Origin of the sequence: Roseateles violae, assembly GCF_030410485.1 — a bacterium.
Classification (GTDB): domain Bacteria; phylum Pseudomonadota; class Gammaproteobacteria; order Burkholderiales; family Burkholderiaceae_C; genus Roseateles_D; species Roseateles_D violae.
Genome location: NZ_JAUHHC010000001.1, coordinates 1 through 54,847, shown reverse-complemented (window position 1 = coordinate 54,847; position 54,847 = coordinate 1). Strand labels below are relative to the sequence as shown.

Genomic DNA, 54,847 nt, shown 5'->3' with positions numbered 1-54,847 from the left:
GCCAGCCCTCGACGAAGGCGAGCGTGGTCTGCGTGAAGGTCGGCAGCAGCAGCTCGTTGCCGGCCAGGCGCGCGGCCAGCTCCCACAAGGCGGCCAGCAGCAGCAGCAGCAGGCCGCGGCGCAGCGCGCTCAGGCCCAGCAGGCGGCGCGCCAGCGGCAGCCGCCGCTCTCGCGTGGCGGCCGGCAGCGGCGGCAGCGCGCGCTCGATCTCGGGGCGCGCCGGGGAGAGCCGGTGCACGGTGGCGATGCTGCCGCCGCTCATGCCATGCTCCCGAACAGCAGGCGGTGGATGCGCTGGGTCTGCGCCTGGAACTCGCGCGATCCGAGGCTGGCCGGGCCGAAGCGCTCGGCATCGAGCTCGGCGCGCACGCGGCCCGGGTGCGGCGACAGCAGCAGCACGCGGTTGCCCAGCAGCAGCGCCTCCTCGATCGAATGGGTGACGGCGATCAGGGTGAAGCGCTCCTGCTCCCACAGCGCCAGCAGCTCGTCCTGCATGCGCCGGCGGGTCAGCGCGTCCAGTGCGGCAAAGGGCTCGTCCATCAGCAGCACGCGCGGCGCCATGGCCAGCGCGCGGGCGATCGCGACGCGCGCCTTCATGCCGCCCGAAAGCGCATGCGGATACAGATGGGCGAAGTCGGCCAGGCCGACCTTGGCCAGCCACAGCAGCGCGCGCTCGCGCGCCTCGGCGCGGCCGCAGCGCCGGCTGGCCAGCAGCGGGAACTCGACATTGGCCAGCACCGTCTTCCAGGGCGGCAGCTGGTCGAATTCCTGGAACACCGCGATGCGGTCGGGCCCGGGGCCGCGCACCGGCACGCCGTCCAGCAGCACGCGGCCCGCGCTGGGCTGCAGAAAGCCGCCGATCGCCTTCAGCAGCGAGGACTTGCCGCAGCCGGAGGCGCCCAGCAGCACGAAGCGGTCGCCCTCCAGCACCTCGAAGTCGACCTCGTGCGTCGCGCGCACCAGGCGCTGCGGCGTCGCGTACTCCAGGCTCAGTGCCTCGACCTTCAGCAGCGGGCGTGCGGCCAGCGGCGCCGACGCGGGCTCGATCAGATGGGGGACGGCGCTCACCGCAGGCCCTCCTCAGTTCGCCGCCGCGTTGTGCGCGTCGTCGAAGAAATAGTCGCGCGCGGAAGACGGCCGCTGCTTGATCGCGCCGACCCGGTGCATGAAGTCGGCCAGCGCGAAGGTGTTCTGCGGCGTCAGCTTGAACTGCACCTCGGGGTTGCGGATGATGCGGATCAGGGTCTCCCGATCGATCTTGGACGCATTGGTGCGGATGAAGATGTCGGCGGCCTCCTCCGGCCGGCTGCTGGCGAAGGCGGCCGCCTCGGCCAGCGCGGCGACGAAGGCGGCATAGGTCTTGGGGTTGTCGCGGCGGAACTTCTCGGTGCCGTAGAGCACGGTCGCCGAGGCCGGGCCACCCAGCACCTCGTAGCTCTTCAGCACGATATGCGCCTTCGGATTGCCGGCCAGGCCCTGCTCCTGGTAGGGCGGGTTGCCGAAGTGGGCGTTGATCTCGCTGCCGCCCTTGATGATGGCGGCGGTCGCCTCCGGATGCGGCAGCGCGACCTGCAGCGCGTCGAGTTTGTTGTAGCTGGCATCGCCCCACAGCTTGGCCGAGGCGAGCTGCAGGATGCGCGACTGCACCGAGACGCCGACGGCCGGCAGCGCGATGCGGTCCTGCGGGCCGAAGTCGGCGATGCTGCGCACGGCCGGATTGATCGAGGTCAGGTAGTAGGGGAAGTTGCCCAGCGAGGCGATGCCGCGCACGTTCTGCTTGCCGGCCGTGCGGTCCCAGATCGTCAAGAGCGGGCCGACGCCGGCGCCGGCCACGTCGATATGACCGGACAGCAGGGCCTCGTTGACGGCGGCGCCGCCGGACAGCTTGACCGTCTCCACCTGGATCTCGAGGCCGGCCGCGCGGCCCTGCTTCTCGATCAGCTTCTGCTCCTGCGCGATGTTCAAGAGCAGGTAGACGATGCCGAACTGCTCGGCAATGCGCAGCCGGCCTTCGGCGCGGGCGGGCAGGGCATTCAGCGTGAGGCTCAGCGCCAGGGCGGCGCCGACAAACTGGATCAATGGGCGGTGCATGAGGACTCGTTCTGGTGAAGGGAAAGTTCAGGGAAAGGGCCGGTCGCCCTCGATCGTCGTGCGGTGCAAGAGGCGGCGCTGATCGTCCGGGCAGCCGCTGGCCAGATGGACGACCGAGCGGTTGTCCCAGAACACCAGGTCGCCGGCCTGCCAGCGATGGCGGTAGACGAAGTCCGGCTGGGTCGAATGGGCGAACAGCTGGGCCAGCAGATCGCGGCTCTCGTCCTCGGGCAGGCCGACGATGCGGGTGGTGAAATGCTCGGAGACAAAGAGCGCGCGGCGGCCGTTCTCCGGATGGCGGCGCACGACCGGCTGTACGACCGGCTGCACCGCGGCGATCTGCTCGGCCGTCAGCGCCGGCCGCCAGGGATTGCGCTTGCGCAGCTCCTCGTACCTGGCCAGATAGCTGTGCTCGGCCTGCAGGCCCTCGATCTTGCGCTGGATGGATGCCGGCAGGCGCTGCCAGGCCAGGTGCTGGTTGGCAAATAAGGTGTCGCCACCCTCTTGCGGCAGCTCGATCGCCAGCAGCATCGAGCCCAGGCTGGGCAGTTCCTTGTAGGAGAGGTCCGAATGCCAGTAGTGGCCGGCATCGCCCAGGCCCAGCGGCCGGCCCTGCGCGTCGCGCACATTCGACACGACCAGCACCTCGGGCTGCTGCGGCAAGAGGAACTGCTTCAGCACATGGATCTGCAGCGGCCCCCAGCGGCGGCTGAAGGCGACCTGCTCGGCCGGGGTCAGGGCTTGCGAGCGGAACACCAGCACATGGTGTTCCAGATGGGCGCGATGCAGGCGCGCGAAATCGGCGGCCGAGACCGGCCGAGCGAGATCGAGGCCCACCACCTCGGCGCCCAGCGGGCCGGCAAAGGGGCGGATCTCGAAGTCGGCGTCGCGTGTATCCGCGGCGGGGAGGGACGGAGAGGGGACGGTGGCGGTGGCAGTCATGGCGCCCACTCTAGGAAGCGCCGCGCGCGCGGCCAAGGAAGCGCTGCGCAGATCGAAACACGCTGGCCGCATAAGCGGCCCGCCGGCGTCGTTCATGCGTCCCGCGTCTATCGATCGACGCAAGCCTTCCTTGGCGGGCGAGCCGCCGCCGCCTAGGCTTCGCTCATAGTTCAACCCAACAGGAGCCTCTGCATGAGCATCGCCGCCGTCAATGTGCGCAACCAGTTCCGCGGCACCGTCCGCGAAATCATCGAGGGCCCGGTCGTGTCCGAGGTCGATGTGCAGACGCCCTCGGGCCTGGTCGTCACCTCGGTGATCACCACCCGCTCGGTCAAGGAGCTGGGCCTGGCGCCGGGCCGCGAGGTCGTCGCCCTGGTCAAGTCCACCGAGGTCTCTCTGGCGACGCTGTGAGCGCGATCGCCGCCGATGTCTGCCCGCGCACGCCGCGGCTGCTGATCGTGCCGGGCCTGCACGACAGCGGGCCGGCGCATTGGCAGAGCTGGCTGGAGCGCGGCGATCGCGCGGCGACCCGCGTCGTGCAGCGCGATTTCGCGCACCCGGACCTGGCGCGCTGGTCGGCCCGCATCGACCGCGTGCTGGAGACGGCCGGCGAGGAGGGCGGCCGCTGGATCGCCGTCGCGCACAGCTTCGGCACGCTGGCCCTGGTCGACCATCTGCGCCGCCGGCCCGATTCGCCGATCCGCGAGGCGCTGCTGGTTGCGCCGGCCGACCCGGACCGCTTCGGCATCGCCGAGGCACTGCCGCATCGGCCGCTGGGTCGGCCCCTGCGCCTGATCGCCAGCCGCAACGATCCCTGGATGAGCGCGGCCAATGCGGCGCGCTGGGCCGCACGCTGGGGCGCCAGCCTCAGCGATCTGGGCGCCGTCGGCCATATCAATACCGAGGCCGGCTTCGGGCCCTTCCCGCTGGCGCGCCAGTGGGTCGAGGCGGCGCGGGCCCGCGCGGCGCGCGAGCGGCGGGTGGCGCTGGCCGAATGGCGCGAGTGGAGCTTCGCGATCTGAGCGGGGTGCTCGCTTCCTTCATATCCTTAGCGAGATTTCTTGGAGGACAGGCGGGCGCCGGCTTCGAATAATGGCCTGCCGACAACAACCCGCCCCGTCCTCGTGAACTTCCAGCAACTGCGTGCCGTGCGCGAAACACCGCGCCATGGCTTCAATCTGACCGAGGTGGCCGAGGCGCTGCACACCTCGCAGCCGGGCATCAGCCGACAGATCCGCGAGCTCGAGGACGAGCTCGGCATCCCGCTGTTCGTGCGCGCCGGCAAGCGCCTGACCGGCCTGACCGAGCCGGGCCAGAAGGTGATCGCCATCGTCGAGCGGCTGATGCACGAGGCCGACAATCTGCGTCGCGCCGGCGACGATTTCGCGCGCGCCGGCCGCGGCGTGCTGCGCATTGCCGTCACCCACAGCCAGGCGCGCTATGCGCTGCCGCCGGTCGTGCGCGACTTCCGCGCCGCGCATCCGGAGGTCAGTCTGCATCTGCAGCAAGGCTCGCCGCAGCAAGTCGCGCAGCGCCTGCTCGACGGCGAGGCCGATGTCGGCATCGCGACCGAGGCGCTGGCGTCCTACGAGGCCCTGGTCGCGCTGCCCTGCTACCGCTGGACCCATGCGGTGATCACGCCGCCCGATCATCCACTGGCGCGCGAGGCTGCCGCCGGCCGGCCCGTGAGCCTGGCGCGGCTGGCGCAGTTCCCGCTGATCACCTACGAGCCCGGCTACACCGGCCGTGCCCATATCGACGCGGCCTTCCGCGGCGCCGGCCTGCAGCCGGAGATCGTGCTGTCGGCGATGGATGCCGATGTGATCAAGACCTATGTCGATCTGGGCCTGGGCGTCGGCATCGTGGCGGCGATCGCCTACGACGAGGAGCGCGACCGCCATCTGCGCGCGCTCGATGCGCGCCATCTGTTCGCCGACAACCTGACGCGGCTGGCGGTGCGCCGCGACGCCTATCTGCGCGACTATGTCTACGCCTTCATCGAGACCTTTGCCGCGCCGCTGACGCGCGAACTGATCGAGGCGCAGCGCGCCGAGCCGGCTGGGCCGGCGGTCGCGGCGCAGCCGGCAGTGCAGTCGCCGCCGGCCCAGTCGCCCCTCCAGGCCGTGCCGGCCTGAGCGGCGCATCCCCCGCGGCCGGCCGCCGTCGCGTGCGATTCTTCACAGGCGGCGCCTGCCGCCCGGGCCCTTGTCGTAGACCGGCAATGGCCTGTCGTGGAAGGACAAAGGCGCTGGACCGCTGAGTTCCTAGCATCGCGGATGGCCCCGGGCCAGTGCTGCGAGCCGGGCTCGCGCGCCGGTCCGGCCGATCGCATCCAGGATTCCGGGGAGATAGGAACTTGTCCTTGACCCTCTCTGCCGGGCGCCATGGCGCCCTTGCCGCGCGGCCCGCTTGGCCCGCGGCCCGCGCATGCTGACGCGGCGCCTGCCCATGCTGCGCGGCCTGGTGGCCGCGGTCTGGCCCTGGCTGTGCATCATCGTCGCCCTGGTCGCGCTGGCCGGCTTCAGCGTCGACACCCTGTCCGCCGCGCGCGCCTTCGTCGGCGGCGAGAGCCTGTGGTCGAAGGCGCAGAAGCAGGCGCTGTCGCATCTGGAGCGCTATGCGCGCAGCGGCCGCCCGGCCGAATACGCCGGCTTCGAGCGCGCGATCGCGCTGCCGCTGGGCGACCGCCGCGCGCGGCTGGCGATGGAGGCCCAGCCGGTCGACCGCGACGAGGTGATGCAGGGCTTTCTGCTCGGCGGCAATCATGCCGACGACGTGCCCGGCATGGCGCGGCTGTTCCTGCGCTTCAACAACTTCGGGCCGGTGGCCGAAGCCGTCGATGCCTGGCGCGCCGCCGACGCGGGCCTGCTCGCGCTGATGCGCATCGGCCGGCAAATGCGTGAGGCGCACCGCAGCGGCGCCGGATCCGAGCGCCTGCCGGCGCTGCTGGACGAGGCCATCGCCGTCGATGCCCAGCTGACGCTGCAGGAGCAGCGCTTCTCGGCCGCGCTGGGCGAGGCCTCGCGCCAGGTGCAGACGGTGTTGCTGGCCACCACCCTGGTGCTGGCGCTGCTGCTGACCGGCCTGGGCCTGTGGCTGACCGGCCGCCTGGTCCGGCGCGAGCAGGGCGCGGCGGCCCAGCTCTCGCACCAGGCCAGCCACGACGCGCTGACCGGGCTGATGAACCGGCGCGAGTTCGAGCGCCGTGCCGCGCTGGTGATCCGCGATGCGCGCGCCGGCGTGCCCGCGCATGCGCTGCTGTATCTGGATCTCGACCAGTTCAAGACCGTCAACGACAGCTGCGGCCATGCGGCCGGCGACGAGCTGCTGTGCCAGGTCGCGCAGCTGCTGAAGGCGCGGCTGCGCGCCGGCGACGCGCTGGCGCGGCTGGGCGGCGACGAGTTCGGCATCCTGCTCGATCGCTGCGGCCCGGACAACGCGCTGCGCATCGCCGAGCAGCTGCGCGCTTCCATCGTCGACTTCCGCTTCATCTACGCCGGCCGCGTGTTCGCGATCGGCGTCAGCGTCGGCCTGGTCCAGCTCGACACCGGCATGCAGCGCCTGTCCGATGCGATGGATGCCGTCGACGCCGCCTGCTACCAGGCCAAGGCGCAGGGGCGCAACCGCGTGCAGGTCCACCGCGCCGGCGATGAGCACGCCGGCGCGCCGCCGACGCCCTGGGCCAGGCGCATCGAGACGGCGCTCGAGCAGGGGCGGCTGTGCCTGCACGCGCAGGCCATCGAGCCTGCCGATCCGACGCTGGCGGACCGCGGCGCGCAGCTGGAGCTGCTGCTGCGCATGCAGGACGTCGACGGCCGCCTGCTGCCGCCGATGGCCTTTCTGCCGGCGGCCGAGCGCCACCAGCTGATGCCGGCCATCGATCGCTGGGTCGTCGCCAGCGCCTTCGAGGCGATCGCGGCCCGGGGCGCGCAGGCGCCGCAGCGCTGCGCGATCAATCTGTCCGCGGCCAGCCTGGCCGACGAGCAGTTCGCCGATTTCGTGCGCGAGCAGCGCCGGCGCAGCGGCATCGCGGCCGAGCGCATCTGCTTCGAGATCGACGAGGCGGCGCTGATGGCGACGCTGCACGCCGAGGGCTTCCGCTTCGGGCTGGACAACTTCGGCTCCGGCATGGCCGCCTTCGCCCCGCTGCGCAGCCTGCCGCTGGACTATCTGAAGATTGACGGCGGCCTGGTCAAGGATCTGCTCGTCGACCCGCTGGCCGAGGCGACCGTGCGCGCGATCCAGCAGATCGCCGCGACGCTGGGCCTGCGCACGATCGCCGCCTTCGTCGACGGCGAGGCGATGCGCCGGCGCCTGCACGAGCTCGGCATCGACCAGGTGCAGGGCTTCGGCATCGCGCGACCGGCGCCCTTTGTTGCGGCCGCGGCGGACGAGGAGGCGCGGGCGCGAGTCTGATCGGCTGTCCACGCAGCACGAGGTTAGCGCCGGCGGCAAGGGCCCGAACGTGATGCTTTTGGCCCGTGCGCCGCGGCCCGACTCAGCGTTTTCCCCGTCCCCATCGGGATCGTGCCGAGTTTCGGTGAGAATAGCGGCCGCCCGAGATGGTCGGGCATTATCGAGATGAGATCTGAATGAACAAGACCGAACTGATTGAGCACCTGGCCGCCAAGCACACGCTGACCAAGGCCGAAGCTGGCCGCATCGTCGAGACCCTGCTGGACGCCGTGGTCACCACCGTCAAGAAGGGTGGCGTCGTCTCCATCCCCGGCTTTGGCTCCTTCAAGCAACACGCCCGCGCCGCCCGCACCGGCGTGAACCCCAGCACCGGCGACAAGATCAAGATCGCCGCGGCCAAGCTGCCGAAGTTCACCCCGGGCGCCGGCTTCAAGGCCGCCGTCGATCCGAAGGCTGCTGCTCGCAAGGCCGCCAAGGCCGCCGACAAGCCCGCCGCCAAGGCCGCTGCGAAGCCGGCCAAGAAGGCCGCCAAGAAGTAAGCCACCGCGCCGAGCAAGCAAGGCCGGGCGCTCTGCGAGCGCCCGGCTTTTTTTGCGTCGGCGCCTCAGCCCAGCAGCGCGAAGTGCTCGACCTTGGGCGGCTCGGCAAAGAAGGGGCCGACGAGCGCGCGCCATTGCGGGAACAGCGGGCCGCCGCGGAAATGCTCGGTATGGTCCTCCAGCGTCTGCCACTCGATCTGCAGCAGATAGCGCTCCGGCGATTCGATGCCGTGCTGGACGCTGGCCGTGATGAAGCCGCGCGCCTGGGCGATCACCTCGGCCAGGCCGCGATGGATCGCGGCCTCGAAAGCGGCCTGCTGGCCGGCGTGGATGCGGATGTCGGCGACTTCGAGAATCATGGCGGGCAGACCTTCTTGCTGTTGCGCTTGGTTCGAATGCTAGCGCTGGCGCCAGTCGGCCAGGCCCTGCAGCCAGCTGCCGGCCTCCTGCTCCAGCCAGTCGCGGGCGCGCGGCTGGGCGCGCAGATGGGCATCGAAGAAGGCCACGCTGGCGTTCTCGATCGCCAGCGCCTGCAGCTGGATGTCGGCGCCGCCGCGCGGGCCGAAGATCGCGCCGCCGCCCATGCCGCCACCCATGCCGCCGCCACCACCACCGCGGCGCTGGCGTCCGCCGCCGCCCATCATCATGCCGCCATCGGCGGCATCGTCATGGTCGAGCCCGGGCGGGCCGGCCAGCTGGGCGTGGCTGGCGCTGGTCAGCATCATCAGATAGTGGCGGCCATCGGCCGGCAACTGCTCGAAGAGCTGCATCCGCTGCTGCGGCGTGCCCTCGAACAGGCCGCTGGGATCGATATCGCGCCGCGAGCCGATCGCCAGCAGCGGGCCGCTCGGGATGGTCGGCGCTGCTTGTTGTTGCACCGAGCCGGGCGCGGCCGGCGGCAGCGGGCTGACGATCAGCCGGGCGCGGATGCGCGGCGTCGCCACGGGCGCGGCGTCGGCCATCCAGGCGGTCAGCGCGCCGAGTTCGTAGCCGGCCAGCGCGATCTGCTCGAAATCGACGCGGGTCCACAGCGAGTCACCGGCCGCCGCGCGCCGGCGCGCCTCGGTCAGCACCGCGTCGAGCACCAAGAGGCGCTGCTGCTGCAGCTCGGGCTGCAGATGGTGGCGGGCCAGGCCCTTGAAGTCGGCGGCGCGGGCCAGGTCCGAGGACCAGGCGCGCGCATCGACGTCCAGCGGCTGCACGCTAAGCACCGCGTAGCCGGCGCGCGCCCAGGCCTGGCGCCAGCGCGCGCCGGCCTGCGCCGATTCACCCAGGCCGGGCATATAGACGATCAGCGGCAGCTGGCGGCCGCTGCCGGCAAAGGCCAGGCTGACCGGCACCAGCTCGCCGCGCACGATCCACTGCTGCAGCGCCAGGCTCAGCGGCCCGGGTTCGTCGCGCTGGTAGGCGCCGGCATGCAGCGCGGCCATGCGCTGCTCGAGCTGCAGCTGTTGAGGACTGACCCCGCCGCGCTGCGGCCCGCGGCGATCGCCGGCACAGGCTTGCAGCAGGGGCAGCGAAGACGCGCTGAGAAGAAGGAGGGCAAGGCGGCGTGAGATCGGCATCGGCCGATTGTGCGATGGCCGCGTTGCCGGCTCGCAAAGAGGAACCCTTGCTCGTCGCCTCAGTCCTCGCAGGCCGCCAGCAGCGCCATGGTCTCGTCGATCACGCGCTGCGGCTGCTCGCGCTGCGGTGCATGGCCGCAGCCGGCCAGCACGCACAGCCGCGTGCCCGGCCGGAGGCGCGCGATCGCCTCGATCTGCGCCAGGGTCGCGTACTCGTCGTCGATGCCTTGCAGGGCCAGCACCGGGCAGGCCAGGGTGCGCAGATCGGCCTCGATATTCCATTGCTGGAAATCGGGGTTCAGCCAGGCATCGTTCCAGCCGAAGAAGGCCGAGTCGGTGTCCGCATGGTGGCGGCGCAGCGCGGCGCGCAGGCTGCCCTGCTCATAGGCCTGGCGCGCGCGGCGCAGGCCCTCGAACGTGATGGGCTCGATGAACAGATGCGGCGCCATCGCGACCAGGCCGCGCACGCGCTCGGGAAAATAGGCGGCCAGCAGCAGGGCCAGGCTGGCGCCGTCGCTGTGGCCGAACAGAAAGAGCCGCTCGCCCCGCAGGCCCAGTGCGTCGAAATAGGCGGGCAGCGCGCGCGCCTGCTCCTGCAGATAGTCGCGCGGCCAGGGCGCGCTGCGCGGCGTGCTGCGGCCGTAGCCGGGGCGGGAGAAGACGAGGCCCGGGCAATCGGCCGCCTCGCACAGCTGCCGCGGGAAATCGCGCCATTGCGCCAGCGAGCCGAGGCCCTCGTGCAGGAAGACGATCAGCGGGCGCCTGCCGCGCGCGGCCGGGTTCAGCCATTGCGTCTCGATCTGGACCTGGCCGCCCAGCCAGGGAGCGGCTTGCAGAAACGGTGCGGATTCATCCATGCGGCGATTGTGCCGGCGGCGATACTTGCAGGCTCGACAGGAGTCTTCATCGTGAGCGAATCGATTCAGCATCCCACCTCTTCCTGGCGCATCGCGGCGCAGCCCGCAGCCGCGGTCGGCGTCGTCGGCGCCGGCATCATGGGCGCCGGCATCGCGCAGGTCGCCGCACAGGCCGGCCATCCGGTGCGCCTGCTGGACGTGCGCGAGGGCGCGGCCGCCGCGGCGATCGCCAACATCGCCAAGGGCCTGGACGGCCTGGTGGCCAAGGGGCGGATGGAGGCCGGCGAGCGCGACGCGGTGCTGGCACGCATCGCGCCGGCGTCCGCGACGGCGGAGCTGGCCGAGGCGGCGCTGGTGGTCGAGGTCATCGTCGAGAAGCTGGAGCCCAAGCAGGCGCTGCTGCGCGAGCTCGACGCGCTGCTGGTCCCGGACGCGATCATCGCGACCAACACCTCGTCGATCAGCGTCACCGCGCTGGCCAATGGCATGGCCAATCCGGCGCGTCTGGTGGGCATGCATTTCTTCAATCCGGTGCCGCTGATGAAGCTGGTCGAGGTGGTCTGGGGTGCCGAGACCGAGGCGGCTGTCGCGCAGACGATCTACGAGCTGGCCAGGCGCTGGGGCAAGACGCCGGTGCATGCGAAGTCCACGCCGGGCTTCATCGTCAACCGCATCGCACGCCCTTATTACGCCGAGGCGCTGGCGCTCCTGCAGGAGCAGGCCGGCTCGCCGGCGCAGCTCGACCGCGCGCTGCGCGGCGCGGGCTTCCGCATGGGCCCTTGCGAGCTGATGGACCTGATCGGCCACGACACCAACTACCTGGTCACGCAATCGGTGTTCGAGGCCAATTACGGCGACAAGCGCTACACGCCCTCGCTGGTGCAGAAGGCCCTGGTCGACGGCGGTCGCCTGGGCCGCAAGGTCGGCAAGGGTTTCTATATCGGCACGCCACCGGCTGCCGAGCCGGTGGCGGCGCCCGGCGCGGTGCTGGCGCCGGTCAGCGTCGTCGGCCGCGGCGCGCTGGTCGAGCGGCTGGCGCAATGGCTGACGCACAAGGGCCTGAGCTTCAGCCGCGCTGAATCTGCCGACTGGGCCGGCCTGGCGATCGGCGAGCTGCAGGTCCATCTGAGCCGCGGCATCAGTGCCGCGCAATTGGCGGCCGAGGGCCATCGCCGCGAGCTGGCCGTGATGGACTGGCCGCTGGCGCCCGACCGCGCCAATGGCCTGGCGCTGGCCTTCGCGCCGCATGCCAGCGAGGCCGCGCGCGCGCAGCTCGCCGAGCTCTGGCGCGCGCTCGGCTGGGAGCCGCTGGTCCTGCGCGATGTGCCGGGACTTGCCGTCGCGCGCACGGTGGCGATGCTGGTCAACGAGGGCAGCGACGCGGTCTGGCAGGGCGTCTGCGACGAGCAGGGCGCCGATCTGGCGATGAAGCTGGGCGTCAACTACCCGGCCGGGCCCTTCGAATGGCTGGAACTGCTCGGCGCCGACGCGCTCGTCGGCCTGCTGGATGGCCTGTTCCAGGCCTATCGCAGCGAGCGCTACCGGGTCAGCCCGCTGCTGCAGCAGCGGCGCTGGCAGGGCTGACGGCGGCCTAGTGGTTGACCCGATCCCCCCCGGTGCAGGGGGGATCGCTGCTCGCGGCTCCTCATACGGTAGGGCCCCAGAGGACCACGAGGAGACACCGCATGTTCGGAAAACGGTCTGGCGCCGAGCGCATGCCGTGCATCGCCCGCCGCAGCTTGCTGGCCGCCGTCTGCAGCCTGCCCTTTGCCGGGGCGGCGCGCGCCGCAGCGGCCGCGGAGATCCGCATCGGCCAGGTGCTGCCGCTCACCGGTCCGCTGGGCCCGGTGGTGCGCCCGATCGCCGAAGGGCAGAAGCTGCTGCTCGATGCGGTCAATGCGCAGGGCGGCATCAACGGTGCCCAGATCAGGCTGCTGACCTTGGACGATGCCGCGCAGCCCGCGGCCACCCTCGAGCACACGCAGAAGCTGCTGGACCAGCACGGCGTGGCCGCGCTGTTCGGCTACGCCTTCGTGCCGGGGCTGATGCGCGCGCTGCCGCTGCTGGACGAACGCCGGGTGCCGCTGATCGGCGTCTACAACGGTGCGGACAATCTGCGCAAGGAGCCGCATCCCTGGCTGTTCACCACCACCGCGAGCCTGCGCGACGAGGTGGACGCGATGCTGCAGAACCTGGCGACGCTCAACTCGCGCCGGGTCGCCGTCGCCTACCAGAACAACGAACTGGGCCGTTTCATGCTGCCCCAGGTGGAGGCGATTGCCGCGCAGCACCAGGTCACGCTGCTGGCCCAGGTGCCGGTGGAGCCGGACGGCTCGAATGCACGCGCGGCGACGGACGCGATCGCCAGGACCGAGCCGCAGGCGGTCCTGCTGCTGGCCGGCGGCGCGGCCGTGGTCGGCTTCATGCGCGCCCTGCCGAGCACGCGCGTGCCGGTCTATGCGCTGTCGCTGGCGGGCACCAGCGCGCTGCTGGAGCAACTGGGAGCGGCCGCCCGCGGCATGGCCTTCACCCAGGTCGTGCCCTATCCGCTGCGCCAGATGACGCCGCTGACCAGCCGCTTCGGGGCGGCCGCGGCCGCCGCCGGCGTGGCACCGAGCTACGACCGCATGTGGGGCTATCTGAACGCCAGCATCTTGATCGAGGTGCTGCGCCGCGCCGGGCCCCAGCCGACGCCCGCCAGCATCCAGGCCGCGCTGGAGAAGCTCACCGAACTGGACCTCGGCGGCTACCGCTTGGGCTACGGGGCGCGCCAGCGCCATGGATCCCGTTTCGTGGAGATCACGATGGTCGACGCCAGCGGCCGGTTCATCCGCTGAGGCGCGCCGCTACTGCGCTCGCGGCAGCCCGAACAGCTCGGCCAGCGCCTCGCGGTACTGGGCCTGGCCCAGCGCATTGGTGTTGTGGTGCGAGCCGCCGTCGACCAGCACGAAGCGCTTGGGCTCCGGCGCGCGTTCGTACAGCGCGCGGCCCAGCGCCGGCGGGATCAGCGCGTCGGCGCTGCCGTGCACGACCAGCAGCGGCGTCTTGACGGCGCCGATGCGCTCGCCGGCCTCGAAGCGCTGCGTGATCAGCGGCCCGACCGGCAGCCAGCCCCATTTGAAATTGCTGACCACGTCGGGGATGGAGCTGAAGCTGCCCTCGACGATCAGGCCGGCGGCGTCCGCCTGCACCTCGGCGGCCAGGTGGACGGCGATCGCGCCACCCAGCGAGTGGCCGAACAGATAGCGCTTGGCGCTGGGGTAGCGCGCGGCCAGCCAGTCCCAGGCGGCGCGCGCATCCTCGTAGGCGCTGTCCTCCGAGGGCAGGGCGGCGCTGCTCTGACCGAAGCCGCGGTAGTCGACGGCCAGCACGGCGAAGCCCAGCTGCTGCATGCGGCGGATGCGCGGCGCGCTGCCGCGCACGTCGTAGCGCGCGCCGTGCAGATAGAGCAGCAGCGGTGCGTCGGCTGTCGGGCCGTCGAGCCAGAGGCCGTGCAGCTTGACGGCCGAGCCGTCGCGGCGCGAGTCGTAGGCGATCCAGACATCGCTCATGCCCTGGGCGGCGGCCGTGCCGCCGGACCAGGTCCGCTGGCCGGGCTGGAAGATCCATTCGCGCTGGCGCTCGTCCAGGTTGACGCAGCCGGCCAGCAGGCCGGCACCGGCCACCAGGACCGCCAGGCTAGTCCTCCAGCGCCAGGCCCACATAGTTCTCGGCCAAGGAGGTCTGGGCCGCCGTCGAACTGAAGAGGTAGTCGAGCTCGGCCCGCTGCAGGCGCTGCTCGAAGCCACCCTGCTCGGGGAAGCTGTGCAGCAGCCGCGTCATCGTCCAGGAGAAGCGCTCGGCGCGCCAGACGCGGCGCAGCGCCTTCTCGGAATACTGATCGAGGCCGGCATCGCTGCGCTCGCGGTAATGCTCGATCAGCGCGCGCGACAGATAGCGCACATCCGAGGCCGCCAGGTTCAGTCCCTTGGCCCCGGTCGGCGGCACGATGTGCGCGGCATCGCCGGCCAGGAAGAGGCGGCCATGGCGCATCGGCTCGGCGACGAAGCTGCGCAGCGGCGCGATGCTTTTTTCGATCGCCGCGGCGGGCTGCAAGGCGGCGGCGGTGGCCGGGTCGAGCCGGCTGCGCAACTCGTCCCAGAAGCGCGCATCGCTCCATTGCTCGACCGAGTCGCTGAGACTGCACTGCACATAGCAGCGGCTGCGCGTCTTGCTGCGCATGCTGCACAGGGCGAAGCCGCGCGGGTGATGGGCATAGACCAGCTCGTGCGCCACCGGCGGGGTATCGGCCAGCACGCCCAGCCAGCCGAAGGGATAGACGCGCTCGAAGGTCTTCAGCAGCTCGGCCGGGATGCTCTGGCGCGAGACGCCGTGGAAGCCGTCGCAGCCGGCGATGAAATCGCAGCGCAGCTCCTCGCGGCGGCCATTACGCAGATAGGAGACGCGGGGCTTGTCGGTCGTGATGTCGTGCAGCGCGACCTGCTCGGCCTCGTACAAGGTCGTCATGCCGGCGGCGGCGCGCGCCTCCATCAGGTCGCGCGTCATCTCGGTCTGGCCATAGACGGTCACCGCGCGGCCGCCGGTCAGTTTCTGCAGATCGATGTGCTGGCGGGCGCCGTCGAAGCTCAGGTAGATGCCGCTGTGGACCAGGCCTTCGCGGTGCAGGCGCTCGGCGACGCCGGCCTCTTCCAGCAGGGCGACCGTCGTCTGCTCCAGGATGCCGGCGCGGATGCGCGACAGCACATAGTCGCTGCTGCGCTGCTCCAGAATAAGGTTGGCGATGCCGGCCTTGTGCAGCAGGGCGCCGAGAAGCAGGCCGGCCGGGCCGGCGCCGATGATCGCTACCTGGGTACCTTGCATGCAAGCTCCTGCGCAGTGCTCGCGCAATGGTAGTTCACCGTGAAGGGCCCGCCGGGCCCGGCGAACGACCTCAGAGCAACATGCGCAGATGCGCCTGGGCCTGCAGCAGCGGCGGCAGGCAATGCTCGACCATCTGGTCCATGCTCATGCGCGAGGCGTGGACGATGATGTTGAGCGCCGCGACGACGTCGCCGCGGTAGTTCTTCAGTGGCACGGCCAGCGTGCGCAGGCCCATCTCGAGCTCCTGATCGATGCAGGCATAGCCCAGCGAGCGCACGCGCGAGATTTCCAGGCGCAGGCGTTCCGCATGGGTGATCGTGTGCGGGGTCAGTGCGCTCAGTTCCTGGCGCGCGATCCAGGCATCGGAATCGGCCTGCGGCATCGCGGCCAGCAGCACGCGGCCCACGCCGGAGCAATAGGCCGGCACGCGCGTGCCCGGCTGCAAGGTCGTCGAGACGACGCGGCCGGCGCTGGTTGCGGCGATGCAGATCACGTCGTTGCCGTCCAGCACGCCGGCCGAACTGGCTTCCTTCAGCGCATAGGCCAGCTTGTGCAGCTCGGGCTCGACGATGCGCGGCAGGCGCGCGGAATGCATATAGCTCTGGCCCAGACGCAGCACCTTGGGCGTCAGCGCGAACATCTTGCGGTCCTGCGAAACGAAGCCCAGATGGGTCAGGGTCAGCAGATAGCGGCGGGCGGCGGCGCGGGTCAGGCCGGTGCGGGCAGCGACCTCGCTGATCGTCAGGCGCGGCCGTTCCTGGTCGAAGGCCTCGATCACGGCCAGGCCTTTTTCAAGGCCGGCGACCAGATCGCGCTTCAGCGGACCGGTCTCGTTGGCGCTGACCGTCGTGGGAGCCAGCGTGGGTGCCGCGACGGCGGCCAGATCATCAAAAGCGCGAGCAGCAGACATAGGGGCTTGTGTGCGTTTGGCGCCCCTTGCTTGCGGGCGCGGAGCCAGAAAACCGTGGGCGTCACCGCCCCGTCCGGGACCAGAGCCGATGTGCAGTCGGCATATGTGCGCAAGGAGCACACATATTGGATCCAGTATCCCACACGGTTACTAGCTTTCAACAAGCCTTCAGAAACTTTACCGACCCGGAAAGGCGACAAAAAATCAATGAGCTATGAGTTTTTCTTATTGCTGCAGCGCGGAATTTCACCCGGGATCGCTAGACGCGTTCGATGATCAGCGCGATGCCCTGCCCGACGCCGATGCACATCGTGCACAGCGCATAGCGGCCGCCGGTGCGCTGCAGCTGATTGACGGCTGTCGTCACGAGGCGCGCGCCGCTGGCGCCCAGCGGGTGGCCCAGCGCGATGGCGCCGCCGTTCGGGTTGACGCGGGCATCGTCGTCGGCCAGGCCCAGCTGGCGCAGCACCGCCAGGCCCTGGGCGGCGAAGGCCTCGTTCAGCTCGATCACATCCATCTGCGCCAGCGACAGGCCGGTCTGCGCCAACACCTTCAGCGTCGCCGGCGCCGGGCCGATGCCCATGATGCGCGGCGCGACGCCGGCCGTGGCCATGCCGACGACGCGGGCGCGCGGGTTCAGGCCATGCCGGGCGGCGGCGGCCTCGCTGGCCAGCAGCAGCGCGCAGGCGCCGTCGTTGACGCCCGAGGCATTGCCGGCCGTCACCGTGCCGTCCGGACGGACGACGCCCTTCAGCCGGGCCAGCGCCTCGAGGCTGGTCTCGCGCGGATGCTCGTCTTTGGCGACGATGACCGGATCGCCCTTTTTCTGCGCGATCGTCACCGGCGTGATCTCGGCGTCGAAGAAGCCGGCCTGCTGCGCCGCGACGGCCTTCAGCTGGCTGGCCAGCGCCATGCGGTCCTGCGCCTCGCGCTCGATGCCGAAGTCGCTGGCGACGTTCTCGGCCGTCTCCGGCATCGAGTCCACGCCATAGCGCTCCTTCATCAGCTTGTTGACGAAGCGCCAGCCGATGGTCGTGTCGTAGACGGCATTGCTGCGCGAGAAGGCGCTCTCGGCCTTGGGCATCACGAAGGGCGCGCGGCTCATGCTCTCGACGCCGCCGGCCAGCATCAGCTGCGCCTCGCCCGCGCGGATCGCGCGCGCGGCCGAGCCGACCGCGTCCATGCCCGAGCCGCACAGGCGGTTGATCGTCGCGCCCGGCACGGCGATCGGCAGTCCGGCCAAGAGCGCGGCCATGCGCGCCACATTGCGGTTGTCCTCGCCGGCCTGGTTGGCGCAGCCGTAGAGCACATCGTCCACTGCCTCCCAGTCGACCCGGGCGTTGCGCTCGATCAGGGCGCGCAGCGGGATCGCGCCGAGGTCGTCGGCGCGCACCGAGGACAGCGCGCCGCCGTAGCGGCCGAAGGGCGTGCGGATCGCATCGCAGATAAAGGCTTGGGCTTGAGTCATTGCTTGTTCACTCCATCGAATCGATCAGGGGCAGGCCGGTCAGGGCCTGCAGTTCTTCATGGGCCAGGCCCGGCACGCGGTCCAGCACCCGCAGGCCCTGCGGCGTCACTTCCAGCACGGCCAGGTCGGTGTAGACGCGGGCGACGCAGCGGGCGGCCGTCAGCGGATAGCTGCATTCGCGCACGATCTTGCTCTCGCCGGCCTTGCTCAGCAGTTCCATCATCACAAAGGTCTTCTTCGCGCCGATCGCCAAGTCCATCGCGCCGCCGACGGCGGGAATCGCGTCCGGCGCGCCGGTATGCCAGTTGGCCAGATCGCCGCGCTCGGAGACCTGGAAGCCGCCCAGCACGCAGATGTCCAGATGACCGCCGCGCATCATCGCGAAGCTGTCGGCATGGTGGAAGAAGGCGCCGCCGGGCAGCAGGGTCACCGGCTGCTTGCCGGCATTGATCAGGTCCGGGTCTTCCTCGCCGGCCGGTGGCGGCGGGCCCATGCCCAGCACGCCGTTCTCGCTGTGCAGGATCACCTCGCGCTCGGCCGGGATCTGCGCCGCGACCAGGGTCGGCAGGCCGATGCCCAGGTTGACGATGGCGCCCTCGGGGATGTCGCGCGCCAGCCGGGCGGCCATCTGCTCGCGCGTCCATTTCGTGTGGCTCATGCCGCGGCCTCCAGATGGACCAGGCGCTGCACATAGAGGCCCGGCGTGACGACGCTCTCCGGATCGATCCCGCCCAGTTCGGCCAGCTCGTAGATCGAGGCGACGGTGATCCTGGCCGCCGCCGCCATGATGGGGCCGAAATTGCGCGCCGTCTTGCGGTAGCTGAGATTGCCCCAGCGGTCGCCGCGCTGCGCCTTGATCAGGGCGTAGTCGGCATGGATCGGATATTCCAGCACCTGCAGGCGCCCGCCGATCTCGCGCATTTCCTTGCCGCGGGCCAGCTCGGTGCCGGCGCCGGTTGGCGTGAAGAAGGCGCCGATGCCGGCCCCGGCGGCGCGGATGCGCTCGGCCAGATTGCCCTGCGGCACCAGCTCCAGCTCGATCTTGCCGGCACGGTAGAGCGCGTCGAAATGATGCGAATCGGCCTGGCGCGGGAAGGAGCAGATGATCTTGCGCACCCGGCCCGCGGCGAGCAGCGCGGCCAGGCCGCTGTCGCCATTGCCGGCATTGTTGTTGACGACGGTCAACTCGCGCGCGCCCTGCTCGAGCAGGGCGGCGATCAGTTCGTCGGGCAGGCCGGCGGTGCCGAAGCCGCCGATCATCACCGTCGCGCCGTCGGGCACATCGGCCAGTGCGGCGCGGGCCGAGGCTTGCAGCTTGTTGATCATCGCTACCGCAGGTGTTAAAAAGTTCGTTATAAGAACTTGGGTTCTTATTGGGAACATCGTAGGCGGCCCACGCACGGGCGGTCAAGCGCATGCGTGACAATGCGCACATTGATGGCGATGAATTCCGGATCAAGTTGGGGGAGACCCGGCGCGGCGCTCAAGTTCGCTCGGCGAGTTGCCGATGCTGGGCCAGAGGGCGCCTGTGTATGGGCGTAGATAGAAGCAATGAAGGACAGAACTGCCGATCCGCTGATCGACGTCAACCAGTTGAAGGTGGGCATGTTCATCCACCTGGACCTGGGCTGGATGTCGCATCCCTTTCCGCTGAGCAGCTTCAAGCTCAGTTCGGAAGACCAGATGCTGGTGCTGCGCCGGCTCGGCCTGACCCAGGTGCGCTGGAATCCAGGCAAGAGCGACCTGCACCCGCTGCCCGCCCCGCAGGCCGTCGCTGAAGCCGCGTCGTCCGTGGCAGACGCCGGCGAGCCCGAGCCCTCGGCCGAGGACCGCGCGCGCGAGGCGCATCGCCGGGCCCTGGCCGCCCAGCGCGAGGCGCTGGCGCTGTGCGAGAGCCAGTACGGCGAGGCGGCCAGCGCCTTCCGAGACGTGATGGAGCTGATCCCGCGCGAGCCGGCCGATGCGCGCGAGCAGTCGATGGCGCTGACCTCGGCCCTGCTGGACAAGATGCTGATCGAGGGCGACCTGAACATCCGCCTGCTCAACGAGGGCGTCGGCGACCGCGGCACCGCCCATGCGCTCAATGTGTCCATCATCTCGCTGCTGCTGGGGCGCGCCTTCGGCCTGGGCCGCGAGGAGATGATGGATCTGGGCGTCGGCGCGCTGCTGCACGATATCGGCAAGACCGCGCTGCCGGCGCGGCTGCGCAACCGCGACGACAGCTTCTCGCTCAGCGAGAACCAGGTCTACCAATCGCATGTGGCCAAGGGCGTCGCGCTGGCCCAGGGCATGGGCCTGGCGCCGGGGCCGCTGCTGGTGATCGCGCAGCACCACGAGAACGCCGATGGCAGCGGTTTCCCGCAGCGCCTCAATATGGACCGGATGAGCACGGCCGCGCGCATCGTCGCGCTGGTCAACCGCTTCGACGGCCTGTGCAATCCGCTGCTGGTCTCCAAGGCGATGACGCCGCACGAGGCCTTGTCGCTGATGTTTGCCCAGGGCCGCAACCGCTTCGACGCGACGATGCTGAATGCCTTCATCCGCATGATGGGCGTCTACCCGCCGGGCTCGACGGTGCAGCTGACCGACGACCGCTATGCGCTGGTCGTCGCGGTCAATTCCTCGCGGCCGCTGAAGCCCAAGGTGATGGTGCACGACCCCAAGGTGCCGCGTGAGGAAGCGCTGGTGCTGAATCTGGAAGAGCAGCCGGATCTGGGCATACGCCGCAGCCTCAAGCCGCAGCAGCTGCCGCGTGCGGCGCTCGACTACCTGAGTCCGCGCACCCGTGTCGCCTATTTCTTCGAACCGGCGCCGAGCACCGGCTTCGGGGAGCTGGCCGCGTGAGGCTGCTGAGCCTCGACACGCTGAGACATCTACCGACGCCGGCGCTCCCGGAGGCTGGGCTGCTGGAAGGGCTGCTGGAGGCGGTCTGGCTGGTCGACGCGCGCAGCCGCTGCGTGCTGGCCGTCAATACGGCGGCGACGCAATTGCTGGGCCTGGACGCCGACGCGCTGATCGGCCAGCCGGTCGAGAACCTGGCCGCCACGCCCGAGGACGCGATGTTCTGGCTGGAGGCCGCCGGCAACCGCGCGGCCAGCATCAGCTCGGACACCTGGATGCGCCATGCCGACGGCCGCATGCTGTGGGTGACGCGGCGCATCGGCTTCGTCGAGCAGGAGGGCGGCACGGGCTACTGGCTGGTCGCGATGCGCGACCAGACGCGCGAGCGCCAGGCCGAGGAGGATCGCGAGACCCTGGTCGGCGAGCTGCGCGCGACGCTGGAATCGACCGCCGACGGCATCCTGGTCACCGATCTCGATGGCCGCATGCGCTCCTTCAACCAGCGCTTCGCGGCGCTGTGGGGCATCGCCGACGAACTGCTGCTGCAACGCGACGATGCGGCGGTGCAGGCCTGGATGCGGCGCAGCGTCATCGACGGCGAGGCCTATGCCCTGCGCCTGGCCGCGATCCGCGAGGCGCCGCTGCTGCCCAGCTGCGACCGGCTGCGCCTGCTCGACGGGCGCGTGCTGGAGCGGGTCTCGCTGCCGCAGTTCAGCCGCGGCCGACCGATCGGCCGCGTGCATTCCTTCCGCGATCTCAGCGAGCAGCTGGCCGCCAGCCAGCGCATCGAGGAGCTGTCCCAGCTGGACCTGCTGACCGGCCTGCCGAACCGCCGCGCGCTGGCGACGCGGATCGACTATGCGCAGGCGATGGCGCGCCGCGAGGGCCTGGTGTTCGCGCTGCTCAATGTCGATCTGGACCGCTTCAAGCAGATCAACGACACCCTGGGCCACAGCTATGGCGACCGGGTGCTGAAGGAGGTCGCGCAGCGGCTGAAGACGGCGCTGCGCGAGGTCGACACGGTGGCGCGCTTGTCCGGCGACGATTTCGCGCTGCTGATCCACCAGGCCGATGCGCGCGGTGCCGAACTGGCGGCGCGGCGGGTGCAGGACGCGATGTCGCGCCCGTTCAGCTTCGACACGCTCAGCTTCACCGTCACCTGCAGCATCGGCATCGCGCTGTTCCCCGGCGACGGCGGCGATGCCGACGCCCTGCTGGCCAGCGCCGAGCGGGCGATGCACTGGGTGAAGGAAAGCGGCCGCGCGGGCTTCCGCTTCCACCAGCCGCGCAAGGACGTCGATCTGCTATCGCGCATGCGGCTCGATCACGCGATGCGCCAGGCGCTGCAGCAGGGCCAGTTCCGGCTGCATTACCAGCCGCAGCTGGCGCTGGACAGCGGCCGGGTGATCGGCGCCGAGGCGCTGATCCGCTGGCGCGATCCGCTGCGCGGCGAGATCTCGCCGGCCGAATTCATCCCCGTGGCCGAGGAGAGCGGCTTCATCGTCGCGATCGGCCAATGGGTGCTGCGCGAGGCGGTCGAGCAGGCCGCGCAATGGCTGCGCCAGGGCCTGCACATGCCGGTGGCCGTCAATGTGTCGGCGCTGCAGTTCCAGCAGCCGGCCTTTGTCGAGGCGGTGGCGGAGGCGCTGCGCGCGGCCGGCCTGCCGGCGGCGCTGCTGGAGCTGGAGCTGACCGAATCGATCCTGGTGCGCGATGCCGACGGCGCGCTGAAGCGGCTGGAGGCGCTGGCCGCCCTGGGTGTGCAGATGTCGATCGACGATTTCGGCACCGGCTATTCCAGCCTCGGCTATCTGAAACGCTTTCCGATCCAGCGCCTGAAGATCGACCGCAGCTTCATCCAGGGCCTGCCGGAGGATGCCAGCGACGCCGGCATCGTCAACGCGGTGATCCAGATGGGCCGCGCCCTGCGCCTGCAGGTGATCGCCGAGGGCGTCGAGACCGAGGCGCAGCGCGAGTTCCTGCGCGGGGCCGGCTGCGACGAGTTCCAGGGCTGGCTGTATGCGCCGGCGCTGGCGCCGCTGGCCTTCGAGCAGCAGGTCCGCCAGCAGGGCGCGGCCGCTCCGGCCGAAGCACCGCCGCGCTGATCGGCCCACAATAGGCGTCGACGAGTGCAAACCGCGGAGACGCTGATGATCTACAAATTCAAATCGAAGGCCGGCGCCGATGTGATCATGCTGGGGCCGCAGGGCGACCAGATCCTGCTGCTGCTCGGTCGCACACCGGGCGAGGCCGGCATCCTACTGCTGGAGCAGCTCGACCCGGCGATTGCCGCCCTGGAGCGCGCGGTGGCCGAGGACGAGGCGCGCTTTGCCGCGCTGCAGGCCGAGGCCAAGGCGGCCGGCGAGCCGGCACCGCGCCGCGAAGGCGTCAGCCTGAGTCAGCGCGCCTGGCCGCTGATCGAGCTGATGCGCCATGCGCAGAAGGCCGGCGAGAGCGTGTTCTGGGGTGCCTGACGCGATGAGCCTGGACGCGAGCACCCGCATCCTGGCCGTGCGCCATGGCGAGACCCAGTGGAACCGCGAGACGCGCATCCAGGGACAGCTGGATATTCCGCTGAACGAGACCGGGCTGGAGCAGGCGCGGCGCGTCGGCGCGGCGCTGCGCGAGGAGGCCATCGATCTGATCTATTCCAGCGATCTGGCGCGGGCGCGCCAGACGGCCGAGGCGGTGGCGCGGGCGACCGGCGTCGAGCTGCGCCTGGACGCCGAACTGCGCGAGCGCAGCTTCGGCCGCTTCGAGGGCCTCAGCTGGGCCGAGATCGCCGAGCGCTGGCCGGCGCTGAGCGAGCGCTGGCGGCGCCGCGATCTGGATTTCGATGCCGAGGGCGGGGAGACCTTGCCGATCTTCTATCAGCGCTGCGTCGGCGCGGTCGAGCGGCTGGCGGCCCGGCATCCGGGCAGAACCCTGCTGATCGTCGCCCATGGCGGGGTGATGGACTGCCTGTACCGCGCCGCCACCCGGCTGCCGCTGCAGGCACCGCGCAGCTGGGAACTGGGCAATGCGGCGATCAACCGATTGCTTTACTCGCCGCAAGGCCTCAGCCTCGTGGGCTGGAACGACCAGTTCCATCTGGACGACCGCAGCCTCGACGAGCTCGCCGAAAAGACCTAGCCCCGCCCGCCCGACCTCACTCTTCATGCAAGCCGCGCAAATCATTGTCCTGGTCACGCCGCTGTTCTTTCTGATGATCGCCGTGGAGTTCTGGGTCGGCTGGCGGCGCGGCCGCAATACCTACCGGCTCAATGACGCGCTGAACAGCATCGGCCTGGGCATGCTGAGCCAGCTGGTCGGCCTGCTGACCAAGCTGCTGACCCTGGGCATCTATGTCTGGGTCTACGAGCGGGCGGCGCTGTTCGAGCTGTCGGCGCAATCGCCCTGGGTCTGGCTCAGCGGCCTGCTGCTCTACGACCTGCTCTATTACTGGTACCACCGGCTCGGCCATACGACGGCGCTCTTGTGGGCCGCCCATGCGGTGCACCACCAGAGCGAGGACTACAACCTGTCGACGGCGCTGCGCCAGACCAGCAGCGGCTGGCTGCTCGGCTGGCTCTTCTACCTGCCGATGGCCGTGCTCGGCTTCCCGCCGCTGGTCTTTGCCGTCGTCGGCCTGGTCGATCTGCTCTACCAGTTCTGGGTCCACACGCAGCAGGTCGGCCGGCTCGGCTGGTTCGATCGCTGGTTCTGCTCGCCGTCCAACCACCGCGTCCACCATGCCGTCAACGATCCCTATCTGGACCGCAACTACGGCGGCATCCTGATCATCTGGGACCGCATCTTCGGCAGCTTCCAGGACGAGCTCGACACCGAGCCCTGCGTCTACGGCACCCGCGACGCGCTGCACAGCTGGAATCCGCTGCGGGCCAACTGGCAGGTCTATGGCGCCCTGCTGCGCAAGGCGCGCTGGGCGCGCGGCTGGCGGGAGTGGCTGCAGATCTGCTGGGAGCCAGCGCATTGGCAGCCGGCCGCCGCGCCGCAGGCGCCGGCCCAGGCGGCCTATGACCCGCATACCCGCCCGCTCTACGACCCGGCCGTGCCGGCGCTTCGCCAAGGGCTGGCGCTGGCGCTGTTCGGGCTCCTGCTGGCGGCGACCACCGGCGTGCTGTGGTTCTCGCATCTGCTGGGCCCCTGGCAGCAGGCCGGCGCGCTGCTGCTGATTGCGGCCGGCCTGGTCGGCGTCGGTCGCCTGTGCTCGCCCGGCGCGGCCCGGCCGCTGCGGTCCCCTGCAGAAGGGACCGTCGCTAGCAGTTAAGTGTTGCAATTTCGCGTCGCTTGCGATGGCGGACGCCTAACGCACTTTTATACTGAATCCACATTGCGTACTAGACCGGGCGGCCGAGCCTGGCACCAACTTCCCTTACAAAGGCAAACGATGAAAAAGATCGCTCTTGTGGCTGCACTTGCAGCAATCGCCGCTCCTGCTTTCGCTCAGAGCTCGGTGACCCTGTACGGCCGTCTGAACACGACCGTTGAAAGCCAGAAGATTGGCACGGCCGATCGCAAGATCGTCGTCGCGAACAACGCTTCGCGTATCGGCTTCATGGGCAAGGAAGAGCTGGGTGGCGGTCTGTCGGCCGGTTTCGATATCGAGCACGGCTTCAACTCCGACGACGGCAAGCAGACCGGCACCGCGTTCTGGAATCGTGAGTCTTCCGTCTACCTGGCCGGCTCCTTCGGCACGGTGCGTCTGGGCAGCTGGACCCCGGCTTCCTACTTCGCCACGGCCGATTACGTGAGCATGCACAACCACGACACCGGCTCGTCGTCCGACGCGCTGTACTCGGGTGCCGGCTTCACGCAGACCAACAAGGTTGCCTACAAGACCCCGACGATCAGCGGCTTCAACGCCGAGTTCGCCCTCCACGCCGGTGAAGGCGCTCCGGGCGAGAAGAAGGGCTATGACCTGGGTGCTTACTACGACCAGGGCCCGATCCACCTCGGCCTGGGCTACAGCAAGCAAGGCGTCGGCGACCAGCTGGCCCTGCGCGGCCTGTTCGAAATGGGCGCCTGGGTCTTCGGCGGCTACATCCAGCAGGAGTCGGTTGACGGCCTGCCCGCTTCGCAGAAGGACACCCGTCTGATCGGCCGTGCTTCGGTGATGTACACGATGGGCGCTTCGGAGTTCCACCTGAACTACGGCGGCAGCAAGGCCGGTGGCTATCTGCAAGGTTCCGGCGCCGAGCAGTACACGCTGGCCTATAACTACAACCTGAGCAAGCGCACGAAGATCTACGGCTACTACACCGCGATCCAGAGCTCTATCAACTCGCGTGACTTCAGCTCTTACGCTGCCGGTATCCGCCACAACTTCTGATCGTTCGCGAGCAGAAGCGAGAAAGCGACCTTCGGGTCGCTTTTTTCATTGCGCCGCTGATCCGATCGACATGAATGGCGAACGGCGGCGCTCTTGCTATTCGTCGAACAGCTGGCCGACCGATTTCGGTGGCGCCACGCCCAGATGGCGGAAGGCCGCCAGCGTCGCGATGCGGCCGCGCGGCGTGCGCTGCAGAAAGCCCTGCTGGATCAGATAGGGCTCGATCACATCCTCGATCGTGCCCGGCTCCTCGCCGATCGCGGCGGCCACATTGTCCAGGCCGACCGGTCCGCCGTCGAAGCGGTGCACGACCGCCTCGAGCAGCTTGCGGTCCATCAGGTCGAAACCCTGCGGGTCGACGTCCAGCATCGCCAGCGCCTTGTCGGCGATGGTCTTGCTGATGCGGCCATTGCCCTTGACCTCGGCATAGTCGCGCACGCGGCGCAGCAGCCGGTTGGCGATGCGCGGCGTGCCGCGCGAACGGCGCGCGATCTCCAGCGCGCCGTCCGGATCGATCGGCGCGTTGAGCAGCGCGGCCGAACGGCTGACGATGCGCTGCAGCTCCTCGGCCGTGTAGAACTCCAGCCGCGCGACGATGCCGAAGCGATCGCGCAGCGGGTTGGTCAGCATGCCGGCGCGGGTGGTCGCGCCGACCAGGGTGAAGGGCTGCAGATCGAGCTTGATCGAGCGCGCGGCTGGGCCCTCGCCGATCATGATGTCGATTTGGTAGTCCTCCAGCGCCGGATAGAGGATTTCCTCGACGACCGGGCTCAGGCGGTGGATCTCGTCGATGAAGAGCACATCGTTGCGCTCGAGATTGGTCAGGATCGCGGCCAGGTCCTTGGGTTTTTCCAGCACCGGGCCCGAGGTCTGGCGCAGATTGACGCCCAGCTCGGCGGCGATGATGTGGCTCAAGGTCGTCTTGCCCAGGCCCGGCGGGCCGAACAGCAGCACATGGTCCAGTGCCTCGCTGCGCTTCTTGGCCGCGCCGATGAAGATCTCCAGCTGCTCGCGGGCCTTGGCCTGGCCGACATACTCGTCGAGCAGCTTGGGCCGCAAGGCGCGCTCGATCGCCTCCTCGTTCGGCGAGGTGGCGACGGCGCTGATCACGCGCTGCGTCGGCGCCGGGGCGAAGTCGTCGGTCTGGATGCTCATGACAGGCCTTTCGCCGGGCCGCCCCAAGAAAGGCCTGCGCCCCCCCGGGGGGCAGCGAACGAAGTGAGTGTGGGGGCAGTCATGACAGGAATTTGAGGGCCTGCTTGATGCCGTCACTGACGCCAATGTCTGCCGGCAGCTTCTTCAGCACCGCGGCCGCGTCCTTGTCGGAATAGCCGAGCGCGATCAGGGCCTGCAGGATGTCGGACTGGCTGTCGTTGGCGACGCTGACCGGCAGGGCCAGGTCGGGGCCCAGCTTGCCCTTGAGCTCCAGCAGCAGGCGTTCGGCCGTCTTCTTGCCGATGCCCGGCACCTTGGTCAGGCGGCCCAGCTCCTGCTTGGAGACGGCCTGGGCCAGCTCGGCGATCGACAGGCCCGACAGCAGGGCCAGCGCCATCTTGGGGCCGACGCCGCTGATCTTGATCAGCTGGCGGAAGGTCGCGCGTTCCTCGGTGCTGCCGAAGCCGAACAGGATTTGCGCATCCTCGCGCACGACGAAATGGGTCAGCAGGCTGGTGCGCTCGCCCAGTCCGGGCAGGTTGTAGAAGGTGCTCATCGGCACGTCGACCTCGTAGCCGACGCCCTGCACATCGATCAGAACCTGCGGGGGCGATTTCTCCGCGATGACGCCCGTGAGCTTGCCTATCATGGCCGCGGATTATCCGCGTTTGGCGCAAATTTGCTGGATGTTCGTCCAGTATTTTCCCGAGCCATGCACCGGGCACGGCAGCGATGCCGCTGCGGCGTGCTCAGTTCCGGCCGAACAAGCCCAGGCGCTGCGCTTCGAGCGCGGCTTCGGCCCGCGACGAGACATTCAGCTTGCGGTAGATCTGCTTCACATAGTCGGCGATCGTGTGGCGCGACAGGCCCAACTGCACGCCGATCTCGGGCAGGGTGAAGCCCTTGGCGACGCGCAGCAGCACCTCGGTCTCGCGGTCGGTCAGCGAGACCTCGTGCAAGAGGGCGGTCGGCGGGCGGCGCTGCGAGGTGAAATAGGCGATCACCTTGCGGGCGATCGAGGGCGACAGCGGCGGTTCGCCCTGGCTCATGCGCTGCAGCTGCTCGACGAGCAGTTCGCGCGACTGTTCCTTCAGCAGATAGCCGAAGGCGCCGGCCTGCAGGGCCGGGAACAGATGCTCGTCGTCGTCGTGGATGGTCACGATCACCGACTGCACCTCGGGCTGGCGCTCGCGCAGCGCGGCGATCACATCGACGCCGGAACCGTCGGGCAGGCCGAGATCCAGCAGCGCCAGGGTGAAGCGCTGGCTGTTGACCTGGGCCAGCGCATCGGCGACGCGCGAGCACTCGGTGATCTGGCTGTTCGGGAAGACCTGCTTGATCAGCACCTTGAGCCAGGCGCGGATCTCGGGAATGTCTTCCAGCAAAAGAATATGGTTCATGGTTGTCTGCGTCTTCCCGAGGGCGTCGAGATGATGTCAAGTTAGCCTGTATCGGCACGCTTGCCAATGGATGTAGCGTGCCGGCGCCGCCGTTCAGAGCGGAATCGTGAGGCGGATCACGGTTCCCCAGCCGGGGCCGGATTCGACCAGGCACTGGCCGTGCATCTGCTTGGCCCGCGCCTTCATGCTGGCCATGCCGTGACCGCGGTCCAGGCGTCCGTCCAGCTCGGTCGAGATGCCCTGCCCATTGTCCTGGATCACGACCAGGAAGTCGCCGCCCTGGACATTGCAGCCGACCGTGCAATGGGTGGCGCCGCTGTGCTTGATGATATTGCTGACCGCCTCGCGGAAGATCCGCGTCGTCTGCACATAGGCGCGCGCCGGCAGCGTGTGGATGATGTCCTCGGCCGGCGATTTCCACTCGGCCAGGATGTTGGCCTGGGCCAGCCGCGAGACCACCTCGGCGCGCCAGTCGCCCAAGGCGTCGAGCAGCTGCACCGGCTTGCCGGTCAGGCCGCGCACCGACAGCCGCATCTCCTCCAGCGCCTCGCGCGCCAGGGTCGAGATGCGGTCCGATTCGCTGGTGTGGACGATGGTCAAGAGCTTGGCGCCGAGGTCGTCGTGCAGATCGGCGGCGATGCGCTTGCGCTCGCGCTCGGTCACCTGCTCCAGCTTGAGCTCGGCCATGGTGCTGAAGTTGCGCTCGACCTCGGCGACGCGCTCGTGCAGGCGCTGCTCGATCTGCTCGTGCCGGCGCTCGGCCGCGCTGCGCGCGCGGGCGAAGCCGACGCAGACATGCAGGCCCAGCGCCAGCATCAGCAGCGGCAGGCTCAGCGCCAGCCAGGGCTGCAGCGCCGGCAGGCGCGCGACCGTCGCCGTCTGCAGCAGGCTCATCTGCTCGGCCAGCAGCAGCAGGGCCGAGACGCCCAGCAGCCAGCTCATCATCACGAAGTCGCTCTGCTGCGTCTCGTCCGGCTGCAGGCTGGCGCGCAGCGCATGGCGGCGCAGCCGCAGCTGCCAGGCCATCGCCGCCAGCAGCTCCAGCATCAGCAGCGCCGGCCACAGCCGCAGCAGCAGCGCCTGCAGCGACTCGCCGGCCAGCGCCACGCTCAGCGGCGCCAGCAGCAGCTGCGCCAGCAGCGCCGCGTCGATCCAGCCGCGCGACCAGCCGAGCTGGCGCAGCAGGAACTGCACGCCGCACAGCAGGATCAGGGCCAGCAGCAGCATCGGCAGCCAGGGCTCGGGCCGGCCCAGGCTGATGCGCAGCAGCACCCAGCCCAGCATCATCGCGCTGAGGAAGAACACATGGCGCTCGCGCACATGCAGGCTGGCCAGCAGGCCGGTGGTGATCGCCATCATCAACAGCATCGCGGCCAGCCAGCCCGGCGCGGCCGCCAGCAGGGCGCCGCCGCCCCCGGCGGCCGCGGCCAGCGGCAGCGCGGCCAGCAGGGCCAGGCTCATCATCGTCTGTAAGGGTCGTTGCATGGGGCAGGATTGTGCAGGAGGGGCCGCCCCGGCCGCCTCGGGACATGCACCACGGGCGACAATGCGGCTCAGCGCCGGAAACGAACAGAAAGAAGCCGCCCGTGATCATCAAGCATGCCCTGCTGCCCCCCGACAACAGCCGCCTCGCGCATCTGTGCGGCAATCTTGACGAGCATCTGCGCCAGATCGAGGCGGCCCTGGGCGTGCGCATCACGCGGCGCAGCGAGCTGTTCCGCATCGAGGGTCCCAAGGCCGCGGCCGAGCGCACGGTCAGGCTGCTGGACGCGCTGTACGAGCGCGCGCGTCGCACGATCGCGCCGGAATCGTTCCAGCTGGCACTGACCGAGGCGGCCGGTGATCTGGGCGTGCCGGCGAAGAGCAAAACAGCCGCTGACAGCGCCGCACCGGGCCAGCCGCTGGTGCTGCGCACGCGGCGCGCCGACCTGGCCGGCCGCACGCCGCGCCAGCACGACTATCTGAAGAACATCCTCGGCCACGACATCACCTTCGGCCTCGGCCCGGCCGGCACCGGCAAGACCTTTCTGGCCGTCGCCTGCGCGGTCGATGCGCTGGAGCGCAGCAGCGTGCAGCGCATCATCCTGACCCGACCGGCCGTCGAGGCCGGCGAGCGCCTGGGCTTTCTGCCCGGCGACCTGACGCAGAAGGTCGACCCCTATCTGCGACCCCTCTACGATGCGCTCTACGACCTGATGGGCTTCGACCGCGTCAGCCGCGCGTTCGAGAAGGGCCTGCTGGAGGTCGCGCCGCTGGCCTTCATGCGCGGCCGCACCTTGAACCATGCCTTCGTCATCCTCGACGAGGCGCAGAACACGACGCCGGAGCAGATGAAGATGTTCCTGACCCGCATCGGCTTCGGCAGCAAATGCGTGGTTACCGGCGACACCAGCCAGATCGACCTGCCCAAGGGCGTCACCAGCGGCCTGATCGACGCCGAGCGGGTGCTGGCCAAGGTCAAGGGCATCGCGATGACGCGCTTCACCAGCGCCGACGTCGTGCGCCATCCGCTGGTGGCGCGCATCGTCGAGGCCTATGAGGCGCGCGACAAGAAGAAGGAAGGAAGCGCCCGATGAGCAGCGGCATGCCCGAGCTGAGCCTGAGCCTGCAGTTCGCCGACCCGCGCCACCGCGTGCTGCTGCCGCGCCACAAGGTGGTCCGCTGGATCCGCGCGGCGCTGGAGCTGCCCGGCGAGATCACCGTGCGCATCGTCGATGCCGAGGAGGGCCGGCAGCTGAACGCCGAATTCCGCGGCAAGGACTATGCGACCAATGTACTGACCTTCGACTACGCCCACGAGCCGGTGGTCGCCGCCGATCTGGTCATCTGCGCGGAGGTCGTCGAACGCGAGGCCAAGGAGATGGGCATCGCCATCGCCGACCACTACGCCCATCTGCTGGTGCACGGCACCCTGCATGCGCAGGGTTACGACCACGAGGAAGACGACGAGGCCGAGTGCATGGAGGCGCGCGAGAGCGAGCTGATGCGGGCGCTGGGATTTGCCGATCCCTACCAGCGGCGCTGACTAGGTTTTTGAAGACAGGTAGCGCTTGCGCCAGAAGAAGGCGCCCAGTGCGAGGCCGATCGCGGCCATCAGGCCGACGGCGATCCAGAAGCCGGTCGCGCGGTGGATCAAGGGCAGCGTCTCGAAGTTCATGCCGAAGATGCCGGTGATCAGGTTCAGCGGCAGGAAGATCGCCGTCAGGACCGTCAGCGTGCGCATGATGCTGTTGGTGCGGTGGCTCAGGGCCGAGAAATGCATCTGCACCGCCGACTCGGCCGAGGCCTCGTGTCGGCGCACATGCGAGAGCACCCGCTCGATGTGCTCGAGCACATCGCGCGAGCGCACGCGCAGCAGCTCGCGCTCGCGCTGCAGATGCGGGTCGGCGCTGTCCGGCCATTCGTCCAGCGCGTCCAGCCACTCCTGCATGGCGCTGCGCTGGTCCTCGCAGCTGTCCTCGAGCCGGTGCAGCGCATCGCGCGAGGCCAGCAGCATCGGCCAGTTCTCGAAATGGCCGTGCGGGTCCAGCAGCAGCTTCTGCAGCGCGCCGAGCTGGCGCGACAAGATGCGCCGCAGGTCCAGATAGTTGTCGACGATGTGGTTAACCATGCGCAGCATCAGCTCGGCCGGGCTGGTCGGCAGCCGGCCCGAGCCACGGAAATCGCGGCCTTCGGTCAGCTTGCCCAGCTTGTCGGCGAAGAAGTCGCGCACCAGGCAGTCGCTCGGATGGACGGTGATCAGCACGCGGTCGAAGACGGCGAAGCCCACCGGGCTAGTGTCCAGCGCCGACAGCACGCGCTCGGCGGCGGCCAGGGTGCCGAGTTCGGCCTCGGCGCTCAGCTCGCCGGCCGGCGCGGCCAGGCGACGGAAGACCAGCAGGTCGTACCAGGAGGTGTAGTCGAAGTGCGAGGGCAGCTGCTTGTTCAGCAGGTCCGAGACATGCAGATCGACCAGCTGGCCGGTGCCCCAGCGATGCAGGCCGGCCTGCACCTCGGCGATCTGCTGCTCGAACTCCTCGCGCGCATAGCCGACCCAGAGAAAGCCGCCGGCCGGCAAGTCCGTCGGCAGCGCGTCCAGCTCCTGGATCTGCTCTCCGGCGATGTGGAAGACGCGCATGGCGCCGCGCATCCTCTTGCTCAGCCCTTCAGCAGCCGCGCCGCGTCCAGCGCGAAATAGCTGAGCACGCCATCGGCGCCGGCGCGCTTGAAGGCCAGCAGCGACTCCATCATCACCGCATCGTGGTCCAGCCAGCCATTGGCGGCGGCGGCCTTGAGCATCGCGTACTCGCCGCTGACCTGGTAGGCGAAGGTGGGCACGCGGAACTGGTCCTTGACCCGGCGCACAATGTCCAGATACGGCATGCCCGGCTTGACCATCACCATGTCCGCGCCCTCGGCCAGGTCGAGACCGACCTCGCGCAGCGCTTCGTCGCTGTTGCCCGGGTCCATCTGGTAGGTCTTCTTGTCGGCCTTGCCCAGATTGGCCTTGGAGCCGACCGCGTCGCGGAAGGGGCCGTAGAAGGCGCTGGCGTACTTGGCGCTGTAGGCCATGATCTGCGTGTGGATGTGGCCATCGCGCTCCAGCGCCGACCGGATCGCGCCGATGCGGCCGTCCATCATGTCGCTGGGCGCGACGATGTCCACGCCGGCGCGGGCCTGGACCAGCGCCTGCTCGGCCAGGATCTCGACCGTGCGGTCGTTGATGATGTAGCCGCTGTCGTCGAGCACGCCATCCTGGCCGTGGCTGGTGAAGGGGTCCAGCGCCACGTCGGTCAGGATGCCAAGACCTGGCACCTTGTCCTTCAAGGCGCGCACGACGCGCGGCACCAGTCCGTCCGGATTCATGGCCTCGCGGCCGTCCGCTGTCTTCAGCGCGGCGTCGATGACCGGGAACAGGGCCAGCACCGGAATGCCCAGGGCCACGCATTCCTCGGCGACCGGGATCAGCCGGTCCAGGCTCAGGCGCGACACGCCCGGCATCGACAGCACCGGCTCGGTCTTGTCCACACCCTCGTGCACGAACACGGGCAGGATCAGATCGCTGGCGCTAAGGGCGTTCTCGCGCACCAGCTCGCGGCTGAAGGCATGGCGGCGCAGGCGGCGCGGACGGCTGGCCGGATAGGGCGGCGGCAGGTGGCTGGACGAGGACAAGGTAATTTCTCCAAAGGGCGGCGACGGAGCCGGCCCCGCATTTGCGGGGGTGGCACGGGCGGCTCGTGCTAACCGAGCGTTTTGTACGACATGCGCCAGTTTCGGCGCGCTAGCGGCCCTGCTAAACTTATCGATGAATGATAGCCGCAAGGTGGTCATTCCCTGCTTTTCCTCCCTGAGCAGGAGCCTTAGCGTGATGACAGCGATAAGGCTTTGCCGCCCCGGCCTGATCGATATCGGCCGGGGCTTTTTTTTCTCTTGGTGATTTCGACTCAAGGCGCCCGCCGGGCCGCCCTAAGGGCGGCTTGAGCCGATGTCGATGCCGGCCCATGCCGGCATCGATCGGCGTCCCCTCGGGGGACCGACCAGGTACTCCTGGGCGAGGGGCCCATAATCTCTCGATGCTCTGGATCAAAGCCCTTCACATCGTCTTCATCGCCAGCTGGTTCGCCGGCCTGTTCTATCTGCCGCGCCTGTTCGTCAATCTGGCCATGGTGCCCGCCGACAGCCATGCCGAGCGCGAGCGCCTCTTGCTGATGGCGCACAAGCTCTACCGCTTCAGCACCCTGCTGATGATCCCGGCCCTGCTCCTGGGTCTGTGGCTGTGGCTGGGCTACGGCGTCGGCCGCGGCCCGGGCAATGGCTGGCTGCATGCGAAGCTGGCCCTGGTCCTGGTCGCCGTCGGCTATCACCATGGCTGCGGGCGGCTGCTGCGCCGCTTCGAGCAACTCGGCAACAAGCGCAGCCACCAATGGTTCCGCGTCTTCAACGAGGCCGCGGTGCTGCTGTTCGCGGCGATCGTGATCCTGGTGGTCGTCAAGCCCTTCTGACTGACGCCCCAGCGATGACTCCGGGCCCGCGACGCCAAAGCTCGGCCACCTGGCTGCTGCTGGCCTATCTGGCCCTGGTCGTCTACGCGAGCCTGTACCCGTTCGCGCCCTGGCGCTGGCCGCCGGGCCTGGAGCTCGACGGCCTGCTGGTGCTGCCCTGGCCCCGTTTCTTCGGGCCCTTCGACGTGCAGGCCAATCTGATCGGCTATCTGCCGCTGGGGCTGCTCGCCTTCGCCGCCGCGCTGCGCAGCGGGCGCGGCCTGCGCTTCGCGCTGCTGCTGGGCCTGCTGCCATGGCCGCTGCTGTCGCTGCTGATGGAGACCCTGCAGTTCTTCCTGCCCGGCCGCGTACCCTCGCGGTCCGACTGGCTGCTGAACAGCGTCGGCGCCTGGCTGGGCCTGCTGCTGGGCCTGCTGCTGAACCGCTTCGGCGGCCTGCAGCGCTGGCACGATCTGCGCGAATACTGGTTCCAGCCGAACAGCGCCGCCGCGCTGGCCCTGCTGGCGCTGTGGCCGCTGGGCCTCTTGTTCCCGACGCCGGTGCCGCTGGGCGTCGGCCAATGGCTGCCGCGCCTGCAGGAAGTGGCGCTTGCCGCGCTGGACGGCACGCCCTGGACCCTGATGTGGGTGGATGCCGAGGCGCCGCCGCAGCGCCCGCTGCCGCCGGGCCTGGAGGCGATTGCGATCGCCCTGGGCCTGCTCGCGCCGGTGCTCCTGGCGCTGTCGGTCGCGCGGCCGGGACTGCGCCGGCTGGCCCTGGTCGCCGGCGCCCTGCTGCTCGGGCTGCTGGGCACGACCTTGTCGACCGCGCTGAACTTCGGCCCGCAGCATGCCTGGGCCTGGGTGACGCCGGCGAGCTGGCCCGGCCTGGCGGTCGGTGCGCTCTTGGCCTCGGTGGCGACTCCGCTGCCGCGCCGCGTCAGCGCGGCGCTGGGCCTGGTCGCGCTGAGCGCGCTGATCGCCCTGGTGACGCAGGCGCCGGCCGATCCCTATATGGCGCAGAGCCTGCAGGCCTGGGAGCAGGGCCGCTTCATCAATCTCTATGGCCTGGCCCGCTGGATCGGCTGGGTCTGGCCCTTTGCGGCCCTGGCCTGGCTACTGGCCCTGATCGGCCGGCGCACCGTCTGACGGGGTTAACCCGCAGCGCTGCCTACAATGCCGGCATGAGCTATTACGAGCGCCACATCTTCTTCTGCCTGAACCAGCGCGAGAACGGCGAGAACGCCTGCGCGCAGCATGACGCCCAGGCCGGCTTCGATCATTGCAAGTCCCGGGTCAAGGCGCTGGGCCTGGCCGGCAAGGGCGGCGTGCGGGTCAACAAGGCCGGCTGCCTGGACCGCTGCGCCGGTGGGCCGGTGGCCGTCGTCTACCCGGACGCGACCTGGTACAGCTATGTGGACGCCAGCGACATCGACGAGATCGTCGAGAAGCACCTGAAGCATGGCGAGGTCGTTGAGCGCCTGGTCCTGCCCGAGCACGTCGGCCGATGAACTCGCAGACCGAAAAGAAGCTGATCGCCGGCCCCGCCGGCGCGATCGAATGCGCGCTCGATCTGCCGGGGGCCGATGTCGTGCCGCGCGGCCTGGCCCTGATCTGCCATCCCAACCCGACCCAGGGCGGCACGATGGACAACAAGGTCGTGCAGACCCTGGCGCGCGCCTTTCTGCAGCTCGGCTACCGGGCGGTGCGCTTCAACTTCCGCGGCATCGGCGGCTCCGGAGGCGGCTGGGACGAAGGCCGCGGCGAGATCGACGATGCGCTGGCCGTGCTGAGTGCCTACCGCAATGTCGACGAACCGCTGCTGCTGGCCGGTTTTTCCTTCGGCGGCTATATCGCCTCGCGCGCGGCCGAGCGCCTGCCCGAGGGGCAGAAGGCCGAGCGTCTGGTGCTGGTCGGCCCGGCGACGAGCCGCTTCGACACCGCCACGGTGCCGGCCGATACCTTGGTGATCCACGGCGAGGTCGACGATGTCGTGCCGCTGTCGGCCGTGCTCGACTGGGCGCGGCCGCAGTCGCTGCCCATCGTCGTCGTGCCCGGCGTCGGCCATTTCTTCCACGGTCAGCTGCCGCTGCTGAAAAACCTGGTTGTGCGCGCTTTTGCGGCATGACGGGCCGCCTGAACCCATTTCTCCGAGAACGACACGCATGAAACGACTGATTGCTCTAGTGCTGGCGGCCTGCGCTGCCTTCAACGCGGCCGCCCAGGCGCCGCAGCCGCCCGAGATCGCCGCGCGCAACTACCTGCTGCTGGACATCACCGCCGAGCGCGTGCTGGCCGAACGCGATGCCGATGCGCCGCAGGATCCGGCCTCGCTGACCAAGCTGATGACCGCCTATGTCGTGTTCGGCGCCCTGCGCGAGAAGCGCATCACGCTGGACCAGACCCTGAGCGTCTCCAAGCGTGCCTGGGACGAGCGCAAGGGCGACCCCTCGCTGATGTTCATCAACACGACGATGACGCCCAAGGTCGACGAGCTGCTGCGCGGCCTGATCATCCAGTCGGGCAATGACGCGGCGGTCGCGCTGGCCGAGGGCGTCGGCGGCACCGTCGAGCAGTTCGTGCAGACGATGAACAAGCAGGCCCAGGCCTGGGGCCTGAAGAACACCAGCTTCACCAACGTCACCGGCATGACGGAGCCGGGCCACAAGAGCAGCGCCCGCGACATGGCGGTGATCGCCGCCCACATCATCAAGGACTTCCCCGAGTACTACCCGTATTACTCGCAGAAGGAATACACCTACAACAAGATCCGCCAGCACAACCGCAACATGCTGCTGACCCGCGACCCGACCGTCGACGGCATGAAGACCGGCTACACCGAGGCCGCCGGCTACTGCCTGGTCGCCAGCGCGCAGCGCGAGTTCCCGAACGGCAAGCGCCGCCTGCTGTCGGTGGTGATGGGCACCGCCTCCAAGGAGGCGCGCGCCAGCGAGAGCCAGAAGCTGCTCAACTGGGGCTACACCGCCTTCGACGCGCTGCGCCTGTTCGATGCCGGCCAGGCGATCAGCACGGTGCCGGTCTGGAAGGGCGCCGAGAAGGAAGCCAAGCTCGGCGCGGCCAATGCGGTCTTCGTCGCCGTGCCGCGCGGCGAGGGCGGCAAGCTGCAGACCAAGGTCGAGCGCACCGATCCGCTGGTCGCGCCGCTGGCCAAGGGCCAGCGCGTCGGCACGCTGAAGGTGACGACCGCCGCCGGCGCGCCGGTGGCCGAGGTGCCGCTGATCGTGCAGCAGGAGGTGCCGCTGGCCGGCATCTTCGGCCGCGCCTGGGACGCGATCCGTTTGTGGATCAAGTGATCTAATCGGGGCTGGCCGAGGAGAACGCCGCTATGCAAGCCCTGCTGCCCGATCTGCCCTGCTATCTGAACGGCACCTATGGACCGCTGGCCGAAGCCAAGGTGTCGCCGATGGACCGCGGCTTCATCTTCGGCGACGGGGCCTATGAGTTGCTGCCGGTCTATGCCGGGCGGATCTTCCGCTTCGACGAGCATATGGATCGCTTCGAGCGCAGCCTTGCCAAGCTGCGCATCATCAGCCCCCTGCTGCGCGCGCAATGGCTGGAGATCGCGCGCCGCCTGGCCGAGGAGGCGCGCAGCAAGAGCGGCGCCGAGGACCAGTGGGTCTACTTGCAGGTGACGCGCGGCGTCGCCGCCCAGCGCAACCATGTGATGCCCGAGGACTGCACGCCCACCGTGTTCGCCTACAGCGCGCCGGCGCGCTGGGTGGCCGAGAGCGAGCGCCACCAGGGCGCGGCCTGCGTGACGGCGCGCGACTTCCGCTGGGAGCGCGGCGACATCAAGAGCATCTCGCTGCTGGGCAATGTGCTGGCGCGGCAGATCTCGGCCGACCAGGATGCGCTGGAGACCATCCTGCTGCGCGACGGTTTCCTGACCGAGGCCTCGGCCTCCAATGTCTGGATCGTCAAGGAGGATGCGCTGCTGGGCCCGCCGAAGAGCGAGCAGGTGCTGGAGGGCATCCGCGTCGAGCTCTTGCACGAGCTCTGCGAGGAATGCGGCATCGGCTACAACCTGCGGCCGATCTCGGAGGCCGAGCTGTTCGCCGCCGACGAGATCATCCTCAGCTCGGCCACCAAGGAAGTGCTGGCCGTCACCACGCTGGACAAGGAGCCGGTCGGCCATGGCGCGCTGCGCGGCAAGCCGGGCCCGGTCTATGCGCGGCTGTACGAGGCCTACCAGCGCGCCAAACATCTGCAATCGATCTGAGCCGACCATGAACATCAACCCGCCGCCGGACATCCCGCCCGAGCAATCGCTGATCGAATACCCGTCGCGCTTCCCGATCAAGGTGATGGGCGCCCATGTCGAGGGCTTTGTCGAGGCGATCGCGATCGTCGCGCGCCAGTTCGATCCCGGCTTCGACGCCGCGACGATCGAACAGCGCCCCAGCAAGGGCGGCAACTACCTGGGTCTGACCATCACCGTCACCGCGACCAGCCGCGAGCAGCTCGACGAGCTCTACCGGACCCTGACCACGCATCCGATGGTCAAGGTCGTCCTCTGAAGGCTTTTCCAAAGGACTAGGTTTCGCTGGCGAGCCGCTCGTCCAGTTCCTGCACCTTGACCGGCGCGGCCTCGTCGCCATTGCGCGCGGCCACGTCGTACCAGTAGCGCGCCAGGCGCAGATCCTTTTCCAGGCCGAGGCCGCTCTCGTACATCGAGGCCAGCAGGTATTGCGCGCCGACATCGCCGCCCTTGGCCGCCTCGCGGTACCAGTGCGCGGCCTGCGCCATGTCGATGGCGGTGCCGCGGCCCAGGTAGTAGGCGGTGGCCAGCGCGACCTGCGCATCGACGCTGCCATGCTCGGCCGCGCGGCCGAACCATTGCTTGGCCCGGGCCAGGTCCTGTTTGCCGAGCAGGCCCTGGTCGTAGAGCTGGCCCAGCGCCAGCTCGGCACCGACGAAGCGCGCGGCCGCGGCCCGCTCCAGCAGGCGCCGCGCCTCGCGCAGATCGGGCCGGGGCAACTCGCCGCGGATATGCATCATCGCCAGGTTGTAGTCGGCCAGCGGCACCTTGCGGACCGACAGCGCGGCAAAGCCCTTGGCGGCGGCGGCCAGATCGCCGGCCTCGTAGGCGGCCAGCGCGGCTTCCATCGGATCGGGCGCGGCCCGGGCCGCTTCTCCGACGAGCAGCAAGGCGATCAGCAACAGGAACAGTCGACGCATGCCCCAACGCTAACATCCCGGCCATGACTGTTGTAAAGACACTGGGCCGGGTCGGCTATGCGGCCACGGTCGAGGCAATGCAGGCCTTCACCGAGGCGCGCGGCGCCGACACGCCGGACGAGATCTGGCTGTGCGAGCACCCGCCCACCTACACCCAGGGCCTGGCCGGCAAGCCCGAGCATCTGCTGAACCCGGCCGGCATCCCGGTCGTGCAGACCAACCGCGGCGGCCAGGTCACCTACCACGGCCCCGGCCAGGTCGTCGCCTATCCGCTGATCGACCTGCGGCGCCAGGGCATCTTCGTCAAGGAATACGTGTTCCGGCTCGAGACGGCGGTGATCCAGACCCTGGACCGCTTTGGCGTCACCGGCCATCGCGTCGCCGGCGCGCCGGGCATCTATGTGCGGCTGGACGCGCCCGGCGCCCATGCGGCGCTGACCGGGCCCGGCGATCCGCGCGACCCCTTCCGCGGCCTGGGCAAGGTCGCGGCCCTGGGCATCAAGATCAGCCGGCACTGCAGCTACCACGGCGTCGCCCTGAACGTGGCGATGGACCTGAAGCCCTTTGCCGGCATCAATCCTTGCGGCTATGCCGGGCTGGAGACGGTGGACCTCGTAAAATTGGGCGTTCACACGGACTGGGCCACGGTGGCCGAGATCTTCGGCGAGCGACTCCGGGCGCAACTCACCTCCTGACCATGGCCACAGACAACGTCACCCACGAAGCAAAGAGCGCGGCCGATTACGACGCCAGCGCCAAACAGAAGGCCCAGGCGAAGACGGCGCGCATCCCGATCAAGATCGTGCCGGCCGAGACCCTGAAGAAGCCCGACTGGATCCGCGTCAAGGCCGGCTCGCCCAGCACCCGCTTCTACGAGATCAAGCAGATCCTGCGCGAGCACAAGCTGCACACGGTCTGCGAGGAAGCCTCCTGCCCGAACATCGGCGAATGCTTCGGCAAGGGCACGGCCACCTTCATGATCATGGGCGACAAGTGCACGCGGCGCTGCCCCTTCTGCGACGTCGGCCATGGCCGGCCCGATCCGCTGGACGTCGACGAGCCGTTGAACCTGGCCAAGACGATCGCGGCGCTGAAGCTGAAATACGTCGTCATCACCAGCGTCGACCGCGACGATCTGCGCGACGGCGGCGCCGGCCATTTCGCCGAATGCATCAGCAAGGTCCGCGAGCTGAGCCCGACGACGCAGATCGAGGTGCTCGTCCCCGACTTCCGCGGCCGCATGGACCGCGCGCTGGACATCCTAAAGGCCGCGCCGCCGGACGTGATGAACCACAACCTCGAGACCGCGCCGCGCCTGTACAAGGAAGCGCGCCCGGGCTCGGACTACCAGTTCAGCCTGAACCTCTTGAAGCGCTTCAAGGATGAAGTGCCCGGCGTGCCGACCAAGAGCGGCATCATGGTGGGCCTGGGCGAGACCGACGAGGAGATCCTGCAGGTGATGCGCGATATGCGCGCCCACAACATCGACATGCTGACGATCGGGCAATACCTGGCCCCGTCGGGTCACCACCTGCCGGTGCGCCGCTATGTGCACCCGGACACCTTCAAGATGTTCGAGGCCGAGGCCTACAAGATGGGCTTCAGCCATGCCGCCGTCGGCGCCATGGTGCGCTCGAGCTACCACGCCGACCAGCAGGCGCATTCGGCCGGCGTCAATCCGGTGTGACGGCCGGCGCCTGAGCCCGCCTCAGGCCTTCACCGCCCGGCGCAGCAGCTGCAGGCTTGCCGGTTCGCTGAGAAAGCGCATCCGCTCGGCCGCGCTGAGTCCTTCCCAGCCGCGCCGTTCGGCCTGCAACTGCCGCAGCCGCTGCTGGCGTGCGGCGGCGCGCCGGCCATGGCCGGTCGCGCGCGGCCCCATCGCCTGACGCACCAGCTCGAACAGCCGGCCGTTGCGCAGCAGCTCGGCAAAGCCCGGCTGTGGTCGCGGCTGGCCGGCATAGCTCCAGGCCTGGCGCAGCACGGTCGGCGGCTGCGCCTCCTCGGGGATCAGCAGCAGGCGCGCCGCGCGCAGTCGGGCGCCGAGTCGGACCCGGCTGCTCAGCACGGTGATGGGCACGGCCAGCAGCAGCGGCACGGCCAGCGGCGCGGCCCAGGCCAGCGCCGACGGGCGCAGCGCCAGCAGCACCGCGCACAGCGCCAGCGCCAGCACGCCGATCCAGCCGAAACCGCGCGCGGCCTGGCGCCAGCCGACATCGCTGGTCTCGCGCGGCGGCGACTTCCAGTCCAGCTTCCAGCCGGTCAGCGCGCCGACGATGAAGGCGGTGTGCGCGGCCATCCGCAGCGGCGCCTGCAGCATCGCCATCAGCGCTTCCAGCAGCGTGCTCAGCAGCAGCGCCGCCGCGCCGCCGAACTGCCGCTGCTCGCCGCGCAGCAGCACCGCCAGCACGCCCATCACGCGCGGCAGCGCCAGCATCGCGACCGTGCCGGCCCACAGGCCCAGCACGCCGGGCGCGAAGCCGCCCGGCGGCACGAAGGCGGCATTGCCGCCCCAGATCCATAGCAGCGCGCCCAGGCTCACATAGAGCAGCCACAGCGGCGCGGACAGATAGGCCATCGCGCCGGTCAGCAGCATGCCGCGGTGCACGCCGTGCAGGCCCGGCTCGCCCAGCAGCCGGGCATTCTGCAGATTGCCCTGGCACCAGCGGCGGTCGCGCTGCAGCTCGGCCAGCAGATGCGGCGGCTGCTGCTCGTAGCTGCCGCCCAGGCCGTCGACCAGCCAGACCTGGTAGCCGGCACGGCGCATCAGCGCCGCCTCGACGAAGTCGTGCGACAGGATCTCCTCGCCATGCAGCGGCGCCAGTGCGCAATGCCGCATGAAGGGCTCGATCCGGATGATGGCGTTGTGGCCCCAGTAATGCGCCTCGCCGAGCTGCCAGTACTGCATGCCGGCGCTGAACAGCCGTCCGGTCACCCGGCCGGCGAACTGCTGGGCGCGCGCATGCAGGCTCGCATGGCCGCAGGCCTGCGGCGCGGCCTGCAGGATGCCGGCGCGCGGATGCGCCTCCATCAGCCGTACCAGGCCCAGCAGGCAGTCGCCGCTCATCACGCTGTCGGCATCGAGCACGACCATATAGCGGTAGTCGCGGCCCCAGCGGCGGCAGAAGTCGGCGACATTGCCGGCCTTCTTCTTCGTGCGGCGCGCGCGCCAGCGGTAGTGGACCTTGCCCTGACCGGCCAGCAGATCGCGCAGCTCGGCCCAGGCGGCCAGCTCGGCCGTGCGCAGCGCCGGATCGCTGCTGTCGGACAGGATGTAGACATCGAACAGGCGCAGGGCGCCGACGGCGGCCAGCGATTCGCAGGTGGCGCGCAGGCCGGCGAAGACGGTGGCGATGTTCTCGTTGCAGATCGGCATCACCAGCGCCGTGCGCGCCGCGCCGCTGAGCGGGCGCAGGCCGGTGTCCCGCGCCGACAGCGCATGTCGGTCGCCGCGCAGCAGCACCCAGAAGCCCATCGCCGCGGTCACCGAGCCGGCGCTGACCCAGGCGAACAGCAGGGCGAACAGGCCCACGTGCAGCCAGCGCAGCGCTGTCGGCAGCGCCGGCTGCGGCTGCGCCTGCAGCAGCAGCGTCGTCGCCAGCGCGGTGGCCAGGAGCACGCACAAGCCCAGCGCGCGCCGGCGCCGCCGAGCGACGCGCGCCCAGGGCTCGTCCGGCGCCGCGTCGGCGGCGTCCGCCGGTTCGGGCCGGCCCCAGGGACGCGGCACCATCGAGCCGCGGTGGATCGGCGGGGCGCTGGCGCCGGGTTTCGTCAGGGTGCCGTGATCAGCGTGGTCCATGTTTCGCTCACTGCCTCGTTTCGGTATTGCAGATGGCCGCGCAATTCGCCGGCCTGGCCGGCTGCGGGGGGCTGGACGCGCAGGCTCAGCCGCCAGCCGCCGGTGGCGGGATTGCGGTAGACGTTGTGGTCGACGATGCGGGCGCCGCCGGCGCTGCCGAGCACCGCCCGCACGGGGCTGTCGTCGGCGAGGCGCTGCAGCGCCGGGCCGTCGAAATCGACGATCAGCTGGCGCTCGCCGGCGGCCAGCTTTTCGTGGCCCTGGCCGACGCGGGTCTGCGCGACCCAGGCCCGCGGCGGGCGCTGCTGCGCGCCGCCCTGCAGGTGGAGCCGGTAGGCGAAATCGAAGGCCTCGCCCGGCGCCGGCGGCCGGGCCGGCACCCAGTAGGCGACGATGTTGTCGTGCGCCTCGTCCGGCGCATGCAACTGCACCAGTTCGACCCGGCCGGCGCCCCAGTCGCCAATCGGCTCGACCCAGGCGCTGGGGCGCAGCTCGTAGCGCGCCTCGCTGTCCTCGTAGCTGGCGTAGCGGCGGTCGCGCTGCATCAGGCCGAAGCCGCGCGGGCCGGCCGGCAGCGGGAAGCTGCTGACCGTCGTGCCGGCCGGATTCTGCAGCGGCCGCCACAGCCATTGGCCGTCGGCGCTGGCCAGCATCAGGCCGTCGGAGTCGTGCACCTCGGGGCGGAAGTCGCGCGGCTGCGGCTGGTTCTCGCCATGCAGGAACATGCTGGTCAGCGGCGCCAGGCCCAGCGTCGTCACGCCGGCGCGCAGGAACAGCCGCGCCCGCACCTCGATCACGGTACTGTCGCCGGGCCGCACGAGGAAGCGGTAGGCGCCGCTGGCGCGCGGCGAGTCGAGCAGCGCATGGATCGTCAGCTGGCGCGCGTCCGTCGCCGGGCGCTCGAGCCAGAACTCGGTGAAGCGCGGGAATTCCTCGGCGCCGCCGCCGACCGTGTCGATCGCCAGCCCGCGCGCCGACAAGCCGTAGCGCTGGCCGGCGCCGAGCGCGCGGAAATAGCTGGCGCCCTGGAACACCAGCAGTTCGTCCATCCGCGTCGGGCTGTTCAGCCGGTGGTGCACGCGCAGGCCGGCGAAGCCCGGTGCGTCGCCGCCGGCGAGCCCGGTCCTGCCGTAGTCGAAATCGCCAGCTCCTTGCTCGATCGGCCGCACGCGGCCGTCCGGCGCGATCTCGTTGACGCGGACCTGCTGCGACTGCAGGCCGCCGCGGTGGAAGAAGCTCAGCTCGAACGGCAGCCGCTCCTTGCGCCAGATCGATCTCGCCGGCTTGTAGCGGATGTCGCGCAGCTGGTCATAGCCCAGCGCGGCCAACTCGGCCCGCAGCGGCGGGCTGTCGTCGCGGTAGGGCGCCAGCGCCTGCAGCCGGGCCCGCTCGGCGAGGTCCTCGAAACCGAAGCCCTGCGCCAGGCCCCAGGCGGACAGCAGGCCCAGCAGCAGCGTCCAGCGGCGCAGCGCGCGTGAAAAATTGCACATGAGTGCTGCTGCGCAAGACCGATGCCAGCAAAAAAATGCTTTTGAATCAACGGTTTAAGATTTTTGTGCCGGGCCGGCCGGCACCGCGGCGTCGCCGCCCGGCGACAGCCGTGCCGCGGCGGCGCCGGCAGGCGCCGCCAAGTGCTTGATTGCCAAGAGAAAACCGCTGTCGCTATTCGGCGACGGGGGCCTCGCCGCGGAACAGATCGGGCGTCAGCCCATGCTTTTGCAGCAGGCGGTAGAACTCGGTGCGGTTGCGCTCGGCCAGCCGGGCGGCGTCGGCGACATTGCCGTCGGTCAGCTTCAAGAGGCCGACCAGGTACTCGTGCTCGAAGCGCCGGCGCGCCTCGGCATAGGGGAGCACCTGCATGCTGGGCAGGCGCAGCGCCCGCTGCACCAGCGACAGCGGGATCAGCGGCGTCGTCGCCAAGGCCGAGACCTGCTCGACGACGTTGTGCAGCTGCCGCACATTGCCGGGCCAGCTGGCCAGGCTCAGCGCCTTCAGCGCGTCCGGCGCGAAGCCGTTCAGCGGCTTGCCGTACTTCAGCGCCAGCCGGCCGAGGAAATGCTGGGCCAAGAGCGGAATGTCCTCGCGCCGCTCGGCCAGGGTCGGCAGCTGCAGCGAGACGACGTTGAGCCGGTAGTACAGGTCCTCGCGGAACTGGCCCTCGGCCAGCGCCACGTCCAGATCGCGGTGCGTGGCCGACAGGATGCGCACATCGACCGGCAGCGCGCTCGTGGCGCCGACCGGCCGCACGCGCCGCTCCTGCAGCACGCGCAGCAGCTTGACCTGCAGCGCCGGCGGCATGTCGCCGATCTCGTCGAGGAAGAGGCTGCCGCCGTCGGCCGCCTGGAACAGGCCGCGGTGGTGGGCCAGCGCGCCGGTGAACGCGCCCTTGACATGGCCGAACAGCTCGGACTCCAGCAGCGGCTCGGGGATGGCGCCGCAATTGACGGCCACGAAGGGCCGGCCGGCGCGCGGACTGGCCTTGTGGATCGCCTGCGCCAGCAGCTCCTTGCCGCTGCCGCTCTCGCCGCGGATCAGCACGCTGGCCTCGGTCGCCGCGACCAGCCGGGCCTCGGCCAGCAATTCGCTCATCACGTTGGAGCGGCTGATGATGGCGGCGCGCCAGCCGGCGGGCTGCTGCGAGGGCGCCGCCGCGTCGCTGGCCGGCAGGCTCAGGGCGCGCGCGATCGTGTCGAGCAGGGCTTTGCCGTCAAAGGGCTTGGTCAGATAGGTGTAGACGCCGCGCGCGGTCGCCTCGACCGCGTCGGGGATCGTGCCATGGGCGGTCAGCAGGATCACCGGCAACGCCGGATGGCGCTCGCGGATCGCGTCGAACAGCGCCAGCCCGTCGCGGCCCGGCAGGCGCACATCGCTGAGCACCAGCTGCGGCCTCTTGACCGCGATCTGCGCCAGTGCCTGCTCGGCATTGGCGGCGGTGGCGACCTGGTAGCCGGCCGCGCCGAGCCGCATCGCCAGCAGCTTCAGCAGGTCGGCGTCGTCGTCGACGAGCAGCAGCTGGGCACTCATATCAGGGCGCCGACGCCGGCCGCTTGCTCAGGCTGCGCTCGATGGCCTTCAGCGCCTCGAGCTTCTCGCCGAGCTGTTCGAGCCGGCGCTGGCTGTCGCGGCCCTGCTGCGCGAGCCGCTCGATCTGCGCCTCCAGCCGGCGTTGCTCGGCCAGCCGGGCGCCGACCAGCAGCGCCCAGGGCTGCCAGGGCTGTGCCTCGGGGGCCGTGCTGCGCAGCACCTGATCGACGAGCGCCTGCGCCCGGCCCAGCTCGCCATTGCTGCGCGCTGGGCCCAGCGCCAGCGCCAGTGCCGCCTGCGTCGCCTGCTGCGGCGATAGCGCGGCATCGTCGCCCGGCGGCGGCAGCTGCTGGGCCAGCTCGGCAGCGTCCATCCGGCGCAGCCGCTCGTGCAGGGCCAGCATCTGCCGCGCCGCCTCGTCCTCGGGCAGCACGACGGGCACCGGCACCTCCACTCGGACCTCGACGATCTCGGGCGGCGGTGGCGGCGGGGCCGGCGGCGGCGCGGCGCAGGCGCCTACGAGCAGCGCGCAACAGAGGCCGGCGAGGCGATGGCGGTCAGGCGACGGAAGCATGCAGCAGCGTGATGCGGAAATGGGCGCCGAGCGAACTGGGCAGCAGGGCTATGCGGCCGCCATGGGCGGCCACGTATTCCTGCACGATCGACAAACCGATGCCGCTGCCGCGCAGCGCGTCCTCGGGCTGACGCTCGCCGCGGTAGAACGGCTCGAAGATCCGCGCCCGGTCGGACGCGGCGATGCCGGGCCCCTGGTCGCAGATGTCGATGTCGATGTGGCCCGGCTGCGTCGACAGCAGGAAACGGATGCCGCCGCGCTGCGGGCTGAAGCGGATCGCGTTGGACAGCAGATTGCCCAGCGCCGTGGCGAGCTTGTCGGGATCGACATCGGCGACCAGGGGACCGCCATCGATCTCGATCAGCAATTGCCGTGCCTGCCACTGCAGCCGCTGCTCGTCGACCTTGCCGCGAATCAGCGCGGCCAATTCGGTCGGCCGGCGCTGCAATTGGCGCGCCTCGAAGGCGGCGGCATTGAAGCGCAGCAGGTCCTCGATCTGCCGCTGCAAGGCGGCGGTGTTCTGGCTCAGGATGCGGGCGATCTCGCGCTGGTCGGCGCTCAGCGCGCCGGCCACGCCGTCCTCCAGCAGCGCGACGCCCTCGCGCAGCGCCGCCAGCGGCGTCTTCAGCTCGTGCGAGACATGGCGCAGAAAGCGCGCCTTGTCGGCATCGAGCTCGCTCAGGCGCAGCCGCAGCCAGTCGAGCCGTCGGCCCAGCGAACGCAGATCGCTGGGGCCGCGGATGTCGACGCTGCGGTCCAGCCGGTTCTCGCCCAGATCGACGATCGCCTGCTCGAGCCGGCGCAGCGGCCGCGTCAGCCAGATGCCGAAGGCCAGCGAGGCCGCCAGCGCCAGCACGATCGCCGCCAGCACCTGCTGGCCGACGCGGGCGCGCCCGCTCTCCAGCCGGGCCTGCAACTCGGCGTTGCGCGCCTCGCTGGCCAGGCGCACCTGCTCGGCCAGGGCGGCGGTCAGCGCTTCCAGATCGCGGAAGTCGGCGGTCAGCTCGGCTTCCAGCAGCCGTGCCGCGCCGCGCGGCGGCGCCTGGTCGAGCCGGGCGCGGATCAGGGCCAGCCGCGCGCGCCAGGCCAGCGCCTGCGCGCCGGGCGGCGGCAGCTGCTGCTCGATCTGCCGCAGCAGCGTCTGCGCCTCGGACGCCGCGTCGACGAAGCGCTGGCGCAGCCCAGGGTCTTCGAGCACCAGGAACTGCCGCGCCGCGCGCTCCATCTCGATGCGGCGCTCGCCGATGTGCTGGACCGCGGCGTTCAGCTCGCCGGCATGCTGGGCGGCGGCGCGGCTTTGCGCGGCCAGGCGCTCCAGCGTCAGCAGGCCGCCCAGCGAGGCGGCGGCCAGCAGCCCGGAGATCAGCAGGAAGGCGGCCAGCAGCAGCTGGCGGAACGAGGGGCGGTAGACCCGGGCCGGCATGCCGCGCGCCCGGCAGCGTTTCAGCCTTCGGCCAGCAACTGCTCGACCAGGCCGTGCAGCGCGGCGAAATCCGGCTCGCCGACATAGCGCTTGACGATCTCGCCGCGCTTGTTGATCAGCACGGTCGTCGGCGTCAGCTGGACCTTGCCGAACTGGCGCGCGATCTCGCCGGTGTTGTCGATCGCGACGCCGAAGGGCAGCTTGCGGCTCTCGGCGAAATTGGCCACAAAGGCCGGCGGGTCGTAGCTCATCGCGACGGCCAGCGTGTCGAAGCCGCGTGACTTGTACTTCTCGTGGGTGGCGACGATCTGCGGCATCTCCTTGACGCAGGTCGTGCAGCTGGTGGCCCAGAAGTTGACCAGCATCACCTTGCCCTTCCACTGGCTGGAATCGCCGTTGGCGCCGTCCAGCAGTACATAGCGGACCGGCGGCGCGCTCTCGCGCTGGCCCAGGCTCTGGTAGGCCAGCAGGCCGGCGCCGGCCAGCACGGCCACGAGCAGGGCGGAAGCAAGGAGGCGGGGCGCGGTCTTCATGCGCCGATTTTAGCGGGGCGATGAAAACCCTCGCTGAGCGGGATCAGAGGCCCTTCGACAGCTCGAACACCAGCATGCCCGGCAGCGCGTCGGCCAGATGCTGGCGCGAGATCCGCGCCAGGCCATCGGGCGTGGCCGTCGACAGCTGGGTCTGCTGCTCGCCGTCCCGCACCTCGATGAAGCTGAACTCGGGCACCTCGCGCAGCACCTCGGCCTGCAACTGATCGAATTCCGCGCCGCGCTGGGCCGCCTCGAAGACGATGCCATGCGGCAGGCCTTCCAGGCAGAACTGGGTCGCGTCGGCCATCGTGTCGACGACGTCGACGATCAGGCCCATATGCTGGACGGCGGCCTGGATCTGCAGGCGCAGCTCGCGTCGCGGCGTGACGATCAGCAGATGGCTGCCGGCCAGCGGCTTGGAATTGGCCGAATGCTGGTGCTCGCTCTCCGGCGCCGCCTTGGCCGGCGGAGGCGGCGGGGTCGAGGCCAGGCCCGGCTCGTCGCCGACCGTGTGCGGAAACTCCAGGGTCAGCACGGTGATGCCTGCCTCGTCCTCGCGCAGCGGCAGCACGCCGATCGTGATCGCCGTCTGCTCGACCAGTCGCCAGGCCAGCGAGTTCAGCGCCTGCGTCTGCTGTGCGTCGGCGGTGCCACGGGCATCGCCGAGCAGGTCCAGCGAGCGATGCGCAAAGCGGCAGACCAGGCGGGCGCGCGCCGGCCAGGGCGTCAGGTCCAGCTTCAGGTCGACCGAGGAATGGGTGCTGGACAGCGCCCAGTCCATCAGGGCGTTGAGCAGCGAGAACAGCAGCGAACCGTCGGTGATCACCTCGACCGGCTTCAGCACCTGGCGCACCTGGATGCCGCGCGCCTGGGTCTCGCGGCTGCGCTGCGCCAGCACGCTGCGCAGCAGCTGGGTCAGGTGCAGGCGCTCGCGCGACAGGCGTAGCCGGCCCGAGGCCAGGCGCGCCAGCTGCTGGCCGATCATGCCGGCCTCGCGCGCCTGGGCCACGCTCTCGCGCAGCGCGCGCAGGCTCTGGCGGTCGATCTGGCCGGTGCTGGTGAGGCTGTGGATGCGTTCCAGCGCCGAGGAGAGCGGCCCGGCGATCTCGGCGCCCAGCTGCTGCACGATCTCGGCCCATTGAATCGGGCTGGGACCGAGCGCCACGTCATTGGCCGCGGCATTGGCGGCGGCCGCGCTGGCGGCTGGGTTGTTGACGGGCGGGGGGCTGGACATGAACGGGGCAGGCAGGCGCGGCGGGCGAAATCGACGGCGGGCGATGGTGGATCGGCGGCGGTGAAGACTTCAATCCCGACGGCTGCGCCATGCTCTTTGCTGGGACCTGGAGCGTCCATCCCCCGATCCGGGGGAACTCGGGCGGCCAGCCGGCGAGCGCCCGATTTTCGCGAAATTTCTCACGCCGCGGCGCTCAGGCGATCACCCGCTGCTGCGCCAGCGCGGCGATCTCGGCCTCGTCCAGGCCGGCCTCGCGCAGCAGTTCCTGCGTGTGCTGGCCCAGCAGCGGCGGCGCGTGCCGGTAGGCGACCGGCGTGGCCGACAGCTTGATCGGGCTGGCCACCAGGCGCAGCGAGTCGGACAGCGGATGGTCCATCGCCACCGTCATGCCCCGGGCCTGGACCTGCGGGTCGGCGAAGGTCTCGGCCAGGTTGTTGATCGCGCCGCAGGGCACCTTGGCCGCCTCCAGCGCGGCCAGCCAGTCCTTGCGGGGTCGGGTCTTGAGTGCGGCGGCGATCTGCGGCACCAGCAGCTCGCGGTTGCGCACGCGCTCGGCATTGCGGGCGAAGCGCGGGTCCTGCGGCCAGTCGGGGCGACCGGCGATCTCGGCGAACTTGGCGAACTGGCCGTCGTTGCCGACGGCCACGATCAGATGACCGTCGCTGGCCTCGAAGACCTGGTAGGGCACGATGTTCTGGTGCGCATTGCCCATGCGGCCCGGGGCACGGCCGGTGCACAGATAGTTGGCGCCCAGATTGGCCAGCATGGCGACCTGGGTGTCGAGCAGGGCCATGTCGATCTCCTGCCCCTCTCCGGTCGCGTCGCGGTGGCGCAGCGCGGCCAGGATGGCCACCGTCGCATACAGGCCGGTGAACAGATCGGCAACGGCGACGCCGACCTTCTGCGGCCCGCCGCCGGGCAGGTCGTCGCGCTCGCCGGTGACGCTCATCAGCCCGCCCAGGCCCTGCACCGCATAGTCGTAGCCGGCGCGCTCCTTGTAGGGCCCGTCCTGGCCGAAGCCTGTGATCGAGCAGACGATCAGGCCGGGGTTGAGCTCGCGCAGGCTTTTCGCGTCGAGCCCGTAGCGGGCCAGGTCGCCGACCTTGAAGTTCTCGACCAGCACGTCGACCCGCGTCGCCAGCCGGCGGATCAGCGCCTGGCCGGCGGCGCTGGCGATGTCGATCGCGATCGAGCGCTTGTTGCGGTTGGCGCCGAGGTAGTAGGCGGCCTCGCTGGTGTCGGCGCCGGTGGCGTCCTTCAGATAGGGCGGGCCCCAGGCGCGCGTGTCGTCGCCGCTGCCGGGGCGCTCGACCTTGATCACGTCGGCGCCCAGGTCGGCCAGCGTCTGCGTGCACCAGGGTCCGGCCAGCACGCGCGACAGGTCCAGCACGCGCACGCCGGCCAGGGACATGGCCGGCAGCGGGGAGGCGGGGGAGGGCTTGCTCTGCATGGTCGCATTGTGCGGCCTCGGATAATGTGGCGATGCGATCCGCCGCCCTGCCGCTTCTTGTCCTTGCCCTGTCCGCCTGTTCGCCGAGCCTGGACTGGCGCGAGGTGCGCCTGGCCGAGGCCGGCGCGCTGGCGCTGTTTCCGTGCAAGCCCGAGCTGAGCAGCCATGCGCCGACCCCGGCCGAGCCGGCGCGCATGGGCCTCGCGCAATGCAAGGCGGCGGGTTTCAGCTTTGCGCTGTCCTGGGCCGAGCTGCCCGATCCGTCCCGGGTGGAGCCGGCGCTGCAGCAGATGCGCGAGGCGCTGGCGAGCAAGCTGCAGGCGCGCGCCGAGGCGCCGCGGCCGCTGCAGGTGCCGGGCATGACGCCGAACCCGCAGGCGCTGACGCAGCGCCTGGCCGGCGGCGAGCAGCATGCGCAGCTGGCGGTGTTCGCCCGCGGCCCTGTCGTCTATCAGGCGCTTATGCTGGGTCCGCGGTACAACGACACGGCCTGGGACAGCTTTGCCGGCTCGCTGCGGCTGGCTCCTTGAGCGCCGCTGATAATCGCCCCCATGCCCGGCCTGCTCCTGATCGCCCACGCCCCCCTGGCCACCGCCCTGAAAGCGGTGGCCGAGCACACCTTTCCGAACTGCGCGTCGCAGCTGAAGGTGCTGGACGTCGGGCCGGAGATGTCGGCCGAGGCGGTCGAGGCGGCCGCGCGCGCGCTGATGCAGGCGGGCGGTCATGCCGAATGGCTGCTGCTGACCGACGTGTTCGGCGCCACCCCGTCGAACGCCGCGCTGCGCCTGCAGAGTGAGGCCGTGCGTCTGGTCAGCGGCGTCAACGTGCCGATGCTGTGGCGCTCGCTGTGCTATGCCAACGAGCCGCTGGCCGCGCTGGCCGAGCGCGCCGCCCAGGGCGGCCATGGCGGCGTCGTCGTCGCCGATCTTCCCGTGAACCCCAATCAGAGTCCCCCGTCTCAATGATCAAGTCCACGCTCACCATCAGCAACAAGCTGGGCCTGCACGCCCGCGCCTCGGCCAAGCTGACCAAGCTGGCCGGCTCGTTCCAGTGCGAGGTCTTCATGAGCCGCAATGGCCGCCGCGTGAATGCCAAGAGCATCATGGGCGTGATGATGCTGGCGGCCGGTCTTGGCGCGCAGGTGGAGCTGGAGACGGAAGGGCCGGACGAGCAGGCCGCGCAGGACGCGATCACCGCCCTGGTCAACGACAAGTTCGGCGAAGGTCAGTAAGCCGCGGCGGCTCAGCCGAGGGCTGGGCCGAGGAGTGCCGGCGATGGCGCGCCGGTAGGCCCATGCCCGGGGCGGGCTTGAGGCGCTGCTACAGTCGGCGCATGAGCTTCCAGGTCTTCGGAATTCCGGTTTCTCGTGGCGTGGCGATAGGCCGGGCCGTGCTCGTCGCTTCCAGCCGGGTCGATGTCGCGCATTACTTCATCGGCGAGGACCAGGTCAGCGCCGAGCTGGCTCGCGCGCTGCGGGCCCGCGATGTGGTTGCGCTGGAGCTGGAGACGCTGAAAAACGAGTTGCCCGACGATGCGCCGCACGAGCTGGCGGCGCTGCTGGACGTGCACCTGATGCTCCTGCATGACGACGCGCTGATCGGCGCCACCAAGCATTGGATCGTCGAGCGGCGCTACAACGCCGAATGGGCGCTGTCGGCCCAGCTGGAGGTGCTGGCGCGCCAGTTCGACGAAATGGAAGACGAGTACCTGCGCGAGCGCAAGGCCGATCTGGAGCAGGTCGTCGAGCGCGTGCTGGGCGCGCTGGCGCGCGAACAGGGCCAGGCGACCAGCGACGCCGCCAGCGTCGCGCAGCGCGATTTCGCCGGCGAGGATCCGCTGCTGTTGGTGGCGGCCGACATTGCGCCAGCCGACATGATGCAGTTCAAGCGCAGCATCTTTCACGGCTTCATCACCGATATCGGCGGCAAGACCTCGCACACCGCCATCGTCGCGCGCAGCATGGACATCCCGGCGGTGGTCGGCACGCGCGAGGCCTCGCGTCTGATCCGCCAGGACGACTGGGTCATCATCGACGGCGATGCCGGCGCGGTAATCGTCGACCCCTCACCGATCGTGCTGGAGGAATACCGCTTCCGCCAGCGCCAGAGCGAGCTCGAGCGCGCGCGGCTGGCGCGGCTGCGCCACACGCCGGCCGTGACGCTGGACGGCCAGGCGATAGAGCTGCACGCGAACATCGAGTTGCCGGCCGATGCAGTGGCGGCGGTCGAGGCCGGCGCCACCGGCGTGGGCCTGTTCCGCAGTGAGTTCCTGTTCATGAACCGCGAGGGCGAACTGCCCAGTGAGGAAGAGCAGTTTGTCGCCTACCGCGCGGCCGTCGAGGCGATGAAGGGCATGCCGGTGACGATACGCACCGTCGATGTCGGCGCCGACAAACCGCTGGACCGGATGAGCGCCACCGAGCTGCGCCACGAGCATGTGCTGAACCCGGCCATGGGGCTGCGCGCGATCCGCTGGAGCCTGGCCGAGCCCAGCATGTTCCGCCAGCAGTTGCGCGCGATCTACCGCGCCAGCGCCTTTGGCAAGGTGCGGCTGTTGATTCCGATGGTGGCGCATCTAAGCGAGGTGCGGCAGATCATCGAGGCGCAGAAACGGGTGCAGCAGCAGTTGAGCGAGGCCGGGCATGCGTTCGGCCGGGTCGAGCTGGGCGTGATGATCGAGATCCCCGCCGCCGCCGTGATGCTGCCGCTGCTCTTGCGCCATGTCGACTTCGTCTCAATCGGCACCAACGATCTGATCCAGTACACGCTGGCGATTGACCGCGCCGACGAGGCGGTCGCCCATCTATACGATCCTTGGCATCCGGCCGTGCTGCAGTTGCTGGCCAGCTCGATCGCGCAGGCGCGCGCGGCCGGCAAGTCGGTCAGCGTCTGCGGCGAGATGGCCGGCGACCCGGCCTTTACCGATCTGCTACTGGCCATGGGCCTGCGCAGCTTCTCTATGCACCCCTCGCAGATCCCCTCGGTCAAGCAGCGGGTGCTGCGCGCCGATGCGGCTCGGCTCGGCGGCCTGATCGATAGCGTGCTCGCCAGCGACGATCCCCAGCGCAGCGCCGAGCTGGCCTTCGGTTCGCAACGGACCGCGGGGCTGGTGCAGTAACTCTTTTCTTCGAATCTGGCGCTCGACTTGTCGAGGCCAGAAAACCTGTGCTACAGTAGCGGGCTTCGCTGCTCGCGGACTTCTTCGGAAGGAAGTTGGGCGGTGAGGGAAGCGGCGATGAGCACGCGGCAAGCACGGTTTGAGAAGTTTTTCGAAAGTGCT

Annotated in this window: 56 protein-coding genes (1 of these 56 cut by a window edge); 28 read left to right on the top strand and 28 right to left on the bottom strand. The window is 70.1% G+C overall.

The window, feature by feature from the left end; translation table 11 throughout:
- The 4 genes in view from QWJ38_RS00280 to QWJ38_RS00265 are tightly spaced (at most 27 nt apart) and all read right to left on the bottom strand, a layout consistent with a single transcriptional unit that may run on beyond the window.
- Positions 1-262, bottom strand: partial view of an ABC transporter permease gene (locus QWJ38_RS00280; protein WP_290357033.1) — the start only. 629 nt of this gene lie to the left of the window's left edge; only the first 262 of its 891 coding nucleotides appear in the window; its start codon is at positions 260-262; its stop codon lies off the left edge, out of view.
- A complete protein-coding gene (locus QWJ38_RS00275) occupies positions 259-1,068 on the bottom strand; it encodes an ABC transporter ATP-binding protein (RefSeq protein WP_290357032.1) in 810 nt (269 codons plus the stop codon). Before QWJ38_RS00275 ends, QWJ38_RS00280 begins: the two co-directional genes overlap by 4 nt.
- 12 nt (positions 1,069-1,080) lie before the next feature.
- On the bottom strand, positions 1,081-2,091 hold the full coding sequence (locus QWJ38_RS00270) for an ABC transporter substrate-binding protein (RefSeq protein WP_290357031.1): 1,011 nt from the start codon (positions 2,089-2,091) through the stop codon (positions 1,081-1,083).
- A gap of 27 nt (positions 2,092-2,118) precedes the next feature.
- Positions 2,119-3,033: a TauD/TfdA dioxygenase family protein gene (locus tag QWJ38_RS00265; protein WP_290357030.1), complete on the bottom strand. Its 915-nt coding sequence runs from the start codon at positions 3,031-3,033 to the stop codon at positions 2,119-2,121.
- Between the two features lie 192 nt (positions 3,034-3,225).
- Here QWJ38_RS00265 and QWJ38_RS00260 point away from each other — a divergent pair, with 192 nt between their 5' ends.
- From QWJ38_RS00260 to QWJ38_RS00240, 5 genes are all read left to right on the top strand, one after another.
- Entirely contained in the window at positions 3,226-3,444 is a 219-nt protein-coding gene (locus QWJ38_RS00260; protein WP_290357029.1) for a TOBE domain-containing protein, read from the top strand.
- Positions 3,441-4,055, top strand: coding sequence for an RBBP9/YdeN family alpha/beta hydrolase (locus QWJ38_RS00255; RefSeq protein WP_290357028.1), 615 nt, complete (start codon positions 3,441-3,443; stop codon positions 4,053-4,055). Before QWJ38_RS00260 ends, QWJ38_RS00255 begins: the two co-directional genes overlap by 4 nt.
- A 102-nt stretch (positions 4,056-4,157) precedes the next feature.
- Complete coding sequence (locus tag QWJ38_RS00250; RefSeq protein ID WP_290357027.1) at positions 4,158-5,168, top strand: CysB family HTH-type transcriptional regulator; 1,011 nt, start codon at positions 4,158-4,160, stop codon at positions 5,166-5,168.
- 292 nt (positions 5,169-5,460) lie between these two features.
- Entirely contained in the window at positions 5,461-7,449 is a 1,989-nt protein-coding gene (locus tag QWJ38_RS00245) for an EAL domain-containing protein (protein ID WP_290357026.1), read from the top strand.
- Between the two features lie 176 nt (positions 7,450-7,625).
- On the top strand, positions 7,626-7,988 hold the full coding sequence (locus QWJ38_RS00240; RefSeq protein ID WP_290357025.1) for an HU family DNA-binding protein: 363 nt from the start codon (positions 7,626-7,628) through the stop codon (positions 7,986-7,988).
- A gap of 65 nt (positions 7,989-8,053) precedes the next feature.
- Here QWJ38_RS00240 and QWJ38_RS00235 read toward each other — a convergent pair whose 3' ends face one another.
- The 3 genes from QWJ38_RS00235 to QWJ38_RS00225 are packed head-to-tail and all read right to left on the bottom strand — an operon-like array spanning position 8,054 to position 10,410.
- The gene (locus QWJ38_RS00235; protein WP_290357024.1) at positions 8,054-8,347 is read right to left on the bottom strand and encodes an antibiotic biosynthesis monooxygenase family protein; all 294 of its coding nucleotides are present in this window, start codon (positions 8,345-8,347) and stop codon (positions 8,054-8,056) included.
- Between the two features lie 39 nt (positions 8,348-8,386).
- Positions 8,387-9,553, bottom strand: a complete 1,167-nt coding sequence (locus tag QWJ38_RS00230; protein WP_290357023.1) for an alpha/beta hydrolase — start codon at positions 9,551-9,553, stop codon at positions 8,387-8,389.
- 59 nt (positions 9,554-9,612) lie between these two features.
- Complete coding sequence (locus QWJ38_RS00225; protein ID WP_290357022.1) at positions 9,613-10,410, bottom strand: alpha/beta fold hydrolase; 798 nt, start codon at positions 10,408-10,410, stop codon at positions 9,613-9,615.
- Between the two features lie 51 nt (positions 10,411-10,461).
- Between QWJ38_RS00225 and QWJ38_RS00220 the strand changes: the two genes are divergently transcribed.
- Positions 10,462-11,994 (top strand): 3-hydroxyacyl-CoA dehydrogenase, encoded by a 1,533-nt coding sequence (locus QWJ38_RS00220; RefSeq protein WP_290357021.1) that lies wholly within the window; start codon positions 10,462-10,464, stop codon positions 11,992-11,994.
- A 101-nt stretch (positions 11,995-12,095) separates the two neighbouring features.
- Positions 12,096-13,247, top strand: coding sequence for an ABC transporter substrate-binding protein (locus tag QWJ38_RS00215; RefSeq protein ID WP_290357020.1), 1,152 nt, complete (start codon positions 12,096-12,098; stop codon positions 13,245-13,247).
- 9 nt (positions 13,248-13,256) lie between these two features.
- On the opposite strand, the gene QWJ38_RS00210 is transcribed toward QWJ38_RS00215, so the two are convergent.
- From QWJ38_RS00210 to QWJ38_RS00185, 6 genes are all read right to left on the bottom strand, one after another.
- Positions 13,257-14,114 (bottom strand): alpha/beta hydrolase, encoded by an 858-nt coding sequence (locus QWJ38_RS00210; protein WP_290357019.1) that lies wholly within the window; start codon positions 14,112-14,114, stop codon positions 13,257-13,259.
- Positions 14,089-15,270 (bottom strand): 4-hydroxybenzoate 3-monooxygenase, encoded by a 1,182-nt coding sequence (gene pobA, locus QWJ38_RS00205; RefSeq protein WP_290357018.1) that lies wholly within the window; start codon positions 15,268-15,270, stop codon positions 14,089-14,091. Before pobA ends, QWJ38_RS00210 begins: the two co-directional genes overlap by 26 nt.
- 70 nt (positions 15,271-15,340) lie before the next feature.
- The gene (locus QWJ38_RS00200; protein ID WP_290357017.1) at positions 15,341-16,180 is read right to left on the bottom strand and encodes an IclR family transcriptional regulator domain-containing protein; all 840 of its coding nucleotides are present in this window, start codon (positions 16,178-16,180) and stop codon (positions 15,341-15,343) included.
- Positions 16,181-16,439: 259 nt separating this feature from the next.
- Complete coding sequence (pcaF, locus tag QWJ38_RS00195) at positions 16,440-17,648, bottom strand: 3-oxoadipyl-CoA thiolase (protein ID WP_290357016.1); 1,209 nt, start codon at positions 17,646-17,648, stop codon at positions 16,440-16,442.
- A 7-nt stretch (positions 17,649-17,655) separates the two neighbouring features.
- Positions 17,656-18,306, bottom strand: coding sequence for a 3-oxoacid CoA-transferase subunit B (locus tag QWJ38_RS00190; protein WP_290357015.1), 651 nt, complete (start codon positions 18,304-18,306; stop codon positions 17,656-17,658).
- A complete protein-coding gene (locus QWJ38_RS00185) occupies positions 18,303-18,974 on the bottom strand; it encodes a 3-oxoacid CoA-transferase subunit A (RefSeq protein WP_290357014.1) in 672 nt (223 codons plus the stop codon). The genes QWJ38_RS00190 and QWJ38_RS00185 overlap by 4 nt, the downstream gene beginning before the upstream one ends.
- A gap of 225 nt (positions 18,975-19,199) precedes the next feature.
- Between QWJ38_RS00185 and QWJ38_RS00180 the strand changes: the two genes are divergently transcribed.
- The 6 genes from QWJ38_RS00180 to QWJ38_RS00155 all read left to right on the top strand — a co-directional run bounded on the left by QWJ38_RS00180 (position 19,200) and on the right by QWJ38_RS00155 (position 25,821).
- Positions 19,200-20,492 carry a cyclic di-GMP phosphodiesterase gene (locus QWJ38_RS00180; RefSeq protein ID WP_290357013.1) on the top strand — a complete coding sequence of 431 codons (1,293 nt, stop codon included), beginning with the start codon at positions 19,200-19,202 and terminating at the stop codon, positions 20,490-20,492.
- Positions 20,489-22,594, top strand: a complete 2,106-nt coding sequence (locus tag QWJ38_RS00175; RefSeq protein ID WP_290357012.1) for a putative bifunctional diguanylate cyclase/phosphodiesterase — start codon at positions 20,489-20,491, stop codon at positions 22,592-22,594. Before QWJ38_RS00180 ends, QWJ38_RS00175 begins: the two co-directional genes overlap by 4 nt.
- A gap of 45 nt (positions 22,595-22,639) precedes the next feature.
- Positions 22,640-22,963: a DUF1840 domain-containing protein gene (locus tag QWJ38_RS00170; protein WP_290357011.1), complete on the top strand. Its 324-nt coding sequence runs from the start codon at positions 22,640-22,642 to the stop codon at positions 22,961-22,963.
- Between the two features lie 10 nt (positions 22,964-22,973).
- On the top strand, positions 22,974-23,621 hold the full coding sequence (locus tag QWJ38_RS00165; RefSeq protein WP_290358028.1) for a histidine phosphatase family protein: 648 nt from the start codon (positions 22,974-22,976) through the stop codon (positions 23,619-23,621).
- Positions 23,622-23,646: 25 nt separating this feature from the next.
- Positions 23,647-24,759, top strand: coding sequence for a sterol desaturase family protein (locus QWJ38_RS00160; protein WP_290357010.1), 1,113 nt, complete (start codon positions 23,647-23,649; stop codon positions 24,757-24,759).
- 120 nt (positions 24,760-24,879) lie between these two features.
- Positions 24,880-25,821, top strand: coding sequence for a porin (locus QWJ38_RS00155; protein ID WP_290357009.1), 942 nt, complete (start codon positions 24,880-24,882; stop codon positions 25,819-25,821).
- A gap of 96 nt (positions 25,822-25,917) precedes the next feature.
- On the opposite strand, the gene ruvB is transcribed toward QWJ38_RS00155, so the two are convergent.
- The 4 genes from ruvB to QWJ38_RS00135 form a co-directional block, all read right to left on the bottom strand.
- Entirely contained in the window at positions 25,918-26,976 is a 1,059-nt protein-coding gene (gene ruvB, locus QWJ38_RS00150; RefSeq protein WP_290357008.1) for a Holliday junction branch migration DNA helicase RuvB, read from the bottom strand.
- Positions 26,977-27,055: 79 nt separating this feature from the next.
- Positions 27,056-27,625 carry a Holliday junction branch migration protein RuvA gene (ruvA, locus tag QWJ38_RS00145; RefSeq protein WP_290357007.1) on the bottom strand — a complete coding sequence of 190 codons (570 nt, stop codon included), beginning with the start codon at positions 27,623-27,625 and terminating at the stop codon, positions 27,056-27,058.
- Positions 27,626-27,725: 100 nt separating this feature from the next.
- Positions 27,726-28,376 (bottom strand): response regulator, encoded by a 651-nt coding sequence (locus QWJ38_RS00140; RefSeq protein ID WP_290357006.1) that lies wholly within the window; start codon positions 28,374-28,376, stop codon positions 27,726-27,728.
- Positions 28,377-28,469: 93 nt separating this feature from the next.
- Complete coding sequence (locus QWJ38_RS00135) at positions 28,470-29,861, bottom strand: sensor histidine kinase (RefSeq protein WP_290357005.1); 1,392 nt, start codon at positions 29,859-29,861, stop codon at positions 28,470-28,472.
- 101 nt (positions 29,862-29,962) lie between these two features.
- Between QWJ38_RS00135 and QWJ38_RS00130 the strand changes: the two genes are divergently transcribed.
- Entirely contained in the window at positions 29,963-30,952 is a 990-nt protein-coding gene (locus QWJ38_RS00130; RefSeq protein WP_290357004.1) for a PhoH family protein, read from the top strand.
- On the top strand, positions 30,949-31,401 hold the full coding sequence (gene ybeY, locus QWJ38_RS00125) for an rRNA maturation RNase YbeY (RefSeq protein ID WP_290357003.1): 453 nt from the start codon (positions 30,949-30,951) through the stop codon (positions 31,399-31,401). The genes QWJ38_RS00130 and ybeY overlap by 4 nt, the downstream gene beginning before the upstream one ends.
- Here ybeY and QWJ38_RS00120 read toward each other — a convergent pair whose 3' ends face one another.
- Together QWJ38_RS00120 and hemB are read right to left on the bottom strand one after the other, a co-directional pair.
- On the bottom strand, positions 31,402-32,493 hold the full coding sequence (locus QWJ38_RS00120) for a magnesium transporter CorA family protein (RefSeq protein ID WP_290357002.1): 1,092 nt from the start codon (positions 32,491-32,493) through the stop codon (positions 31,402-31,404).
- Positions 32,494-32,513: 20 nt separating this feature from the next.
- Entirely contained in the window at positions 32,514-33,527 is a 1,014-nt protein-coding gene (gene hemB / locus QWJ38_RS00115; protein WP_290357001.1) for a porphobilinogen synthase, read from the bottom strand.
- Positions 33,528-33,928: 401 nt separating this feature from the next.
- On the opposite strand from hemB, the gene QWJ38_RS00110 reads away from it, so the two are divergent.
- Genes QWJ38_RS00110 through QWJ38_RS00080 form a run of 7 tightly spaced genes read left to right on the top strand, consistent with a single transcriptional unit; the run spans position 33,929 to position 38,873 of the window.
- On the top strand, positions 33,929-34,357 hold the full coding sequence (locus tag QWJ38_RS00110; RefSeq protein WP_290357000.1) for a CopD family protein: 429 nt from the start codon (positions 33,929-33,931) through the stop codon (positions 34,355-34,357).
- Between the two features lie 14 nt (positions 34,358-34,371).
- On the top strand, positions 34,372-35,484 hold the full coding sequence (locus QWJ38_RS00105; RefSeq protein WP_290356999.1) for a VanZ family protein: 1,113 nt from the start codon (positions 34,372-34,374) through the stop codon (positions 35,482-35,484).
- A 35-nt stretch (positions 35,485-35,519) separates the two neighbouring features.
- Positions 35,520-35,846 (top strand): (2Fe-2S) ferredoxin domain-containing protein, encoded by a 327-nt coding sequence (locus QWJ38_RS00100; protein ID WP_290356998.1) that lies wholly within the window; start codon positions 35,520-35,522, stop codon positions 35,844-35,846.
- Positions 35,843-36,463 (top strand): alpha/beta hydrolase, encoded by a 621-nt coding sequence (locus tag QWJ38_RS00095; RefSeq protein ID WP_290356997.1) that lies wholly within the window; start codon positions 35,843-35,845, stop codon positions 36,461-36,463. The genes QWJ38_RS00100 and QWJ38_RS00095 overlap by 4 nt, the downstream gene beginning before the upstream one ends.
- Positions 36,464-36,500: 37 nt before the next feature.
- Positions 36,501-37,649 carry a D-alanyl-D-alanine carboxypeptidase family protein gene (locus QWJ38_RS00090; protein WP_290356996.1) on the top strand — a complete coding sequence of 383 codons (1,149 nt, stop codon included), beginning with the start codon at positions 36,501-36,503 and terminating at the stop codon, positions 37,647-37,649.
- A gap of 32 nt (positions 37,650-37,681) precedes the next feature.
- On the top strand, positions 37,682-38,575 hold the full coding sequence (locus QWJ38_RS00085; RefSeq protein ID WP_290356995.1) for an aminotransferase class IV: 894 nt from the start codon (positions 37,682-37,684) through the stop codon (positions 38,573-38,575).
- 7 nt (positions 38,576-38,582) lie between these two features.
- Positions 38,583-38,873 (top strand): DUF493 family protein, encoded by a 291-nt coding sequence (locus tag QWJ38_RS00080; RefSeq protein ID WP_290356994.1) that lies wholly within the window; start codon positions 38,583-38,585, stop codon positions 38,871-38,873.
- Positions 38,874-38,889: 16 nt separating this feature from the next.
- Here QWJ38_RS00080 and QWJ38_RS00075 read toward each other — a convergent pair whose 3' ends face one another.
- Entirely contained in the window at positions 38,890-39,534 is a 645-nt protein-coding gene (locus QWJ38_RS00075; RefSeq protein WP_290356993.1) for a tetratricopeptide repeat protein, read from the bottom strand.
- Between the two features lie 23 nt (positions 39,535-39,557).
- On the opposite strand from QWJ38_RS00075, the gene lipB reads away from it, so the two are divergent.
- Positions 39,558-40,229 (top strand): lipoyl(octanoyl) transferase LipB, encoded by a 672-nt coding sequence (gene lipB, locus QWJ38_RS00070; RefSeq protein WP_290356992.1) that lies wholly within the window; start codon positions 39,558-39,560, stop codon positions 40,227-40,229.
- Positions 40,230-40,231: 2 nt separating this feature from the next.
- The gene (lipA, locus tag QWJ38_RS00065; RefSeq protein ID WP_290356991.1) at positions 40,232-41,221 is read left to right on the top strand and encodes a lipoyl synthase; all 990 of its coding nucleotides are present in this window, start codon (positions 40,232-40,234) and stop codon (positions 41,219-41,221) included.
- A gap of 21 nt (positions 41,222-41,242) precedes the next feature.
- Here lipA and mdoH read toward each other — a convergent pair whose 3' ends face one another.
- From mdoH to QWJ38_RS00025, 8 genes are all read right to left on the bottom strand, one after another.
- A complete protein-coding gene (mdoH, locus tag QWJ38_RS00060) occupies positions 41,243-43,330 on the bottom strand; it encodes a glucans biosynthesis glucosyltransferase MdoH (RefSeq protein WP_290356990.1) in 2,088 nt (695 codons plus the stop codon).
- Complete coding sequence (locus QWJ38_RS00055; protein ID WP_290356989.1) at positions 43,303-44,820, bottom strand: glucan biosynthesis protein G; 1,518 nt, start codon at positions 44,818-44,820, stop codon at positions 43,303-43,305. Before QWJ38_RS00055 ends, mdoH begins: the two co-directional genes overlap by 28 nt.
- A 172-nt stretch (positions 44,821-44,992) precedes the next feature.
- The gene (locus tag QWJ38_RS00050) at positions 44,993-46,354 is read right to left on the bottom strand and encodes a sigma 54-interacting transcriptional regulator (protein WP_290356988.1); all 1,362 of its coding nucleotides are present in this window, start codon (positions 46,352-46,354) and stop codon (positions 44,993-44,995) included.
- Position 46,355: 1 nt separating this feature from the next.
- The gene (locus tag QWJ38_RS00045) at positions 46,356-46,928 is read right to left on the bottom strand and encodes a hypothetical protein (RefSeq protein ID WP_290356987.1); all 573 of its coding nucleotides are present in this window, start codon (positions 46,926-46,928) and stop codon (positions 46,356-46,358) included.
- Positions 46,912-48,351 (bottom strand): sensor histidine kinase, encoded by a 1,440-nt coding sequence (locus QWJ38_RS00040; RefSeq protein WP_290356986.1) that lies wholly within the window; start codon positions 48,349-48,351, stop codon positions 46,912-46,914. The genes QWJ38_RS00045 and QWJ38_RS00040 overlap by 17 nt, the downstream gene beginning before the upstream one ends.
- A 20-nt stretch (positions 48,352-48,371) precedes the next feature.
- Positions 48,372-48,884, bottom strand: a complete 513-nt coding sequence (locus QWJ38_RS00035; RefSeq protein ID WP_290356985.1) for a TlpA disulfide reductase family protein — start codon at positions 48,882-48,884, stop codon at positions 48,372-48,374.
- A 43-nt stretch (positions 48,885-48,927) separates the two neighbouring features.
- A complete protein-coding gene (locus tag QWJ38_RS00030) occupies positions 48,928-50,118 on the bottom strand; it encodes an ATP-binding protein (protein WP_290356984.1) in 1,191 nt (396 codons plus the stop codon).
- Positions 50,119-50,311: 193 nt separating this feature from the next.
- Complete coding sequence (locus QWJ38_RS00025) at positions 50,312-51,568, bottom strand: CaiB/BaiF CoA transferase family protein (RefSeq protein ID WP_290356983.1); 1,257 nt, start codon at positions 51,566-51,568, stop codon at positions 50,312-50,314.
- Between the two features lie 32 nt (positions 51,569-51,600).
- Between QWJ38_RS00025 and QWJ38_RS00020 the strand changes: the two genes are divergently transcribed.
- The 4 genes from QWJ38_RS00020 to ptsP all read left to right on the top strand — a co-directional run bounded on the left by QWJ38_RS00020 (position 51,601) and on the right by ptsP (position 54,685).
- Positions 51,601-52,098 carry a hypothetical protein gene (locus QWJ38_RS00020; protein ID WP_290356982.1) on the top strand — a complete coding sequence of 166 codons (498 nt, stop codon included), beginning with the start codon at positions 51,601-51,603 and terminating at the stop codon, positions 52,096-52,098.
- A 21-nt stretch (positions 52,099-52,119) separates the two neighbouring features.
- Positions 52,120-52,533, top strand: a complete 414-nt coding sequence (locus QWJ38_RS00015) for a PTS sugar transporter subunit IIA (RefSeq protein WP_290356981.1) — start codon at positions 52,120-52,122, stop codon at positions 52,531-52,533.
- The gene (locus QWJ38_RS00010; protein WP_290356980.1) at positions 52,530-52,799 is read left to right on the top strand and encodes an HPr family phosphocarrier protein; all 270 of its coding nucleotides are present in this window, start codon (positions 52,530-52,532) and stop codon (positions 52,797-52,799) included. The genes QWJ38_RS00015 and QWJ38_RS00010 overlap by 4 nt, the downstream gene beginning before the upstream one ends.
- Positions 52,800-52,900: 101 nt before the next feature.
- Positions 52,901-54,685, top strand: coding sequence for a phosphoenolpyruvate--protein phosphotransferase (gene ptsP, locus QWJ38_RS00005; RefSeq protein ID WP_290356979.1), 1,785 nt, complete (start codon positions 52,901-52,903; stop codon positions 54,683-54,685).
- Positions 54,686-54,847 lie beyond the last annotated feature (162 nt).

Bases quoted from the DNA above. Each gene is read 5' to 3' on its own strand.
- QWJ38_RS00270 (WP_290357031.1), bottom strand. From the start codon at position 2,091: ATGCACCGCCCATTGATCCAGTTTGTCGGCGCCGCCCTGGCGCTGAGC.
- QWJ38_RS00265 (WP_290357030.1), bottom strand. From the start codon at position 3,033: ATGACTGCCACCGCCACCGTCCCCTCTCCGTCCCTCCCCGCCGCGGAT.
- QWJ38_RS00260 (WP_290357029.1), top strand. From the start codon at position 3,226: ATGAGCATCGCCGCCGTCAATGTGCGCAACCAGTTCCGCGGCACCGTC.
- QWJ38_RS00245 (WP_290357026.1), top strand. From the start codon at position 5,461: ATGCTGACGCGGCGCCTGCCCATGCTGCGCGGCCTGGTGGCCGCGGTC.
- QWJ38_RS00240 (WP_290357025.1), top strand. From the start codon at position 7,626: ATGAACAAGACCGAACTGATTGAGCACCTGGCCGCCAAGCACACGCTG.
- QWJ38_RS00235 (WP_290357024.1), bottom strand. From the start codon at position 8,347: ATGATTCTCGAAGTCGCCGACATCCGCATCCACGCCGGCCAGCAGGCC.
- QWJ38_RS00230 (WP_290357023.1), bottom strand. From the start codon at position 9,553: ATGCCGATCTCACGCCGCCTTGCCCTCCTTCTTCTCAGCGCGTCTTCG.
- QWJ38_RS00225 (WP_290357022.1), bottom strand. From the start codon at position 10,410: ATGGATGAATCCGCACCGTTTCTGCAAGCCGCTCCCTGGCTGGGCGGC.
- QWJ38_RS00215 (WP_290357020.1), top strand. From the start codon at position 12,096: ATGTTCGGAAAACGGTCTGGCGCCGAGCGCATGCCGTGCATCGCCCGC.
- QWJ38_RS00210 (WP_290357019.1), bottom strand. From the start codon at position 14,114: ATGTGGGCCTGGCGCTGGAGGACTAGCCTGGCGGTCCTGGTGGCCGGT.
- pobA (WP_290357018.1), bottom strand. From the start codon at position 15,270: ATGCAAGGTACCCAGGTAGCGATCATCGGCGCCGGCCCGGCCGGCCTG.
- QWJ38_RS00200 (WP_290357017.1), bottom strand. From the start codon at position 16,180: ATGTCTGCTGCTCGCGCTTTTGATGATCTGGCCGCCGTCGCGGCACCC.
- pcaF (WP_290357016.1), bottom strand. From the start codon at position 17,648: ATGACTCAAGCCCAAGCCTTTATCTGCGATGCGATCCGCACGCCCTTC.
- QWJ38_RS00190 (WP_290357015.1), bottom strand. From the start codon at position 18,306: ATGAGCCACACGAAATGGACGCGCGAGCAGATGGCCGCCCGGCTGGCG.
- QWJ38_RS00185 (WP_290357014.1), bottom strand. From the start codon at position 18,974: ATGATCAACAAGCTGCAAGCCTCGGCCCGCGCCGCACTGGCCGATGTG.
- QWJ38_RS00180 (WP_290357013.1), top strand. From the start codon at position 19,200: ATGAAGGACAGAACTGCCGATCCGCTGATCGACGTCAACCAGTTGAAG.
- QWJ38_RS00170 (WP_290357011.1), top strand. From the start codon at position 22,640: ATGATCTACAAATTCAAATCGAAGGCCGGCGCCGATGTGATCATGCTG.
- QWJ38_RS00160 (WP_290357010.1), top strand. From the start codon at position 23,647: ATGCAAGCCGCGCAAATCATTGTCCTGGTCACGCCGCTGTTCTTTCTG.
- QWJ38_RS00155 (WP_290357009.1), top strand. From the start codon at position 24,880: ATGAAAAAGATCGCTCTTGTGGCTGCACTTGCAGCAATCGCCGCTCCT.
- ruvB (WP_290357008.1), bottom strand. From the start codon at position 26,976: ATGAGCATCCAGACCGACGACTTCGCCCCGGCGCCGACGCAGCGCGTG.
- ruvA (WP_290357007.1), bottom strand. From the start codon at position 27,625: ATGATAGGCAAGCTCACGGGCGTCATCGCGGAGAAATCGCCCCCGCAG.
- QWJ38_RS00140 (WP_290357006.1), bottom strand. From the start codon at position 28,376: ATGAACCATATTCTTTTGCTGGAAGACATTCCCGAGATCCGCGCCTGG.
- QWJ38_RS00135 (WP_290357005.1), bottom strand. From the start codon at position 29,861: ATGCAACGACCCTTACAGACGATGATGAGCCTGGCCCTGCTGGCCGCG.
- ybeY (WP_290357003.1), top strand. From the start codon at position 30,949: ATGAGCAGCGGCATGCCCGAGCTGAGCCTGAGCCTGCAGTTCGCCGAC.
- QWJ38_RS00120 (WP_290357002.1), bottom strand. From the start codon at position 32,493: ATGCGCGTCTTCCACATCGCCGGAGAGCAGATCCAGGAGCTGGACGCG.
- QWJ38_RS00110 (WP_290357000.1), top strand. From the start codon at position 33,929: ATGCTCTGGATCAAAGCCCTTCACATCGTCTTCATCGCCAGCTGGTTC.
- QWJ38_RS00105 (WP_290356999.1), top strand. From the start codon at position 34,372: ATGACTCCGGGCCCGCGACGCCAAAGCTCGGCCACCTGGCTGCTGCTG.
- QWJ38_RS00100 (WP_290356998.1), top strand. From the start codon at position 35,520: ATGAGCTATTACGAGCGCCACATCTTCTTCTGCCTGAACCAGCGCGAG.
- QWJ38_RS00095 (WP_290356997.1), top strand. From the start codon at position 35,843: ATGAACTCGCAGACCGAAAAGAAGCTGATCGCCGGCCCCGCCGGCGCG.
- QWJ38_RS00090 (WP_290356996.1), top strand. From the start codon at position 36,501: ATGAAACGACTGATTGCTCTAGTGCTGGCGGCCTGCGCTGCCTTCAAC.
- QWJ38_RS00085 (WP_290356995.1), top strand. From the start codon at position 37,682: ATGCAAGCCCTGCTGCCCGATCTGCCCTGCTATCTGAACGGCACCTAT.
- QWJ38_RS00080 (WP_290356994.1), top strand. From the start codon at position 38,583: ATGAACATCAACCCGCCGCCGGACATCCCGCCCGAGCAATCGCTGATC.
- QWJ38_RS00075 (WP_290356993.1), bottom strand. From the start codon at position 39,534: ATGCGTCGACTGTTCCTGTTGCTGATCGCCTTGCTGCTCGTCGGAGAA.
- lipB (WP_290356992.1), top strand. From the start codon at position 39,558: ATGACTGTTGTAAAGACACTGGGCCGGGTCGGCTATGCGGCCACGGTC.
- lipA (WP_290356991.1), top strand. From the start codon at position 40,232: ATGGCCACAGACAACGTCACCCACGAAGCAAAGAGCGCGGCCGATTAC.
- mdoH (WP_290356990.1), bottom strand. From the start codon at position 43,330: ATGGACCACGCTGATCACGGCACCCTGACGAAACCCGGCGCCAGCGCC.
- QWJ38_RS00055 (WP_290356989.1), bottom strand. From the start codon at position 44,820: ATGTGCAATTTTTCACGCGCGCTGCGCCGCTGGACGCTGCTGCTGGGC.
- QWJ38_RS00050 (WP_290356988.1), bottom strand. From the start codon at position 46,354: ATGAGTGCCCAGCTGCTGCTCGTCGACGACGACGCCGACCTGCTGAAG.
- QWJ38_RS00045 (WP_290356987.1), bottom strand. From the start codon at position 46,928: ATGCTTCCGTCGCCTGACCGCCATCGCCTCGCCGGCCTCTGTTGCGCG.
- QWJ38_RS00040 (WP_290356986.1), bottom strand. From the start codon at position 48,351: ATGCCGGCCCGGGTCTACCGCCCCTCGTTCCGCCAGCTGCTGCTGGCC.
- QWJ38_RS00035 (WP_290356985.1), bottom strand. From the start codon at position 48,884: ATGAAGACCGCGCCCCGCCTCCTTGCTTCCGCCCTGCTCGTGGCCGTG.
- QWJ38_RS00030 (WP_290356984.1), bottom strand. From the start codon at position 50,118: ATGTCCAGCCCCCCGCCCGTCAACAACCCAGCCGCCAGCGCGGCCGCC.
- QWJ38_RS00025 (WP_290356983.1), bottom strand. From the start codon at position 51,568: ATGCAGAGCAAGCCCTCCCCCGCCTCCCCGCTGCCGGCCATGTCCCTG.
- QWJ38_RS00020 (WP_290356982.1), top strand. From the start codon at position 51,601: ATGCGATCCGCCGCCCTGCCGCTTCTTGTCCTTGCCCTGTCCGCCTGT.
- QWJ38_RS00015 (WP_290356981.1), top strand. From the start codon at position 52,120: ATGCCCGGCCTGCTCCTGATCGCCCACGCCCCCCTGGCCACCGCCCTG.
- QWJ38_RS00010 (WP_290356980.1), top strand. From the start codon at position 52,530: ATGATCAAGTCCACGCTCACCATCAGCAACAAGCTGGGCCTGCACGCC.
- ptsP (WP_290356979.1), top strand. From the start codon at position 52,901: ATGAGCTTCCAGGTCTTCGGAATTCCGGTTTCTCGTGGCGTGGCGATA.